Source organism: Mycobacterium hubeiense, assembly GCF_002838065.1.
Classification (GTDB): domain Bacteria; phylum Actinomycetota; class Actinomycetes; order Mycobacteriales; family Mycobacteriaceae; genus Mycobacterium; species Mycobacterium hubeiense.
In genome coordinates this window covers 54975-111292 of record NZ_PIZU01000012.1, presented here as the reverse complement: position 1 = coordinate 111292, position 56318 = coordinate 54975, and the positions used below count along the sequence as shown (strand labels likewise).

Below are 56318 nucleotides of genomic sequence, written 5' to 3'. Positions count from 1 at the left end.
CTCAACCCGTTCATCGACAGCACGGGGGCGTTCCAACCGAACAACGCCGGGGTATATCTGGACCGCAACCGCATTGACCCGGGACTTCTTCACAACGGCGACCCAGCCGTACACGTCTTCACCGATCGTGGTTGGCGATGGGGTGGCGCATGGAGGACTCCCATCGACTATCAGCACTTCGAGCGACCCTAACGCTGGCAGCGACCCATGGCCGCGGCGCGGTAATCGTTCTACGATTTCGGTGCGTAGATCGTAAGTGGCGCGGTGGTCTGGGCATCGTCGGACGGGTCACCATGACCTGTGAGGAGAAATTGAAATGCGTCATCCACTACCGATTACCGCCCAGCTAGTTGCAACGCTCGCCGCGGCAGGCGTCGCCGTGACCGCATGCGGCGGGGGCTCGACAATCTCGACCACATCGGCGCCCGCCGCCCCGACCGCTGGGGAGCAGCCGGCCACGACCGCGTCGGGCCCGCCGGTGCAGGTGCAAATGAACGAGTTCACAATCCAGCTGCCGCAGCAGAACTTCCGGCCGGGCACGTACACGTTCGTCGCGAGCAACGAGGGACAGGCGCCGCACGCGCTGGAGATCGAGGGCCCTGGGCTCGAACAAGCCACCGACACGTTGACTGCCGGACAGTCTGCGGATCTCACCGTCACCTTGCAGCCCGGCAGCTACAAGGTGTATTGCCCGGTAGGCAACCACGATGAGCAGGGCATGAATACCACGATCACCGTCTCTGGATAGGCTCTGCCGCGCGGGAGCGTGCAAACAGCCGTCATATGACCTCTGGCAAGCAGGCGCGGAAGTCTCTGGTGGATAGCATGTTTGGGTCGGAACACGATCCGACGGGGCTGTCACAGTGACGTATTGAGCTCGTGCTGAATGAAATTCGACGCCGCCGAGAAGTAAGTGCCAGTCCCCTATGAGGGGACCTGCTGGACCAGTTGCCCGGGCGCGGTGAATGCGGCGAGCAGTGTGGCGACGATGGCGCGGCCGGCGGCACGTTCATCCAATCGGCCGGCGGCGATTTCGTCTGCGGCGCCGTGCAGCACGTTGTGGAATGTCGCCACCAACCACGTAGTTGGCAGGTCGGTCCGGAACATGCCCTCGCGTCGGCCCCGTTTGATCAGCGCCTGCACCCGCTGATGCGGTATCTCGTGTTGTTCGCGGATCCGATCCGGCCCAATGGTGCGCTGCGCGGCCTGCAGGAGTGCGCGATGTCGATTCACGATCTGCCATGACGAGGCCACCAGCCGAGCAAGCGCCGCACGGGGGTCACCGGTGAGGTCGACGGTGTTGAGGGCTTCGTTTGCCTCGGCCAACGTTCGGGCGAACACTGCGTCGACGAGCTCAGCGCGGGTGGGGAAGTGGCCGTAAAGGGTGACTCGGCCGACTCCGGCGGTCCGGGCGATGTCGCCGACGCTCGCGTCGGGATCACGAGATAGACACGCCAGCGCGGCATCCAGGATCGCCTCAATGTTGCGACGTGCATCCGCGCGTTGCCGTCGTTGTTGTGTCTCGCCTGCCGCGGTCATTCACACATTATCTCGAACAAAGGTGTACGAGTACATTGGATGGGGTAACTCGTACGTAGATGTTCAAGTTCTGTGAAGTCTGCACGAGGAGAACGAGATGACCGAGACGCAAGCTCCCCCCGACACCCGTCGCTGGTGGGCACTGGCGCTATTGAGCGTCGCGCAATTCATGCTGATCCTCGACGTCACGGTGGTCACCATCGCGCTGCCGCACATCGGCCCGGACCTCGAGCTCAGTCGCGCCACCCTGACCTGGGTGATGTCGGCGTACACGCTGCTGTTCGGCGGCCTGATGCTGGTCGGCGGCCGGGCGGCCGACTTGTTCGGCGCCCGCAAAGTCGTGATCGCCGGTCTTGCCCTGTTCACCGTCGCCTCGCTGGTCGCCGGGCTGGCGGTCAATGGGGCCATGCTGGTCGGCGGTCGGGTCGAGCAGGGGATTGGTGCGGCGCTGTTGTCGCCGGCCGCGTTGTCGATCGTGTCCACGACATTCCAGGGAGATGAGCGCAATCGGGCGCTGGGGGTGTGGGCCTCGCTCGGTGGCGCCGGCTTCGCCGTTGGGGTGATCCTCGGCGGCGTCCTGACCGCGGGACCGGGCTGGCCGTGGGTGTTTTATATCAACCTGCCGGTCGGACTGGCGGTACTCGCGGCGCTTCCCGCCACCATCCCGGCACGGCGTGGAGATGGCGGCCGGCGGATCGACCTGGCCGGTGCCGCGATCGCCACCACCGCCACCGGCGCCGCCATCTACGGGCTCATTAACGCCGGCGATCATGGCTGGACTGCGCCCTGGACGCTGATTCCGATCGCGGCCGCCGCGGTGCTCTACCTGGCATTCGCCGCGATCGAGCGCGCTGCCGAGTCGCCGCTGGTCAACCTTGGCATCCTGACGCGCCGCGCCACGACGGCCGGAGCAGTCCTGATGCTTGTCGCTAGCGGCTTGCTGATCGCCGAGTTCTTCCTGGGCTCGTTCTATCTGCAACATCAGCGCGGATTCAGCGCACTGGCGACGGGTCTACTGTTCTTGCCCGCAGCGGTCGGCACCATCGTCGGCGCGACAACCGCCGGTCATGCGATCGCCCATCTGGGTGGGCGCACCATGGCCGGGGCCGGGCTCGCGCTGGCCGCCGCCGGCGCGGCTGTACCCGCGCTGTGGCTGGGCACCGTGAGCCTGGTCGCCGGGATCGGCGTCGCTGCCGCCGGGTTGGGCGCGACGTTCGTCGCCGCCACCACCACCGCGCTGGCCCGGGTTGAGCACCACGAGGCCGGGGTCACCTCCGGCATCGTCAACACCTTCCACGAGTTAGGCGCAGCCCTCGGCGTCGCCGCAATCTCCAGCATCGCCGCCGCCAGCCTGATCACCACCACCGCGATCGGCAACGGGTTTACCCGCGGCTTCGGCGTGGCGGCGATGGCCGCCTTGGTAGCCGCCCTGGTGGCGGTGCCCGTGGTGCCCGCCGGCAAGCCGCCCGCTGGCATGGCCGCGCACGCGCACTAGCCGAAACACCTTGTGAGGAGCCGGATATGACTGAACGTACGGCAATAGTTATCGGCGGTGGGATCGCAGGGCTCGCAACGGCCGCAGGCCTGTGCCGCACTGGCTGGCGGGTAACGCTATTCGAGCAGGCACCGGAGTTCACACCCGTCGGAGCCGGAATTGTCGTGGCGCCCAACGGTGTCCGCGCGTTGGAGTGGCTCTGCGTTGGTGATGCGCTGCGCGAGCGCAGCGTCGCCACAGGCGCCGCCGGCATCCGCACCGCCACCGGCCGCTGGCTGGTGCGCACCACAATCGACGAACTGGTGGCCCAGTACGGCGTTCCGGCCTATGTATTGCACCGCGCCGACCTACACCGCATCCTGCTCGACGCCGCCCAGGCGGCGGAAATGCGCACGGGTCAACGGATCACGACCGTTCGCGCCGGACTAAAGATCGCCGAGGCGGTCCACGAGGCCGGCGCCGAGCATGCCGACCTCGTAGTCGTGGCCGACGGCGTGCACAGCACCGCCCGGGCCGCGCTCTTCCCCGGCCATCCGGGCGCCGCATACGCCGGCTATCTCACTTGGCGCGGCGTAGTCCCGGCCGCGAAGGTGCCGCTGGATATCCCCGGCATGATCGTCAGCTGGGGACGGGGCCTGGGGTTCGGCATCGTCCCGCTGGCCGACGGGCGGGTGTACTGGTTCGCCAGCATCACCGGGCCTGAGGGCGCCCACCTTCACGAAGACCTGCGTGACGTCGCCGCACGGTTCGCCGACTGGCACCAGCCCATCCCGCAGTTGCTCGCCGCCACCGCACCCGAGGCGCTGCTGAGCCACGACATCTACCACCTGCCCACACCGCTGCCGAGCTACGTCGCCGGGCCTGTGGCGCTGCTCGGCGACGCGGCCCACGCCATGACCCCGGATCTCGGCCAAGGCGCATGCCAGGCGCTGGAGGACGCCGTCACGCTGGCCGCCCTCGCCGCGAACCGATCGGTCCCAGCCGCACTGGCGCAGTACGACCGCATCCGGCGGCCGCGCACCCAAGCCATGGTCCGCACCTCGGCGAGGGTGGGCCGGTTCACTGCAAGCTGGAACCCGCTGCTCGCGGTGCTGCGCAATGCCTTGTTCCGGCTGCTTCCCACCCGTGCCTACCTGCGGGCCAGTGCGGCCGCCTTTTCCTGGCGACCTCCTCCCAGCATCGATACGGAGACGACTCACAAGGTGGTTGGCGATGTTTGACTTTACCGAAGCAATCCTGATCGACGCACCACACGACGCGGTCTGGCAAGTGTTGCGCAACATTGACGGCTGGTGGCTGGCCTCGAATGCCGACCATGACAGCCTGGAGCATCTGGATACGCGCCCCGTCACGCAGGTCGGAGCGAGGATTCGGATTCGAGAAAAGATCGGCGGCATCCCGGGCGAGGCCGTCGGGTCCATTACGTCGGTCGAACCAGGTGCCGCCGTGACGTGGCAGGCGGAAGCGACGTATCGCTGGTTCGGAATTTCGCTCGGCGTCGACGAAGGCGTCACCTGGAGGGTGCAACCCAAGGGTGATGACAAGACGCTGCTCAGCGCACGGGTCTGGGCCAGTTCTCCGCGGGGTCCACTCGGGCGTCTGGCCGCGATCACGTTCGTGCATGTGCTGAATGGAGAAGCCAAGGACCGCGAGCACGCCCGCACCGAGTTGCGCTATCTCAAACGCATCATCGAGAACGCGGGACCAGCGCAGGGGTAAGCACACTGTGATGGTCGAGCCGTTTGCATCGTCTGAGTCCGCCGTTGGTGTGCAGCTGCGCATCAACGGCCGTTGTTATGACCTGGTTGTGGATCCGCGGACGAGCCTGCTGGACTGCCTGCGCGACCGGTTGGGGTTGACCGGCACGAAGAAGGGTTGCGACCAGGGAGCCTGTGGTGCGTGCACCGTGCTGGTCGACGGGGAGCGGATCAACTCCTGTCTCACGTTGGCGGTGCAATGCGATCACTGCGAAATCACCACGATCGAGGGGCTCACTACCGACGAGCTCGGCAACCGGCTGCAGGAGGCGTTCGTTGTCCACGACGGACTGCAGTGCGGCTACTGCACTCCGGGGCAAATCTGCTCGGCGACGGCCATGCTCGCCGAGTTCGATACCGGGGCGCCCAGCGCCGTGACGGCAGACCGCAACGACGGCCGTATGCGGCTGACGGATGCCGAGATCAAGGAGCGGATGGCCGGCAATCTGTGTCGCTGCGGCGCCTACAACGGCATCGTCGCCGCGATTCGCGACGTGGCCGGGGAGGCACGGCCATGAAGGAATTCCGCTACACCCGCGCCGCAACCGTGGACGAAGCCGTCACCGCCGCGACGACAACGCCGGAGCCATCGGTGCGATACCTGGCCGGCGGCACCAACCTCATCGACCTGATGCGCGAGGGTGTTGAGCAGCCGGACCGGGTGGTTGACATCAGCAGGTTGGCGCTCGCCGATATCGACGAGCTGCCCGATGGCGGCTTGCGCTTCGGCGCGGTGGCGCGAAACTCCCGCATTGCCCGCGACGAACGCGTACGGCGACGTTATCCGATGGTCGCGCAAGCCATTCTCAACGGCGCCTCGCCTCAGCTACGCAACAAGGCCACCGTCGGCGGAAATCTGTTGCAGCGGACGCGCTGCGGCTACTTCTACGACACCACCGCCGCCTGCAACAAGCGGATGCCCGGCGCCGGTTGTGATGCCCTGCACGGCTTCAACCGGATGCACGCCATCCTCGGCGCCAGCGACAGCTGCATCGCGGTGCACCCATCAGACCTGTGCGTCGCACTGGCTGCGCTCGATGCGGTGGTGCAACTGCGCGGAGCCGACGGTGTGCAGCGCGCGGTGCCGCTGACCGAATTTCACCGGCTGCCCGGCGAAACTCCGCATGTCGAGACCGTGCTGGCACCCGGTGAGCTGGTCACGGCTGTGGACCTGCCGCCCGCCCCACAGGGCAGGATGACGTACGTCAAGGTGCGCGACCGTGCGAGCTTTGCCTTCGCGCTGATCAGCGTCGCCGTAGTCCTGGATACCCAGGAAGGGCGGGTCCGGGCGGCGCGGATCGCATTGGGCGGTGTGGCCCACAAGCCGTGGCGAGCGTTTCAGGCCGAGGAAAACCTGATCGGTGCACCGGCCGAGGATCAAACGTTTCGTCACGCGGCCGGGGAAGCGCTGGCCTCGGCTCGGCCGTACCAGCACAACGCTTTCAAGCCCGAGTTGGCGCGCCGGCTGATCCACCGCACACTGGTCGAGCTGGCTTCCGGCGAGGAAGGGCAGAGTCGATGAGCCTTGCCTCCCAGGGATTTTCCGTCGCCAGCAAGATAGCGCAGCTGGTGGGCAGGCTGCTGCCGAACGGGGTTCGCGATCCGGTGGCCACCCAGCCCGGTGAGATCGGCCGCCCCGCCGACCGGCTCGACGGCCCCGACAAGGCGGCCGGAAGAGTCCGCTACACCGCCGAGCATGATCTTGCCGACCTCGCCCACGCCGTTGCGGTGGCCAGCACCATCGCGCGGGGCCGCGTCGCCGCGATCGACACCACCCGCGCCGCAACGGCTCCCGGCGTGGTGCTGGTGATGACCCACGAGAACGCACCGCCAATGAAACCCACGGCGGCGTATGCGACGCTGCGCGGACCATTGAGTGCCGCCGCAATGAGCCTGCCGATTCTGACCACCGACGAAATCTTCTGGAACGGACAACCCATCGCGGTCGTCGTCGCCGAATCCCGGGAGCAAGCGCAGTTCGCGGCCAGCCTGATCCACGTTGACTACGCGCCACAACGCGCCGCGCTCTCAATGACCGCCGAACCCGCCTTCACCCCCGCCCAGGCGCTGCTGGAGGAGGCGAAATCGCGGCGCGGCAACACCGAAACGGCATTGCGACACGCGGCCGCCACCGTCGAGGCGACGTACACAACCCCACTGGAGTACCACACCGCGATGGAACCGCACGCCACCGTAGCGAGCTGGAATGGCAACGCGCTGACGGTATTCGACACCTCGCAATACCCCTACGGCGTCAAAGAAATGCTCGCGAAAGTGTTCGGCATCCCCAAACACGACGTGCATGTCCTGGCGCCGTTCATCGGCGGCGGCTTCGGTTCCAAGACCACCGCCTGGCCGCACGTCGCCCTCACGGTTGCCGCCGCCAAGCTGGCGCGGCGCCCCGTCAAGCTCGTGCTCTCGCGCCGGGATACCTTCCTGATGACCGGGGGCCGCTCACCGACGCGCAACCGGATCGCGCTGGGTGCTGACCGTTGCGGTCGGCTGACCGCGCTGGAACATGGCGCGCTGTCGATGTGCACCCGCGACGAGTTCGCCGAGGCCGCGATCGTCGCCTCCCGACATCTGTACGCCTGCCCGAATATCCGTACGCATCAGCAGGTTTCGCGCCTGGACCGCATTCAGAACGCCTTCTTCCGCGCGCCGGGCGCGGCGCCGGGATCGTTCGCACTGGAGTCGGCGATGGACGAGCTCGCCTGGAAGCTGGGTATGGACCCACTTGAACTTCGGCGCCGCAACGAGCCGGACCGTGATCCGGCGACCGGCGCCCGATACACCAGTCGGTACTTGCGCGAGGCGTACGCGCTGGCCGCCGAGAAGTTCGGCTGGCCCGGGCGCATCGCGCCGCCACGAACCATGCGCCAGGGTCGATGGTTGATCGGTTATGGCATGGCCAGCGCGGTCAACCCGTACGCCATCCTTATCGCCGGTGTGCGGCTGCACCTTGCCGCCGATGGCGCCGTCACCATCCATAGCAGCACCAACGAGCTCGGGGCCGGGACCTCGACCGCACAAAGCCAGGCGGCCGCCCAGCGCCTCGGCCTACCGCTGGACAAGGTCCGCTTCGTCCACGGCGACTCCGACGTCGCGAAAACCCGCATCCCCGGCGCCTCTGCCGCAACCACGACGATCGGTTCCGCTGTCTGGAACGCATGTGACAATCTCGTGCGCGAGCTGGTGCGCGTGGTGGGTGGCACCGACTCGCCGCTGGCCGGATGCCGCCCCAGTGAGGTGCAGCCCCGCAACGAAGGGCTCTACCTCACCACCGCGCCCGAACTCGGTGAGACCTATCAGCAGATCCTTGCCCGTGCCGGTCTCGACTCGCTGGAGGTCACCGGCAAATCGGCGCTGCCGCTGCCGACCATCAAGCGCACCACAATCTCCTGGGGTGCGCATTGCTGCGAAGTCCGGGTCGACGAGGTCACCGACGAAACGCGGGTCGCCCGTTGGGTTTCGGCCTTCGACGGTGGTCGGATCATCAACCCGAAACAGGCCACCAGCCAGATGCGCGGCGGCATCATCATGGGCATCGGCATGGCGCTGACCGAACAGACACTGCTCGACGAACGCACCGGTCGTATCCCCAACGCCACCCTCGCCGAGTATCACGTCCCTACCCACGTCGATATCCCCACCATCGACGTGGACTTCGTTGACCGACCCGATCCCCACACCCCGCTCGGCGCCAAGGGTATCGGCGAGCTCGGCATCGTCGGGGTCGCCGCCGCGATCGCCAACGCGGTTTACCACGCCACCGGCCGACGCGTCCGCGACCTGCCGATCACACCCGACAAGCTCATATAACTAGAGCGGTTGCCGTCGCCGCCAGGGTGAATGCCACAACGCCAGAGTTGCCTTGGCAGATGCCCGCTGCTTTAGGGTCGTGCTCCCTGGCGGGGCGACTGGAAATCAGGTTATGTGCTGAAACTGCAAGTATCGTTCAGGATTCTCGCCGACCATATAACGGACGGCTTCCCATCCGGCTTGGCGCCGACGAGCACGCCCTCGCCCTGTATGTGTTGGCGGCCAACGCTTCCCCGGTTGTGCGGATGGAGTTCACAGACGAGGCCCGCATCGCGTGGTCGCGGACGAACGACGAGGAGCCGGAGCGGATCGATCGGTGATGTCGGGCTCGGCTGTCCGGTCGCGCGGTGAGGATGGGCTTGGCGGACAAGCCGGAACCGTATTTTCCCACGTGACGTGTTTATGACGGGACCCGTTGGGTAGGTGGCAAACCCGTTATCGATCTCCGGCGCCAACTGCGCGGCTTATCTCGTCGGCGAGGTCGGTGGGAATTGGCATGGGGGTGAATAGTCCGGCGGCGGCGCGGCCGGTGTTGCCTTCGGGGAATCGGCCGGTCAGTGAGCCGGGTGCGGCGACGATGATCCGCACGATTTGGCCGAGTGCTTCGCGACGGTCGTGTTGGGCGATCGCGAGGGTGAGCATCGCGATGTGGTTGCGGGTGTGCAGCAAGGGATAGGGCTGGGAAACGATGTGGGCGCGTTCGAGGTGCACCCATCGGACCTGGTCGTCGTCGGCGGTTCGGGCGGCCGCCATGTCGCGGTTGTAGAGTTCTCTGATCGCTGGCGTCGCGGTCGGCATGGGTGTCGTCCTCCTTCGTTGGGTGGTTGGGTGCGTGTGTTCCCTACCGTCGCAGTCCTTTTCGAGGTCGGCTCGGCGAGACTTACGTGTGGCCGTGACGCAGTGGGTGGGAACTGTGACGACGAGCCTGGCACCGTGTCGCGCTATCCGGTGAACAGGACGCCGATGGCGGCCGCGGCGATCGCGGTGCCGACTGCGACCGCGGTTGCCACCTGGTTGGCGGTGAGGATGCGTTCGCGCCGCAGCCACGCGAAGAAGAACACGGTCGCGGGCAGGGAGACGGTCGCCGCGGTGACCATGCCCGGTGAGTAGTCACCGAACCAGGCCGCAGCGCCTAGATGGAACACCGCGTTGACCGCGAACTGCCACTGGAATGCCACCACCATGATTACCCACCCCACCCGTGCATGTGGTCGCGCGGCCTGCCAGGAACACAACAGCACCACCAGGATCAGTGGAATATGAGTGACGGCGAACTTGTCCGTCGTCAGTGGGCTGAAGTGCTTAGACACCCATGCCGCGAATTGCGGTAACTCTTCCAGGGTGTGCAGCACGAACACCACGAACGGCACGAAGAGCAGCACAGACATTTTCATCGCCGCGAGCGGATCGGCGTGCTCACCGCTGGTCGCGACAGTTGAGTCAGACACCGACAGCCTCCTGATGATGCATACATGCGCATATAACAATACGTTGGCTTTGGTTCAGAAGTCACGCCGCCAGGCGTTGTTTCACCTCCGATAGTGCGGTTGGGGGTGTAGCCGGCCGAGGCCGGGTAGGAAGCGGCCGACGTGGGAGGCGTAGTCGGTGTAGGCGGCGCCATGCAGCCGGCGCAGATAGGGTTCCTCGACGAGCCGCGCTTGCACTTGGTTGCCGATGAGCATGACGAGGAAACCGGTAATGGCAACCAGGTTGGGCACCATCAGCGTCAGGCCGAGGAAGGCGATCCCCATGGCGGTGAGGACGGGGTTGCGCACGAACCGGAACGGGCCGTCGGTCACCAGGGTGGTCTTTTCGGTGGTGTCCACGCCGATGCGCCAGGACGCCCCCATGGCCAATTGGGACGCGAAGGTCGCGAGGATGCCAAGTCCGGCCAGGACCACGCCGAGTCCTCGAGTGACAGGGTGGTCGAGAAACCCGAGCGGCGCCAGACCGAGCAGGTCCGCCATGGGTGCTGCCACTGCGGTTGTCAGACCGCCGATGGCCGCGCCGTAGTGGCCCCAGAACTGCGGGGTGTTAGGTCGGGCGGAGAACTGCCGGATACCCGCGTCGCCGGTGCGGCGTCGCTGGATGACGATGCGTGTGCCGCCGGCCAGCAGCACGAGCGCGGCGAACAGGGTCAGGGCGGCGATGGCCATCACCGATCACCCCCGGCGGGGATGGGTTTGGCGGCGACGCCGAGCAGATAGTCCCCTTGGATTCGGGTCAGCGAGCCGAGCACCTCGAGGCCGTGCCGGACGAGTTCATCGAGGAATTGGTCGGCGGTGAACCGGTCGTCGGTGGGGTGATCGAACAGCCGCTGGTAGGTGGGGCGGGCCAGGGCGTGGGCGGTGACCTCTTCGAAGTAGAACCGCCCGCCCGGGGTGAGCACCCGGGCGACCTCGGCGATGGCGGCGCGCCAGTCCGGGATGTGGTGCACGATGCCGAAATCAAAGACCGCGCCGTAGCTTTCGTCGTCGGCGCCCAGCGCCGAGCGCAGGTCGGTGGCGCTGCCTTGGACCAGCCGAACCCGGTCGCCGTAGCGGGCCAGCCGTCGCCCGGCGCGGTGGATCATCGCCGGGTCCAGGTCCACGGCGTCCACGGTGGCGGCGCCGAACCGGTCCAGGATCAACTGTGAGCCGTAGCCGGATCCGCAGCCGATCTCCAGCGCCCGGGTGCCGGGAATCAAGCGCCCACCGAACCGCAGCAGTACCGGCACTTCGTAGAGGTGCTGCAGCCACCGCCGCGGCGGCGAGGTGACCATCGCGGTCTCAACACGGTTCATCAACACGAGCATTGGTCCTTCCTAATGGATGGGTGCAGTGTCGGAACAGGCGGTGGCGCTGGTGAATTGGTGCGGGTGGGCGGTGAAGCGCCGGACGCAGGTGGCCGAGCAGAACCGGTAGGTGATGCCACCATGGATGAGGGTGGTCGTGGTGGTCTCGTGGTCGAGCTGCATGCGGCAGACCGGGTCGACCTGACCGCAGGGGCACCCGATGCCGAGGTCGACGCTGAACACGGCCAGCGGTTCGGTGAGGTTGCGCAGGCTCACCGGGCCGAGAGCGGTGACCGAAAGCCCGGCGGCGCGGGCGATGTCGGCGACCGGCCCGGTGGCCAGGATTTGGGCTGGACCGGCCGCGGCGGCCAGGCGTGCGGCGATGTTAACGGTCGCGCCGTAGATGTCGCTGCCCAGCGCCACGATGGGGCCGTGGTGGATGCCGGCGCGCAGCACCGGGAAGCGCCCGGTGCGGCGGGTGGCGTCGGTGATGCGGCCGATCAAGCCCAGTGCGGTGTGCGGGGTGGGTGAGGTGACCAGTATGGCGTCGCCGATGGTCTTGATCAGCCGGTCATGCTGGCCGAGGGCGACCCGGGTCAGAGCGGCGAAGGCCTCGGCCAGTTCGGCGGCGTGGTGATCGCCGTGGGCTTCGGTCAACGCAGTGAAGCCGGACAGATCGACAAACGCCACCGCCGCACGGTCATTGGTGATCGTGTGGTCGTGGGCAGCCATCACGGGATGCCCGAATTGATCGGGAAAGTACGGTTTTAGTGAGTTTTGCCGATCAATCATGTTTATAAGCTATCATCGCTTTATGCCGATGAAAAGTCCCGAATCGACTACCCGCGCCGCCTCGTCGCGTGATGAGCTGGCCGGTGCGGTGGCGCTGTTTCACAGTCTGTCCGATCCGACCCGGCTTGCGATCGCCCGCCAGCTGGTCGAGGGTGAAGCCCGGGTGGTCGATCTGACCCGCGCCCTGGGGTTGCCGCAGTCCACGGTGTCTTCGCATCTGGCGTGTCTGCGCGACTGTGGCCTGATCACCGGACGACCCGAAGGCCGGCAAGTGTTCTATGCGCTGGCCGCACCGGAGCTGATGGACTTGTTCGCGGCGGCCGAGACTCTGCTGGCGGCCACCGGCAATGCGGTGGCGCTGTGCCCGAACTACGGCGTCGACGCGAAGGCCACCGAATGAGCACGCCATCGACCGCGCTGAGCCCAGAACAGACCGAGCGGCTGACCCGCCGCGGGCTGCGGCTGGCCCAATTCACGGTGGCCTACAACGTCATTGAGGGCATCGTCGCGGTCACCGCGGGGATCCTGGCCGGGCTGGTGTCGGTGATCGGGTTCGGGGTTGACTCGGCCATCGAATCCATCGCAGCCGTGCTGGTGGGGTTGCGGCTGTCGGCGCGGCTGCGCCACGGGGTGGCCGATGAACGCAAGGAGCGGCTCACCCTGCGCCTGGTCGCGGTGTCGTTTTTTGTGCTGGCCGCCTACGTCACCATCGAGGGCATTCGCAGCTTGGTCTCCGGTGAGGAGCCTGAGCGTTCCCCGGTGGCGATCGTGCTGTTGGTGCTCTCGTTAATCGTGATGCCGGTCCTGGCGGCGGCGAAGAAACGCGTCGGAATGGCTCTGCAGGACAATCTCATCCTCGCCGATGCCGTCGAAACGAAAATCTGTGTCCTGCTGAGTATCTCGACTCTAGTCGGGGTTGGCCTGTTCCAGCTCACCGGCGCGGGCTGGCTCGATCCCGTCGCCGGGTTTGTCATCGCGGCGTTCGCCATTCACGAAGGCCACGAAGCCTGGCACGGCGAACTCGTCGACGACGACTAACCGCCCGCGCGGCCGCCGGCCGCCGAGCAAATCCGTGCCTTCTTCTGACAGCTCTGACGAGCATGTTGGCTCGTCGCGTCGGTCACGCGATGGCCGTTGCCAGCCGGGTGAATCCGGGCTGCGGCCAGCGAAGCGGCGAGTGGTGTGTAGCGGCGCCGGGAGGCGGCCGCGCGCTGAATGGGCCAGATCGCTTTGAAGCGCGGGATTTACGTGGTTAGTGGGGTGCCTGCAGCCCGGTCAGGGTGACGTCGACGAGGCGGTGGACCGCGGCCTTGGAGGGCAAGGCGCTAGCGGCGGCAAGGGCGTGCAAACTGTAGGTGGCAAGTTCGTCGGGGGACGCGTCGCCGCGAAGATCGCCGGCTTGGACGGCGTCGGCGAGCAGGTCGCGGATCATGGTGTGCAGGCGCTGGTGTGCATGAACCTTCTCCTGTCCGCGGTGCAGGACGGCTGCGAGTTCGGTCCCGTGGTGCTCGTGGGATTCGTGGGCGATGAGTGCGTAGGCCCGCATCACCGCTTCGAGACGCTTGGTCGGCGTGCCGGCGTGGTCGCGGGCGTGGGCCAATAGTTCGAAGTGGGCGCTGATCTGACGCTCGTGCCAGGCGTGTAGGACGGCTTCCACATCCGGGAAGTACTTGTACAACGTGGCCCGGCCGATGCCGGCCTTCTCCGCGATCTGCGACATGGTCACCGACAACAGCCCATGCTCAGCGACGAGCTGCGCGGTGGCCTCGATCGCGGCTTCCTGCACGGCCCGCCGGTGCGTCTCAATCGTGTCCGTCCATATCTTCGGCACCAAGCCAGTGTAAACAGGCTGACGGGAGTGATACACTTCGTCACTAAAGCGACATAATGTATTGATCCGACCAACTTGGGGACTTGCCTCTCACAAGGCTCGCCGTGAACCAGGAAGGACATCTATGCCAGTCGCTGAAGCGCGCGTTTCGACCAGTCGGGCGAGCCGCTACGTGAAGCAACTGTGTCGACATGCCGACCAGATGCGCCGTATGCCTGGATCTTCACGTAATTCGGTGGTGGCGGGTGTCGTGAACGTGAAAGGTGCACTGCCTCAACGATGATCGACGTTGCGACGGTCAGATCTTCGTGACAAGGAGTGCACCTATCAGATGCAGGCTACTATGGATTGGTCGAAATCTGTTCGAGTCGAGGTCCGTGGCGACGACGTGGTCGGGCACGCGGGCAATGTGATCCCCCGGATGCTGGCCGACAACCTGGGCCTGACCAGCGGATTGTCGTCGGCGTTGTCGAGGCCGGAGGTGATCCACGACCGGGGCGCGGTGTTGCGGGACGTGGCGGTATCGATCGCCGGCGGCGCGCAGAACCTGGCCGGTACCGCGGTGCTGCGGGATCAGCAACGACTGTTCGGGCAGGTGGCGTCGGTGCCGACGATGTGGCGGTCGCTGAACGAGATCGACGATGCGGCGATCACGGGGATCGCGGTGGTGCGCAACAAAGCACGGGAACGAGTGTGGCAGCTGATCGAGGCTCGGCATGGCGCGATCCCGCCCTCGCGGACCTGTTATGGGGACCTGGGTGAAGTGGTCGTGATCCGCATTGACGCCTCGCTGGTTGAATCGCACAGCGACAAGCAGCACGCTGCGGGGAATTTCAAGGGTGGCTACGGGTTTCACCCGCTGTTGGCGTGGTGCGACAACACCGGCGAACTGCTGGCGATCATCCCGCGCAAAGGCAACGCCGGGTCGAACACCGCCACCGATCACATCGCGATCATCGACGCGGCGATCGCCGCGATCCCGGCCAGGTGGCGGCGCAACCTGTTGATCACCATCGACGGGGCGGGCTCCAGCCACGCCGTGGTCGAGCACCTGCGCAAACTGAACGCCCGCCCGGGCTGGTCGGTGGCCTACTCGGTCGGGTTCGACCTCGACGAGCGGGCCCGGGTCGCGATCGGGCAGATGCCCGCCGGCGGGTGGGAGGCCGCGCTGGACGCGGCCGGGCTGGCCCGCGACGATGCGCAGGTGGCCGAGCTGACCGGGCTGCTGCGCGAGGGCGCCGACGGTGACCGGCTCGACGGCTGGCCGGCCGACATGCGCATCCTGGTGCGGCGGGAGAAGATCGAGCACGGCACGCAATTGTCACTGTTCGAGCAGATCAACGGCCACCGCTACCAGCTCATCGCGACCGCCACCCGGGGCGGACAGCCCCAGCGGCTCGAGGCCCGCCACCGGGTGCACGCCCGGGTGGAGGGGTTCATCCGCTGCGGCAAGGACACCGGCCTGGCCCGCTGGCCCTCGCACTCGTTCGCGATCAACACCGCCTGGGTCACCGCGGTCGCCCTCGCCATCGACCTGCTGTGCTGGATGCGGCTGCTGCTACTGGACCGCCCGCTCGCCAAGGCCGAACCGGCAACCCTGCGCTACCGGCTGCTGCACGCCGCCGCCCGCCTGGTCAAACGATCCCGCTACCTGATCCTGCGGGTCCCCGAAACCTGGCCCTGGGCACAGGAATTCGCCGCCGCCGTCAACCGCGTCCGCGCCATCCCCTGACCCGCGGACCCCCGTGTCCGTTCGACCCCAAGAAAGGAGCAGCCACCCCCGGGACCGAGGAACCCGGCGTCACCGCACGACACGCGGCGCCGCCGCCTACGCAGAAGCCCGAAATCAAGATCAACTCATGATCTCAGCAGCCGTCACGGGAGAACTCGGGAGACCGTGAAATTTTGAGGTATGCGCCATCAGCGCTCGGACGACGCCGCGAGTCCCACGCGACCAGAGGTCAACCACGTCGACTACTCCGACGCGGCGGCGGCGGTGCAATTTACCGATGGCCGGCTGACCATGCACGCCACTGCGGACACTTTGATGCTGCGTGTTGAGGCCGCCGATGACGATGCCCTGCGACGGCTACAAGACGGCGTCGCCGCTCGACTGCAAACGATTGGCCGCCGCGACCAGTTGACAACAACATGGCACCGGTTGGAAACACCTGCCGTTGCACCCGGCGACATCGAACACGATGCGGGCCTGCCAGCCGAACCTGGCACTGGGAAGCGCCGGTGGCCCCGCCGGCTCACGGTGCTGGGCCTCATAGCCGTTGGCGCACTGATCGTCGCCGTCCACCTGGGGATCGGGGGAGCGGCAGTCGCCGCGTTGCCCTGGACAGGGTGGGTCGGCGGCAGTCTCCTGGTCATCATCCTGGCCAAGCTCGTCTTCATCGCCAGCCATTTCATGTTGGGACGCTTCGCCTTTCGACGCGGCAAAACCCTTCACGCCCGCTGGAAGGCGCGGCACGCGCCCGCCCATTCCCAACCCGGGCCAGCACCCGAAAGCGTGACGCCTGAGGAGGACCACGGATGACGATTCTCGACGTGCCCGGTGCGCATCTGTATTACGAGACGCACGGCCAGGGACCGTTGCTGATCATGGTGCCCGGGGCCAGCGGTGTGGCCGACAGCTTTCGCCCGGTGGCCACACATCTGGCAGCGCACTACACCGTGGTGCTCTACGACCGGCGCGGATTCTCGCGAAGCCAGCTCGACGGGCCGCAGGATTACACCCGCCGACTGGCCACCGACGCCGACGACGTGCGACGCCTGGTCGAACACCTCGGCACTGCGCCCGCCACCGTGTTCGGCGCCAGCTCCGGGGGAATCGTCGTCCTCGAGGTGATCACCCGCTACCCGGAAGTGGTGGACACCGTGGTGCCGTTCGAACCACCCGCGGTGCTGCAGCTGCCCGACGGGCAGAAATGGGTGGACTTCTTCCACGAGGTCTACGACCTTTACAAACAAGCCGGCATCGGGCCGGCTATGCAGAAGTTCCGCGCGCACGCCTTTCCCGACATCGACCGACAGGTCATGGCCCAAGCCCCTAAGAACGAGGCCAACGCCATCTACTGGTTTGAACATGAGCTCCGCCAATACCCGCCTGTGGAGCTCGACATCGAGGCCCTCACGACCCATGTCGACCGGATCCTGCTGGCCGTCGGCCGGGACGCACGTGGCTACCCCGCCCATGAAGTGAACGTGGTACTGGGGCGCAAGCTTGGCCGCGACATCGTCGAGCTACCCGGCGGCCATGTCGGTTGCATGGCCCATCCCGCCGAGTTCGCACAGGAGCTCGTGCAGGCTCTCGCCCAGATGAGGACCAACAGACACTAGCCGCCCGCCGCTGTTCGATGAGAAGGCTTGTACCGCAACGGAACTGAAAGGCGATTTAACCGTGACCGAATCCGTCCACTGCGGGCGAAAGATCCACATGACGGCACAGGCGTTGCGCGCCGTACGTGATACCGCACTTGAGAAACATGGAGTCGCGTTCGAACTGTGGGTCGTGATGGAAGCCGTCGCCGAAACGCCCGACGTCGACCGCGAGAAGCTGATCGGCCGGCTCGCTGAGATGGGCGTGCATGACCCGACCAGCGCCACCAACGCGATCAATTTGCTCCACGACCGGCGGCTGATCGCCGCGACCGATCAGGACACTATCGGGCTGACTCCCCAAGGCCAGGCCCTCTATGAAGACGTCATCGCCGCAAGAGGCGAGTTACGCAATCAGCTGTATGGCGGCATACCGAGCGTGGACATCGCAACCACCAACCGGGTGCTGGACACGATCAGGCAGCGGACCGCGGCCGTGCACCCGGCCTGGTGAGCACCTGAGGGTTCTGAGCATGGTTTGGCGTCACGGGTGGCCAGGCTCCTGTCGTATGCCGGTCCACGACGGCGCAAGACCGGCCTGCGGTGAGTATCTGCAGCGTGATCGCTGCGTGCTATGACACCCGATGTCAGCGATCAAAAACATCGCCGAGTTTGTTGTGGTACCGGAACGTGGCCGGATTGGTCCAGGACACCCTCGGCATGGACCCTTCAGATCCCGAAGGCCACTGCGCTCGAGACCGATTACGCGGTCATCACCTGACGCACGCACGGCAGCAACGGCACACCGTTGCGGAACTTGCCGCGCCGCAACGGTTCTCCTGCAAGGACGCCCCGTTCGCGCGCGGTGTCGGCGAGCACGTCGAACGGCGCGAACGGCAAGTCGTAGTCGTAGAACCGCCCGCCCGGATGCAGTACGCGCGCCAGCTCGGGAACCGCTGCGGCGGGATCGTCCCAGTGATGGCTGCTTAGCGAGGTCGTGACCACGTCGAACGAGCCGTCGGCGAACGGCAGGTCGACGACGTTTGCGACGCGAGCCGAGACTCGATCACCGAACTCGCGTGTGTTGCGTTGCGCGAGCGCGATCATGTCGTCCGACAGGTCGATGCCGGTGAGGCGAAGATCGGGTCGCCGCGTGGCCAGCTCCACCAGCAGCACACCGGGTCCGGTACCGACATCGAGGACGTCGGCGTTGCGCGGCAGAGCTCCGACGAGATCGTCCGCGATCCGACGGTACATGCGCCGTACGAATCGTCGCGCCACAACGTCGTAGATGCGGCTGGCGCGGCCGCTGAACAGAGCCGGGCAGTTGTGTGTGTGCCTATGGGTATGCATCACGCCTCCAAAAGTTGTGGGATACAACTATCGAGACCACGGTAGTGCCTATAGTTGTGTGACACAACTATCGTCGTAAGGAGAAGCCGTGGGTCGCCACGAGTCCGAGCAGCTGCACGCGCTGTTCATGGAACTCGTCCGGGTCGCTGGCCTGCTGTCGCCGGATCTGGAGTTTCCGGGCTTTCCGGTGTCGATGACGCAGGCCTTTGCGCTGCACGAGCTCGACCAGGGTGCGCCGCTGTCGCAGCGTGAGCTCGCCGACCGGCTCGTGCTCGAGAAGAGCACGGTCAGCCGCATGGTCGCCGACCTCGAGCAGAAAGGGTTGGTCGAGCGGGAACGGGACCCCGCCAACCGCCGGACCTACCGGCTGCGGCTCACTGATAAGGGGCATGACACGCACATCGAACTCGGCACCGGATACCAAGACCGCTTCGACAGGTGGACGGCGGCGCTGACTGAGGCCGAACGCGCCGCCCTTCTTGCCGGCCTGCCTGCGCTGATCCGAGTGGTTCGGCGCGTCTACGGTGCTTCCCGGTAGTCGATGCCGGGCATCTCCGCAGCGCAGCATGACATGATCCGACGGGCTCACCAACAAGGCGCCGCCGGCTGGGCGCATCGTGGGTTACATGTGCAGCACGAAACCGGCCTCACCGCAACGTCCTACACATGACGCTGACAGTCGGACCAGCCCGAACAACCTGATCGGCCCGCTTCGTTGCAGATAAGCGTCTCAAACATGCTGGAACACAAGATCTTTGGTGATCAGCGCACGATGCCGGTAACAGTGCATGTTCGGTCTCTGGGCTAAGCCTGTTTCTTGGCGGACTCGGCAGCTGGCTAGCAGCGGGGTTTCACTCCGCTCGACGGTGCAGCAACCGCAGTGCCGCTCAAGTGAGCGGTAATCTGACGGATAGGACTCCAAGCGTCGAGCGGGCCGATTTTGGCTTCGGGTAGTACGCCGAGCTGTCGCGGCCCAAGGGGGTGTCCGGTCGATGGACATGGCGAGACGTGAAGCCCGCCGGCGGCACGTGATCGCCGTGGTGGTCGGTGCGCTGATGATCGCCGGGTGCACCGGCGCCGAGGACACCTCGCCACCTGTATCCCCGCCGCCGACTGCTGCGACGCCGGTGGCCAGTCCGCCGGCGCAGCCCTCCCCACCCGACGCCGCGTACCGGGCCTTCGTCGCGCTCGAGAGCGCCGACGAGGTCGCCGTCGTAATTGGGCCGCCGTGGCGGATCGCAACCCGGCTCCCGGTGCCGGTCGGGCCACACAACATCGCCGCGAGCGCCGATGGGCGCTACGTGGCGGTTACCAGCCCGGCCGCGGACGTGGTGACGATCGTCAGTGCCGCCGATGCCCGCATCGTGTCCCAGCCGCGGGTCGATGGTTTCCCGCACGACGTGGCCTTCACCCCGGACGGCACTCTACTGTGGGTCGCCGCCGAAGGCGGCGAGAACCTGGTCGCACTGTCGGTGCCCGACGGCGGGCAAGCGCGGGTCGTCCCGCTGAATGCCGCACCGCACGACCTTGCCATCTCACCGGACGGTCAGGAACTATGGGCGACCCTCGACGGGTCCTCCGCGGTTGAGGTTCGCTCGCCGCTGGACGCGACCTCCCTGGCACGTCCAGAGATTGGCGGCGCCCCGCACGATATCGCGTTCACCCCCGACGGCGGGGAAGTGTGGTTCAGCAATTGGTCGTCCCCGCAGCTGACCGTGGCGTCGGCATCTTCGCGGCGGGTGGTGGCGACGCTGGACGCCGGCACGGAGCCACACCATTTCACGTTTTCCGCCGGGCAGGTGATCGCCTCGGACAACGGCGGCGATGCGGTGGTGCGGATCGATTCCGCTGCCCGACGGATCCTGGCGCGGGTACCGACGGGGCCCGCACCACATCACGTCGCGGTTGCCGGCGACATCGTGCTGGTCGCGGTTAACGGCACGGGCGAGTTGACAGCCATCGACCCGTCCGGGGCGGCTGTGCCGCTCGCCGTGGGGGCCGGTCCGCATGACGTGGTCGTAGTTCGTGGGTGAACACGCTCTCCTAGCCCGGAAGGCGGTTGACAACCGCGCGGCCGCGGGCACATCGTTGAGGTAGGTATACCCCTAGGCGGTATGCGCAAAGAGTGGGAAGCGGTAGCCCGCTGACTGCCCTGGCTCCGACCACAGGTGGGAGGACCAGATGGCTACGGCCAGCATTGCGTGGAAGAACTTGGTGCGCGAGCGGACTCGCCTGGCCATTTCGGTCGGCGGGGTCGCATTCGCCGTCGTGCTGATCCTGCTGATTCGGGGGCTGTACGTCGGATTCACCACGCAAGCAACCGCCTACGTGCGCAGCGTCAACGCCGACATATGGGTTGCCAACGCAGGAACTCCGGGAGACTTCTTCCATTCGGTGTCGCTGCAGCGGCCCGATGTCGGCACACAGCTGGCCACCATCCCCGGAGTTGCACGGGTGACACCCTTTGTCGGACGGCCGGTCGTGTTCTCCCACGACGGCCGCGACGTAGATCTCTATCTGGTCGGCGTCGACTCGGCCAATCCGATCGCCGCACCAAATACGGATCGCAGTGGCCAATCTCCGCGTGCCGGCGAAATCATCGTTGACCGGGTTTTCGCCCGCAACAACAACATCGAGCCCGGTGACGTGTTGCGAATTCAAGGCGTCGATCTGCGGGTCAGCGACGTGGCCAGCGGCGGAAATGCCATCGTTTCGCAGTTCGCCTGGGCCAACTTGCGCGACGTGGACCGAATTCTCGGCCAGGGCGGTTTGATCAACTACTTCCTCATCAACACTGGACCGGGTGCGGAACCCGCGGCCGTGACGCAGTCGATTCAAACCGCCGTTCCCGCCACCAAATCCATGACGAAGGCGCACTTCGCTGAACTCAACACGCAGGACATTGCGGAAGGCGTCTTGCCCATTATTTGGGTGCTTGTGCTGATCGGGTTTGTCATCGGCACACTCGTGATCGGCCTGACCATCTACACCGCGACGCTGGAAAAGCGGCGTGAGTACGGCGTCCTGAAGGCCATCGGCTTCTCTAATCGCGCCCTGTACGGGATTGTATGGCGACAATCGCTGGCCTCAGCGGTACTGGGTCTCGCTGTGGGAATCGCATTGACGCTCGGGCTGGGCGTGTTACTGGAGCAGCTGCTGCCCGCATTCGTCACCAGCTTTTCAGCACGCGACATCGGCCTGGTTGGGATCGCCGCGCTCGCAATGGCTGTCGTGTCATCGTTCGTGCCGATCCGTCCCGTCGCCCGCCTCGATCCCGCCCAGGTCTTCCGGGTCTGAAGGGAGCACACCATGGGCATTGCGCTTCGGCTGGAGCAGCTATCGAAGACGTTCGGCGAGCGCGACGCGGCGGTGCACGCCGTCGACGCGGTTTCGCTGACCGTCGACGAAGCCGAAGTTGTGCTCATTCAGGGGCCGTCCGGCGCCGGAAAGACGACCCTGCTCGCCATGGCGGGTGGGCTGATGCGCCCTTCTGCGGGGAGGGTGTACCTCGGTGATACCGAGCTGACCGCGCTGACCGAACGGGAACTGCCCGCCGTGCGACTGCGCAAGATTGGCTTCATATTTCAGTCCGCCAACCTGCTCGCCAACCTCACCGCGGCCGAGAACATCCAGATCGTGATGGAAGCCGCCGGACTACGTCGGCGAGACGCCAAGAAACGTGCCGATGATCTACTCGACCGGTTACGGCTCAAACACCGCTCTGACAGGCTGCCCGATAAACTCTCCGGCGGCGAACGTCAACGCGTGGCCATCGCTCGCGCCTTGGCTAACGACGCTGCGTTGCTACTGGCCGACGAGCCGACTGCCAATTTGGACTCGCGTGCGGGCTATCAGCTGATGCACACGCTGGAAAACCTTGCGAAGGAACACGGTAAGACCGTCGTCGCCGTCACCCATGATCACCGCATCGAAGATGTCGCGGACCGCGTTGTGTGGCTCGAGGACGGTCATCTGTCGGATCGACGCCCAGAGCTGAACGAGACCGCGACGGATCCTGTGTGCGGAATGACGATCGATCCGAGCCGTGCCGCGGGTAGCCGTCAGAGAGGCGGACACACGCTGTTCTTCTGCTCAGATATTTGTCTGGACCGCTTCGATTCCCGGCCGGATGCTTTCGCGCCCTAAGCCCTAAGGACCAATTGCTGTTGCGACCGCACTGGCCCCGCGCATCATATAGTGCGGAGTCTCGTCAACCTGACACCTGTTCGAGGAACTTCGATGCTGTTCTCCTGCACGATTATCGGGTCGCCGACGTTGACCGTGTTGAAATACCACTCGGCGTCCTCGGTGCTCAGTCCCACACAGCCGTGGCTGACATTCTCATACCCGAGTGAATTGATAGCCCACGGCGCTGAATGCACGAAAAGTCCACGGGCAGTGAAACGAACGGCGTATTCCACGTCTAGCAGGTAACCGTCTGGAGCGTCGATCGGGATGCCGACGCTGCTTGAGTCCATGACTATGTCACGTTCCTTGGCCAAAACGGTGTAGGTGCCGACGGGAGTCGGATACTCCGGTCTACCCATCGAAGCGGGGAACACCCCCGGCTCTCCCCAGTGAGGTCGGTGGTGCGGCGCCGGCAGTGCAGACGGCGGTCCTGCGTCGAGGCCGTCGATGCTCACTGTGAACGTTTTGTCCGAGATGCTGGCAACACCAATGACGGCAGCGCCCGTTGCGAAGTTCGTTGACAGGCCGCCCACTGAAAGCGTCACCGGGCTGTGCCCCGGCCAGAATCGGTCCGGAACCCATTGCACGACATCGTTTCCGAGCCATTCGAACTTGCCCGTCATCGCGGGCGCCGATTTGATGTCAAGGGCGCGCTCGGCCGCGCGCCTGTCAGAGACGGGTGCGCTGAAGGCCACCACTACGGGGTGCGCCACCCCCACGACCGCGTCTCGGGCGGGTAGCACCGAAGCAATGGCAGGCTCATACGACTGGTTTGCCGCGGCGGGCATATCCGAGTGGTTCCTCACTGCCATGCTGGCGCCGGCCGTCGGCCCTGCAGCCGCGGCCGCATAGATCCCGATCGCTGCAACAACACACAGAGCAACTCCACGCATGGCGCCCGATTCCTTCGAAATTACAACAGTGTCAATTAGATCGTAGGGGTGCCCTGCCAATTCGATGTGCAGGTGCGCCTTGGCAATTCGGTCAAGGTTGCGTCACGCTTTGGCCACAGCGACCAATCCGGCAACGTGGTTGCCCGCCGGAATGAGTGGATAAGTCGACCGAAGGCCTTGACCCTGAGGCGGATCCGGCATGCGGGGATGCCGTTGCATCCCAAACCCTACTGCGATCTAGCTGGGCGCGGCACCTAGTGCGCGTTGCAGGTCGGGCTTCATCTGCTGCAGCTGCGCACCCCAGTACTCCCAGCTATGGGTGCCGTAGGGCGGGAAGTTGAACATTGCGTTGTTGCCGCCTGCGGCGACGTAGGTATCCCGGAAGGTGAGATTCGTCCGGATCACCAGACCTTCGAGAAACTCCGCCGGAAGGTTCGCGCCCCCGAGTTCATTGGGCCGGCCGCTACCGGAGTACACCCACAGGCGCGTGTTGTTTTGTACAAGCCTGGGGATTTGAACCATCGGGTCGTTGCGTTGCCAGGCTGGGTCGCTGGACGGACCCCACATCGCCTCGGATTTGAAGCCGCCGGAGTCGTTCATCGCCATGCTGATCAACATCGGCCAGGAACCCTCGGAGGGGTTGAGGAACGCCGACAACGAGCCGGCATAGATGTACTGGTCTGGGTAGTAGGCTGCGAGGATCATGGCGGAATTGCCCGACATCGACAGCCCGACTGCGGCGTTGCCGGTGGGGGAGATGTTCTTGTTGGCGGCCAGCCATTGGGGTAACTCGCTTGTCAGGAAGGTCTCCCACTTGTACGTCCACACTCCACCGTTGCCGACGGCGGGCTGATACCAGTCGGTGTAGAAGCTGGACATGCCGCCCACCGGCAGGACGAGCGACAGGCCGGACTCGTAGAACCACTCGAATGCCGCAGTGTTGATATCCCAGCCGTTGAAGTCGTCCTGGGCACGCAGCCCGTCGAGCAGGTAGACCGCTTGCGGCCCACCGGGTTGGAACTGCACCTTGATGCCTGGCAATGCCAGGACGATGTCTCGGCCCATCGACGGCGACGGCACCATCAGGTATTCGACGGGCAGCCCCGGCCGGGAGAACGCCTCAGCGGCCGGGAGAATCGGGTTCGCAACCGACGTAGCGGCAAGGCCTGCGGCGAGCACCGCGGTGCACGCCAGCCGGCGCAGGGCATCGGTCCGGTCTGGGTGTTCTTCTGCGCAACTGAACCCACGTGCAGCGCAGCCAAGCCAGTCAGGCGATGAGCGCCGCGCGGCACAGCTTTGACTATCCCGGATAGTACTGAAGAATACAGTAGGTGCTGGCGGATCGGGTTGTTCCGTGCGAACACCGTTGTCTTGAGATGAGGGCGGCGTTCGGCTGCGTCCACTCCGGTCCACCGCAACGTGCGTCTCGGCGTGGCGTGCGGCGGATGTGAGAGTGTCGATGTGGCACGACTCGGCCCGCGGTGTGAGCCCGCCGCCTACCGCATACCGGCCCCATCTCGGGCCGGGGGAGGCTCGGCAATGACCGAGCCACAAGGCCGTCATCGCCGCAGTGCCGGGCCTCGGCATGCGCGTGCCGGACCAGCAGCCGACGCCGACAAGCCGGCCGGTGATGGTGTGCAGGCGCCGCGGGACCGCATCGGCCGCTCCATCGATGATGATTGGAGCCGCCAGTCGACGGAGCCGCTCCCGATCATCGTTGCGACCAGGACATCACGACGACATCGCCGAACTCGCACGTTGCCACCTGGCAGACGGAGGCACAGGACGGTTGGTGTCGTCGCGGCGATGCTCGCCCTGGTGACCGTGGCCGGCGTGTATCTCGGATCTCGCCTCTGGCACGAGGTGCTGGCCGCGGCCGATGACTTCGTGGCGACGGAAGGGCACGACATCATCGTTGAGGTGCACGAGGGTGACTCGACGGTGGCGATCGCTGAAACGCTGGCTGACCGGGAAGTCGTCGTCACTGCGGGGGCGTTTGTGGAGGCGGCGGGTGAGAACCAGGCGATTTCTGCGATCCAGCCGGGCTTCTACCGGTTGCACACCTTTATCTCGGCGAGCGAGGCGGTCGAGCGGCTCGCTGACCCGCGCAATCGCACGGGACGCGTCGTCATCCCGGAGGGACGGCAGCTCGACGACGTTCAAGACGTCAAGACCGGCGCCGTGACGGAGGGCATCCTGACGCTGGTCTCGCGGGCGACATGCGTGGTGCTCGATGGCGACGAGCGTTGCGTTGACGGTGCGGCGTTGCGGCAGGCGGCGGCGAGCGTTGACCTCGCCACGCTGAAGGTGCCTGATTGGGCCGTGGCGTCGGCGGAGGCATTGCGCGGCGATCATCGTCGGATCGAGGGACTGATCGCCGCCGGCGCCTGGAATGTTGATCCGATCGCTGCGCCGGCAGACATTGTGGCGTCGCTGATCACAGCCAGCGTCAACCGTTACACCGCCGCCGGTCTCGGGAGTACTGCGGCTGGCGCGGAGCTGGCGACTTACCAGGTGTTGATCGTGGCGTCGCTGGTGCAACGCGAAGCCGCTGCCGCCGATTTCGCCAAGGTGGCACGGGTCATCATCAACCGGCTGACGGCGGGCCAGAATCTGGAATTGGATTCCACCGTCAACTACGTCTTGCAGCAGCAGGAAGTCGCGACCACCGACGCCGACCGTGCCGAGAGCACACCGTGGAACACCTACGCCGCGCCGGGATTGCCCGCCACGCCGATCTGTTCACCGTCGGCCGAAGCGATTGCGGCCGCTGCGCGTCCCGCCGAAGGGGACTGGATGTATTTCGTCACCGTGGACCGCCAGGGCACGACGGTCTTCACCAGTGACTATCAGCAGCATCTTGTCAACGTTGAACTGGCCCGGGCCAACGGCGTTCTGGACAGCGCACGATAGGCCAGATGGCGAAGCCGTCGATGGGTGGCCATTGCACCGCGGTTCGCCGTTGCGCCGCCGTGTAAGTCGCCTCAGATCTGCCAGTCTTGTGCGCCGTCGTTCTGGTTGTAGGGGCCGCCACTGGTGTTCTTGATGACGACGGGGTCACCGCTGCCGAAGTTGTCGAAGAACCACTGCGCGTTGGCGGGGCTGAGATTGATGCAGCCATGGCTGACATTCTCCTCGCCCTGCGAGCCCACCGACCATGGCGCGCTGTGCACGAAGATGCCGCTGTTGTCGATGCGGACGGCGTCTTGGACCTTGAGCTTGTAGCCCTCGGGTGAGTCGACCGGCACACCGTATGTCGAGGAGTCCATCACCATGTCGGCGAACTTCTCCAGGACGTAATAGGTTCCGTTCTTGGTTTCGTAGCCCTTCTTGCCCAACGACACCGGGAACGTCTTCTCCAGCTTGCCGTTGCGGTGGACTTGCATCTGGTGTGTCTTGTCGTCGATGGTGGCCACCAGCGACTCGCCAGTGCGGAAGCTCGACTTGGTGCCGCTCGCGTCGATATTCACCGTCGTGTTGGCTGGCCAGAAATCGATTGGCCGCCAACGCACTTGGGTGTCACTCATCCAGTAGAACTTGCCGGGCACCGGCGGCTTCGACGAAATGTGGATGGCTTGTTCGGCCATCGGCCGGTCGGCGATCGGGCGCGCGAAGTTGATGATGATCGGCTTGGCCACACCGACCATCGATCCGTTGACCGGATTGAACGTCGGCGGCGCGAACACCGGTTGACCGACGTATGGCGTCGGATTCTGTCCTGCCGGCGTGCCCTCCGGGATCGGTTGGGATGTGGCTGCCAGTGGGTCGGCCGGTTGCGGCAGAAACGGGTTCGGCGGCGCTGGCGGCGCGAGCGGATCTGCAGGCGGGGGCGGCGGGAATACGAACGGATTAGCCGGAGGCGGGGCAGCGAGCGGATCGACCGGCGGCGCCGGCGCCGCAGCCGGATCGATGGGGGCCGGAGGCGGTGGTGGCACACCGGGCTGTGCCAGCGCAGATGGGCTGCCCATGGCCAGGGCCGGGGCCAGGCCGACCATGACGATCGCTGCGGCGAGCCTGTATCTGGTGTGGTTGCGCATTGTCACCTCCGGTCATACACGAACGTTGTCGAGTGTCGTACGGTGCGCAGGCTGCGATGCCTCGCCGGCCAGTCTACTGTGTACGTACGCGGCCAGTAGATCAGATGGCAACGCCTAGTCAGGGCAGACCGCGGCGGGTCCGGTGTTGTGCGAACACAGCAATAGAGTTCGATGAACAGTCATGCTCTGGTAGATGGTGGCGGGCACGGTCGGTGGCGGCTTGTCTAACCGCGTTCAGTGGTGACGAAGCGGTCGGGGTGATCGATGAATGCTTGCCTGCAGGTCTCGCTACAGAAGCTGAATTCCTTGCCGTTCCAGGTTGTTTGGGCTGCCACGTCGGTGGGATGCAGGAGCATGCCGCACACGGGGTCGGTTGTGCGGCTCGAGCGACTGCGGATGCGTTGCCGGACTTCGACAAGACACATCGGGTCGGGAATTCCTTTGAGGCGTCGCGGGGGCAGGGCAGTGAAGTCGGCGTCAGGATGATGTCCGGCCGCGTCGCGGAGGTCTGCGGTGATCAGGAACTGGCCCGCGGCGCCGGCCGACGCTACCCGTGCGGCGAGATTGACTGTGCCGCCGACATAGTCGCCTTCACGGTACAGGACGGTGCCGCTATGCGCGCCGATGTGCAGCGCCGGGAACTGCGGCTCGGCGTCGACGAAGCGATCCATCGCTAGGCCAAAGGCGATGGCGTCGGCGGGTTGGGCGAACAGCAGCATGAACTCATCACCGATCTGCTTGAGGATCCTTCCTCGGTGTCGTGCGGCGCTGCTGCGTACAGTGACACCGAACCTGCGCAAGACGTCAGCCGCTGCGTCATCGCCCATGGTCGCGGTCAGTGGGGTAAAGCTGGCCAGATCGACGAAGAGTACGGTGGCCTGTTCCTCGCCGGGTGTCGTCGACGGCGGTGTGGTCGGCTCGGCGAGATGGCGAAGTAGGTCTTCGCGATTGGCGCGCTGATAGGCCCGCCGGTGGAAATACACAAGGGTCGGTTCGACGAGGTCGAGAAGCGGTTTGCCGACTGCCTCACTGGCCGCCAGCAGTTCCGGGCCCGTGAGTCCTTGGGCGCGGAAGCGTTCATGGACGTAGTTGTGGAAGGTGCGCACGATGGCGTCGGCCAGGCGGTCGGTGGCATCGGCGAAGACATGGACTATTTGCATCAGGGCATCGCGGGGCATCCCCAGTGCCAGCGCTTTGGCAGCTACTTGCAGGGTGGCGACGTCGGATTCCGTTCCGGTGCCGAGGTCATCCCAGTCCATAAGCCTGGCTAGGTCGGTGATGGTGGCGTCGTCGAGACCCAGGTCGTGAGCGACGTCGACGAGGCTTACCGTCGCATCGGCGACGGGGACGAGCTCGTCGAAAATACTGAGCAGATCGCCTTGGCGGGCGATCGCTGCAGCCAGGTAGTCGTCGGTTATGCCCCTGCTCTGCGCGAACTGGATCAGCCGCAGGCGGTGCAAAGAGTCGGGTTCAAAGTCTCCGTCGGGTTGCCGGTGCAGCAAGCCGACATCGGCATACCTGTGCAGTCGTGCCTCGGTTTCATCGGCTGCAGCTGCCAGCTTGTCCGCATTCCACGGCCCGGATACTGCAGGCGTGGTGCGGCTGCTCACGCCCGGCTCGTCGTGCTCATGGTGCGTCGAAGGCATGGAGGTTCTCGAAGGTGGTTCCATTGTCGGTCGAGCGCTGGATTCCCGTTTCGGTCGCTACGAACACCACCCCACCACCTCGGGCAAGAACCGCCTGTGGGCGCTCGCCCAGGGCCCGTCCTGCTTGCCACGTAGCCCCGGAATCCTCGCTGGCATACACCGTTCCGATGGGATCAACCCCGATCAACGGGCCATCGTCGGGCCAACTGAGCAAAACCAGCTGGGGTTGCGCGGCGACTGGCGTGAACGTCTTGGCTTGGTCGAGGCTGCGCATCAGACCGTCGGCGGTCGTCGCCAGAATGTCGTTCGCGTTCTGTGGCGATACGGCGATGTCGACGGCGCTGATCGCGGCGCGTCGATCCCAGGTGCGTTTGTCCGGGCTCACCATCACGGTCTGGCTGCCGCTGTCAAGGCCGTAGACGAGGCCGTGCCGGTAGTCGAGGGAATGAAAATCGACCTCGCCGCTCAGCGACACCGAGGTCCACGATTGTCCGCCGTCGGTGGTCTCGATCAGTCCCAGCGCCGGTGGGGCATCGCGGTCGTCGGCGCCGGGATGGCCGCTGCCGAGAAAGTGATTGGGTCCAGCAACGGTGAAGCCCATGAAATCCTGCACGACGCCGCCGACGAGTTCGGGATCGCGCTCGCTGGCTAGCCGGTACACGCCGTAATGGGTGCCGGCGTACAGCGCGTCGTCGGCGGGATTGATGCCTAGGCCGTGGATGTGCGCCAGACCCCTGGAGTCGCCTTGGCTCGACCTGGTCTCGGTGTTTGAGCATGCGCCGGCCACCAACACCGTAATGCCCAGCAGCGCAATCAGTGTTGAGCGCATGCTTACTCCGTTCTAGCTCACAAAGCGCCGCTACGAACCCGGATCGTAGTGGTGCCCGCGGCTATGAATCCTGTGCTCAGCCGGCGGTGTCACAGGTTTGCGTTGCCTGCGCGCCACTGCTCCCATGGGATGTTCCAGTCCCCGAGACCGTCGGTACCCGACAGCGTCGGTCCCACGGTGTTGACCACCTCGACAAGGTCGCCGCGTTTGGTGTTGTCGTAGAACCAAATCGCATTCGCCGGGCTCACGTTGAGGCACCCGTGGCTCACGTTGGCGCGGCCCTGGCTGCCCACCGACCACGGCGCGGAATGCACATAGATGCCGCTGTAGGACATCTGTGTGGCCCAATCCACTTCGAGGCGGTACCCCTCGGGTGAGTTGACGGGCACACCATAGGTCGAGGAGTCCATGATCAGGTGCGAATACCGATCGCCGATGATGTAGGTGCCGCTGTCGGTGGGGGTGCTGTCCTTGCCCATGGAAAGCGGCATGGTTCTGACCACTTCGCCGTTGCGCCGCACGGTGAGCGTCTTGGTGTTGTCGTCAGCCGTGGCGATGACCTCGTCGCCGATACTGAACCGGGTGGTGATGTCCTCCTGGCCGAAAAGGCCATCACCGAGGTCGATGCCGTAGGTGTTGACTGCCACCTCGACCGTGGTGCCGGGTTTCCAGTATTTGGCTGGGCGCCAACGCACTTCGCGGTTGTTGAGCCAATAGAACGCGCCCTCTACGGGCGGGTTGGTGGTCACCTTGATGGCCTTTTGCGCCGCCAACCGGTCGGGGATGTCTTCGTCGAAGCGGATCGCCACGGGCTGGCCGATACCCACCACTTCACCGTCGTTGGGCAGGACGTAGGGCATGGTCAGGTTTTCCGGCGATGCTGTCTGGAATGTCATGCTGTTGCGGGCGATTCCGCCCAGTCCACGCGCCTCGGCGTTGAGCGTGTATTCCTTGTTGTAGCCGAGCGGCTCGGTCGTCGCCCAAGTCAGTCCGTCGGGGCTGAGCTGTCCGTCGACCGGATTGCCCGCTTCGTTGACCATGGTGACCGCGCCCAAGACGCCGTCACCGGCGGTCACCGTGACCGGGGCATCCACCGGTACGCCGACGGCTCCATCGGTCACCGACGACTGCAGCCTGGGCACCAACAGGTCGCTATACGGATCGCCTTTCTCGGCGATCACCTGAGGTGCTGGCGCAGCGGGCTTGTTGGTGCAGCCGGTGAGCACCAATGCCACCGCCGATAGCGCCACCAGGGCGATCAACCAGAACCGCGACCCACGCCGACCGGTCACCGAACCGATCCGCCGCATCGCTCTTCCCCTCTCTGCCTTGGCTGGCTTTCAACACGCAGGCACGAGCAGCCTTCGCCCCACGCCGTTCGTGCCGCCACGGCGATGGTCGACCTCCAGAGTTGCTGGCTCGTGTATGGCTGCACTAGTCCTTCGTTAAAGATTCGGTAAAGCATTCCCCGATCCTCTGCCACCAAACTCCGAGCCGGTCCCCGCCATCTACTATTTCCGTACGTACATACTAGCGGGCCTGCGGTACAAATATTCAGTTGACACTGCCCGCTCAATGGTCCAGCGCTGCGCTGCATGGAGGTCCCGCCTGCCACTTGTTGGTCAAACGGGTGCGGGCCGCCAAGGCGGCTATGTGTGGGGTTGTATCAGGAATTGCCGACTTGTCAGCCGCAATGGAGCCGCTACTACTATGTGCCATAGTATGCACGCCAGGCCGTAGTCCTGGGAGATCTACGTTGTGGCCCCAGGCTTCTGGGCCGCCATACCATTGAGGACTGCGGGATTGCGGATGTCGATCGGACGGGCCCCGGCGGTGTGGGTGGCGCTGCTTACCGCGGTGGCGTCGATTGTCGGCGCGTGCACCACGGTGGTGCCTGGCGCACCGGTCAGTGCCCTCGACGGGCCGCTTATGGTCGTGGACCCCACACTGCTCGACGCCGGCCCTTACCCGACCACTCCGCGGGCAGCGTTGGGAACCGCTGGCACGCATGTACGCGGGGTACTGGTGGAGGCTCAGCGGATGGCCAACTTTGTCGTCGGTCCGTGGGAAGTCGATACCGCCCTTAAGGTGCAAGACTCGTTCGGTGCGCGCGTGCTGACCGACGCCGACGCGCTGACGACACTAGGGCCGCCTGAACTGGCGGCTGTGCTAGGTCGACACAACTTCATCAACGGATTCGCCTCCGCGCGCCAGGCTGAAGGTGGGAAGAGCCTGCTGAACGCTGTACTGCGATTTGGCGACCCGCGGTCGGCGGCCGCGGCGGTCTCCGACCTCCGGACAACGAAATTGACCGAACCGAGCAACTGGGCGTCGCCGCAACAAGTCTCGATTCCCGGACACCCCGATGCGCTGGCGATCAGCTATACCGTCACGGACCCCGAGCAGGGACGCCAGTGGATCGCTATGCGCTCCTTTGTTTTCCACGGCCCGTATGTACTTGCCCAGGTTGCCATATCGGTCGGCGGCCCCGCGCCGGCGGCACAGCTTGTGGCAAACACCATCAACCGCCAACGCGTCATCATCGACCAGTTCCCGGCGACCGATCCAGCAGATTTCGCCGAAATCGCCCTCGATCCCACCGGCTTATTGGCGCGTACGCTGCTGCTGCCGCCGGAGCAGGCCACGCCGGTTCAGAATGCGCGATTCGGCAAACGCGGGGCGTTGCATTTCCAAAATGACCCGATCTGGTCATCTGCCTTGTTCGACCAGACGGTCATGGATTTGACGGCTAGGGCCAAGACGAACGTCTACCGCCTGTCAGACGGCTACGCCGCGCTGGTCATGGTCGACGAGTTCGCCGCTGATATCCAAGCTTTCGCTGGGAAGCTCGTCGATCGCGTGGAATTCATGCCCGCCAGCCAATGCATGCAAGTCACAGAGGGCTTCTACTGCGTCGCACCGGTAGATCGATATGTCATCGAGGCACAATCACCGTCACTTGAGGATGCGCATCAGCAAGTCGCCGCTCAGTACACGCTGCTGATCGGGCACTGACTTGGTGGCCCATGTAGCGCCATGCCGAGCCTAAGCCTCACCGTCCGATACACAAGCTTGCCAACAGGCGCAGAACCGTCGCGACGCTGATGCTGGGCCCAGTACTGGGATTCTCAGTACTAGCGATTCACGTATCGACCTCAACACCGGGTTTGGTGGCCATTTGCCCTGATCAAAGGCATTTTCCTGGGCTAGCTACGAAGGTTGCAATTGTGTGACTAGAGTTATTAATGGTGCCGAAGTGAGGTATGTTGTGTTGTGGGAAAACACATCTGGCTCTTGTTTGAAAGCGTCGCGGATCTTTCCCAGCGCCGGATTTCGCAGTTAAGGAGTCTCCCGATGGGAAGTGCCGTCCTCGTCGCTGCCGCAATGCTTCGAGGTCGCTTCGAAACACTGGGTGCCGCAAGGACGTTGAGTGCGGCGGTAAGCCGCGATGCGCCGGGCGCCCGTAGGCCGCAGGCCGGCAACATGTTCCATCGTTCCGCGCTCAGCGCACGATTGCGCCATGCCGTGACCGGGGATGCGAGCTTCGGCCGCCGGAATGGGGCTGTGCTCGGCAGCGGTCGCCATGCGCCTTGTGACTGGAAAGGGTGAAAGTCCATGCGTCATAGGCATCTGCGCTTCACCCGGGCGATGTGGATAGCCTGCTGCGCGCTGTTAGTTCTGATCACCCTCGCCACGCCCGCGTCAGCGGAGCCGGGGGACGAGCAGTGGGATCCGACGCTGCCGAAGGTCGTCAGTTCCGGTGCGCCGGGTGATCCGGTCGCGATCGCCAACGCTTCGCTCGAGGTCAGTCGGCTCGCCACGCAGACGACGATGGAGTTGGGCCGAAAGTTCCTCAGCAGCCTGGGGATCGGCGGCGAAACCGCCGTGCCGCCCAGCGCGGTTCCCGGGCGCCTCACGGGAGTCAGGGGTAGCCAGGCGATCGAATATGTGATCCGGCGCGGGGCCTCCCAGATCGGTGTTCCCTATTCGTGGGGCGGTGGCAAGCCGAACGGACCGTCGTTGGGCGTGGACTCCGGCGCGAACACCGTGGGCTATGACTGCTCGGGATTCACCCAGTTCGCATTCGCCGGCGTCGGGGTGCTGATTCCCAAGTTCTCCGGTGACCAGTACAACGCCGGCCGCAAGATTGCACCCTCGCAAGCCAAGCGTGGAGACCTGATCTTCTACGGGCCGGGCGGCACACAGCATGTGGGCATCTACCTCGGCAACGGTCAAGTACTGGAGTCGGCCAGCAGCTACGGCCAGGTTGGCGTTCATCCACTGCGCACCGCCGGCATGTCGCCGTACCTGGTGCGCATCATCGAGTCCTGAGCGCCCAGTCGGCGAGGCGAGCCATCGCTGGTGCGGCATGCGGACCCGACGCGTATGCGCGCAACGGGCCATTGGGTCGCCACGGCCAGCAACCGTTGGGACGGCACACACTTCACCACGAGGGTGAGGTCACCACCACGGCCCGCGAATGGCTGTCGCGGGCCGCTCTGCGCTAGGGGATGGGACCGCAACCGTTGCGCCTGTTGCCGCTCCGCATGGACAACGCCGTGTCCGTTTCGTAACCTATTCGAGACCTACGTACTTTCACCGGACTTCGGCCATCGCAGTTAAGGATCGTCCGTTTTGAAACTCGACCGTAAAGCGCGCAGGGGTTCTTCGTTTGGGCGATGGCTTGGTGGGGCGCTTGCGGCTGCGGCGGTGTTGGGCTCGATGGTGGCCGGCACGGTGAGCGCCGATCCGGCCACCGACGCGCTGGCCAGGCTTAACGAGTTGTCCCGCAAGGCCGAACAGACCACCGAGGCCATACACTCGGCACAGATGGACTTGGACGCCAAACTTGCCGCGCAAAAAGACGCCGAGGACCGCAAGGCCGCCGACGAGGCGGCACTGGAAGCAGCCAAGGCGGAACTGATCAAGTATCAGAGCGCCGTCGACAAGGTCGCGGCGGCGATGTACATGGGCGGCCGCCCGGACGGGGTATCGGCGGTGTTGTCCGCCGATTCTCCGCAACAGCTGATCGATCAGCTTTCGGTCGAGCGGGCGATGGCCACCGAGATGACCGACCAGATGCGGGCCTTCCAGAAAGCCAACGAGCGGGCCGTGATGGCGGCCCAGGCGTCAACCGCATCGGCTGACGCTGCGCGTTCGGCTGCGGAGCAGGCGGCGGCGGTGCGCGCCGAGCTGCAGTCCAAGCAAAGTGAGCTGCAGCGCCAGATCACCGCGGTGAAGGCACAGTACGAGGCACTAACGCCCGATCAGCGCACCGCGCTGGCCGATCCAGGCCCACCACCCCCACCACTGCCGGCGGCACCTGCCCCGGCGGACCCGGCGATTATCGCCATGCCCGGCCAGCCGCCGGGCGACGTTGCGGCACCGCCGGCGGTGCCGGGCGGCGAGGGAGCGGCTGTGGTGCAGGCGGCGTTGTCACGCGTGGGCTCCCCGTATTCGTGGGGTGCGACCGGACCGAATGCCTTCGACTGCTCGGGGCTGATCAAGTGGGCCTTCCTGCAGAACGGCAAGTCGCTGCCGCGTTCGAGCCAGGCCTTGGCCCAAGGAGGTCAACCGGTCGCAGTTTCGGACCTGCAACCCGGTGACATCGTGACGTTCTACTCCGATGTCTCTCATGCCGGCATCTATATCGGTGACGGGATGATGGTGCACGCCTCGACGTACGGCACACCGGTGAAGGTGGCGCCCATCTCGAACGCTCCGATCCACAACGCCCGCCGTTACTAAGCGTCAGGTCAGCCGCCAAAGAACTCCGCGGTTCGCTGTGTCCACGTCTTGACGTCTGCGACCGAACGGGCAACGTACAAGGTGGAATGCGGCATGAGCACATGCAGGCGCGCCGCGGTCGACACCGGATGCAGGGGATCGGTGTCCCACGCCAAAATCAGCGTGCGATGGTGCAGCGCGGCCAATGCCTCGGGGTCGGGCAGCTCCGAGAGACCCACACCCCGCAGGACCGAAGCGAGCAGTTCGTCGGGGACATCAGGGCTGAACTTCGCCTGCGGATAGTCGGCGAAAATGGGCAACGGTGCAGCCTGCGCCCATTCTTTGCGCCACGCCGCCGGGCCGATCTCGTCAATGCGGCGCGCGGTATCGGCATACCACTGCCGCGCCGGGTGAGTGCCGGTCTCCCAGGAAACCGGCGGAATCAGCAATGCCAGCCGGCCGAACCGCTCTGGTGCGGCCAAGGCCGCATACAGCACGGCCGCCGCACCCAGCGATGAGCCCGCGAAGTCAATCGGCTCATCGATCGCCGCAGCCTCGAGTACGCCCAGCAGATCGGTCGCGGCGCGCTCGAAGCGGTAATCCTCGACAACCGCCCGCCCGGTGGAGTGGCCATGCCCGCGCTGGTCGTAGGTGAGCAGCATGCGACCGGCAGCAACGGCATCGATGTCGAACACCTCCAGGCCCCGCACGCCCGCCCTGCTGAGCAACACCCCATGGGCATAACCAACGGGCCGTCCCCGGCCGGTGAGCTCGTAGGCGATCGTCGACCCGTCAGGGGTGGTGTACAAACGGTCGCTAGACATCAATTTCCTGTGCCTGCTGCGCTGCCTGCCATACCCCTACAGGTATAGGACGGGCGCCGGACGGACTCGCTGCGTCATGTGACATCAAACTCGACTGGCAGCAACCGCGCATGTAAGGCCCAGGCTCCTTGATCCTCGGGTTTTCACACTCGTCAAGAGCTTTTCTGCGCCAGACTGAGGGATGCGTGTGCCGTCGATGCACTCCACACTTTCCCGAGTCGCGTCCGTGGCGAGGGGACGTCCATATCGTCGAGGATGGCATTTGGCGCCGGGCGGACCGGGTGATGGACCCGTGCAGGGTCGGATTCCACAGTCGTCATCGGCCGGTCCGTACGAAGATGGCCCTCAGCATCTGCCGCCGATGCTCGGGGGGCCGAAACTCTTTCAGACCCTGGCCTTTTCGATGCGCCAGGGCGATATGATGTTCGCGGCTCGACGCGACCACGGCGATGTCTTCGGGTTCAAAAGCCTCGTGGACGACCAGCCGATCGTGGTCACATGCCACCCTCACCATGTCAAGTCGTTGTTCACCGCGGATCCGGCGATAGCACCGTCCACCGCGGGCGATTCGCCGTTGCGGCCCATCGTCGGCGACAGCTCGGTGCTGACCGCAGTCGGCGAACGGCACCGTCGTCAGCGCAAGCTGCTGATGCCGTCGTTTCACGGTGCAGCCATCGAGCGATACCGCGGGCAGATCGCCGCGGTCAGCGACCGTGCGATCTCGGCGTGGACGGCCGGCTCGACGTTCCGGATGGCGTCCGCCGCCCAGTGGATCACCCTCGACGTCATCATGTCGGGCATTTTTGGCATCGCAGTGCCGCCCGAGCCGGGGACTCCGGAGGAGCGGCTGCGCAGTGTTGTGCGTTGGCTCCTGCGAGGATCGTCGAGCCGGTTGGCCAAACCAGCCGAATTGCTGAACATCGGACGTGACGAACCCGTGGGCCCCCAGCGCATCGCACTGGAGCGACTCGACCGCGCGGTATACCCGCTGATCCAGGACCGCCGCCGCGACACCGGCAGAGGGAACCGAAACGACGTGCTTTCGCTGCTGCTTGACGCGCAGACCGACGACGGCGAAACCCTGACTGACCTTGAGTTGCGAAACGAGCTGCTCACCCTCGTGTTGGCCGGACACGAGACTACGGCGAACTCGATCGCTTGGGCGTGCGAGCGACTGCTTCGGACGCCCGCGGTATACGACCGGCTTCGAGCGTCGGTCCGTGCCGGCGAGGACGACTATCTCGAGGCGACAATCCACGAGGCGATGCGAGCAAGGCCGGTGGTTCCGATGACCGGACGTCAGGTGCAGGTGCCATGGCAGCTGGGTGACTACGTGGCTCCCGCGGGTACTCGCGTTCGGGTGAGCATCCTGCTGGTCCACCATCGTGAGGATCTCTACCCCGACCCTTTCGCGTTCCGGCCGGAGCGTTTCCTCGGGGTGAAGCCGAGTGCGCATACGTGGCTTCCGTTCGGGGGTGGCATCCGGCGGTGCCTCGGTGCCGCACTGGCGATGGAGGAGATGCGCATCGTGCTCCGAGATATCGTGCGCCGTACCGATCTGCGCGCCCCAGACGTCGCTCCGGAACGGCCGTTGCACCGCAACGTCACAATGATCCCGGCCCGCGGTGGCAGGGTGACGGTCGAGGCCACACACCCCTGAACCCGTGCCAGACGCAAAGGTACCGATGGCATTAGGGTGCCATGATCGACGCACCAGGGGGCAACTATCCCGGGATTGAACCTGACAAATCCTCACGTGGATAGCGATTCCGCGACCTGCCAGTCATCAGGCGTGCAGCGCGATTGAGCAGCTACCAAAGTGCTTGGTCGGTTTCGCGGCGCCCCCGGCAGTCTTTACCGATTCTTCATCGAATGTCGAGCCGACCCTTAGGTCTGGGCTCCACGCTGGTAGCCGATGAGTGCACAGCCGATAGCTGGGTATGCCAGCCATGCGCGCACCCGCCTGGCGCATCATCCACCAGGGACACAGCATCACCACCGATGACAACGGAAGGAATTCGTGTGCACACAAAACGGTTCGTCACCCTCGCCGCGGCCGCGGCGGCGGTCGCGGTGGCGTTGAGCGCCTGCAGCAACGACAACCCGCAAGCCGAGCATGACATGGGATCAATGACCACGTCGGCCGCGGCGACGCCATCACCCTCGACGCCGGCCGGCGGCGGCACCCAGGCCCAGGCCCACAACGACGCGGACATCAGCTTCGCTCAGGGAATGATCCCGCACCATCAGCAGGCGATCGAAATGACCGACATGCTGCTGGCCAAGCAGGACATCGACCCGCGCGTGGTGTCGTTGGCCAACCAGATCAAGGCGGACCAGGGACCAGAAATCCAGCAACTCCAGGCCTGGCTGGCCGAATGGGGCGTGGCCACGACGTCGCCCGGCAGCGGCATGCCCGGCATGCCCGGACATGACATGGGAGACATGAGCGGCGGCGGAGGCATGATGTCTGAGCAAGACATGGCCGCCCTGCGCGACGCCCAGGGTGTCGAGGCCAGCCGGCTGTTCCTGACGCAGATGATCGAGCACCACCAAGGCGCGATCGAGATGTCGCAGACCGAGGTGGATAGCGGCCAGTTCGCGCCCGCAATCGAGCTCGCACGTAAGATCAGCGCCTCGCAGCAGCAAGAAATCGACGCGATGCAGCAGCTTCTTGGCTCACTGTAGGGCCGAGCCCGTCAACCTCAGACGGCGAACTTTCCTCCGTGTCCCCGTGCCGGTGTTGTCCCTCCGGCACGGGGACCGCTCTTTGGTGAGACCCAGGGTGTTGCCGCCCGGCGCCTCTGGCGGCACCGCATTTGGGTAAACGGGCCGGCGGGAACCCGCATCCTCAAAAGGCAATACCCTACCTGGGTAGGGATCAGGCAATCCGAGGGAGTTGATATGCGGGTCATCGCCATTGAAGAGCACTACGCCCATCCCGGTCTGCAGCCGGCCGAAGCGCTGGCCAACTTGGGCAAGCATCCTCAACTGGCCCGAATCCAGGACAAGCTGGAAGACCTTGGCGCCGGCCGCCTCGCCGACATGGACGCCGCGGGCATCGCCATGCAGGTGTTGTCCCACACGGTGCCCGGCGCCGAAGCGCTGCCGGCAGCTCAAGCCGTGGATGTGGTTCGTCAAACCAACGACGATCTGGCCGAAGTCATTGCGGCACATCCGGATCGGTTCGCCGGATTCGCCGCGCTGCCGATGCGCGATCCGCAGGCTGCGACGGCCGAACTGCAGCGAGCGGTGGGAACTCTCGGTTTTTGCGGCGCCATGATCAACGGTCTTATCGAGGGCCGGTTCCTCGATCACCCGGACTTCACGCCGCTGCTGTCCACGGCAGCCGATTTGGGCGTGCCGTTGTATCTGCATCCGTCGTTTCCGCCACCGCAGGTGGCGCAGATCTACTTCGGCGGACTGCCGCCGGTGCTGGCCGATCTGCTGGCCACCGCCGGCTGGGGCTGGCACGCCGAGACCGCACTACATGTCCTGCGGTTGATCAGCACGGGGGTGTTCGATCGTATCCCGGAGTTGCGGGTCATCGTGGGGCATATGGGGGAGATGATTCCGTTCGCCCTGGACCGCATCGACACTGTGCTGAGCCCAATGACCGAGCTGCGCCAACCGGTCGCGCAGTACTTCCAAACCAACGTCTGGTTCACCACCAGTGGCTACACCACGTTCCCGCCGCTGCAATGCGCGTTGTCAACAGTCGGCATCGACCGCCTGATCTTCTCGGTCGACTATCCCTACACCGACAACGCCTCAGCACGGGCGCTGCTGGACACGGCGCCGATCAGTCCGGTCGACCGCGAGAAGCTTGCGCACGGCAACGTGGAGGCGCTGCTGCGGGTGTGAGAACCCCATCCGCCGAACAAATTTTGGATGCGTGAAGTTTCAGAGTGCCCGCTCAACCGTGCCGGCATGCGCTGAGGCCACGTTGCGTCGCAGCGGCAGCGCGATGGTGAACGTTGTCCCGGTCCCCGCACCCTGGCTGCTGGCGCTGATATGGCCGCCGTGTGCCTCAACGAGCGCCTTGGCGATGGCCAGGCCGAGCCCTGAGCCACCGTGGTCGCGGGTGCGGGCCGCATCGGCGCGGTACAGCCGTTCGAACACATGCGGTAAATGCTCGGGAGCGATGCCCTCGCCGGTGTCGGTGATGCGCATCAGGAGTCGGGTGCCATCGGTGTCGGCGTGCACGTCGACCCGCCCGTGCGGCGGTGTGTGCCGTAGCGCGTTGTCGAGGAGGTTCGCCAGTACTTGGGTCAGTCGCTGCTCATCGCCCCACAGCGGCGGCAGCTCAGTGGTGGGCAGATGCGTCGACAACGACACGGCCTTGGCGCGGTAGCGCCCGCTCATCGCGGCCGCCGTCTTGGCGATCAGCTCGGCGACGTCGATGTCGGCGAACTGCAGCGAAGTCGCGCTTTCCTCAGCCTGCGCGAGGGTGGCGACGTCCTCGGCGAAACGCACCAAGCGCTGAGTCTGGTCGCGCAGCATCGCGGTGGTGTCGGGAGTCAACGACCGCACACCGTCCTCGATGGCCTCGGTGTAGGCCTGCAAAACCGATACAGGAGTGCGTATTTCGTGGGCAAGATCGGCGAACAGCTGCCGCCGGCTGGTGTCGACGGCCTGCAGCTGGGCTGCCATTTGGTTGAAAGCTTGCGCCAGCGAGTCGAAGTCCTCACCGAGGTGCGGCGGTGATACCCGGATCCCATAGCGGCCCTCGGCGACCGCGGTGGCCGCCGACGCCACTTCAGTGATGGAGCGCTGCAATCTGCGGCTGACGTACCAGCTGACCGCGAACGCGACCAACGCCGAGACGGCAACCGCGCCGCCGACCGATAGCGCGGTGGCGTACTGATAGGCCTCGTCGGCGTGGAACTCTTCGGCGGAACCGGCAGCCACGCCGGCTTGGTGTAGGTGTTCACGAAACAGCGGGGGCCCCACGATTGCGGCAACCACCCAGGTGGTGATGGCGCCGGCCAGCAACACCATGGTTTGAGCGATCAGCAGCCGCATACCGATGCCGGGCCGCCGACGCATCGGCGTGGCCATCACTGCCCGCTTCCCATACGGTATCCGACACCGCGAACGGTGATGACGTAGCGCGGTGCAGCCGGGTCGTCGCCCAGTTTGCGTCGCACATGGCCGATATGGACATCAACGAGGTGTTCGTTACCGACCCAGGGTCCCTCGCGCACGGTCTCAAGCAGCTGGCGGCGGCTCATTACCACGCCCGGGCGCGCCGACAAGGCGGCGAGTATGTCAAATTCAGTGCGGGTCAACAGGATCGGTTCACCATCCAGAGACACTTCCCGCGCCGCCACGTCGATACGCAACGGCCCAAACGACAGCGGGGCCGGTACGTCGCCGCCGCGGTCGGTTTCGCGCTCGGGGGTGGCGCGCGGGCGCCGAAGCATCGCGCGGATACGTGCCACCAGTTCGCGTGGGCTGAAAGGTTTGGCGACGTAATCGTCGGCGCCGACAGTAAGTCCCACGATGGTGTCCATTTCGGTGTCGCGGGCAGTGAGCATGACCACGTAGGCGTCGGAGAAGGTGCGCAGCTGGCGGCACACTTCTAACCCGTCCATGCCGGGCAGCCCGAGGTCGAGGATCACCACGTCGGGGTCGAAGTCGCGGGCCACGGCCACAGCATCGGGACCGTTGTCGACGATGCGGGTGGTGAAGTGCTCGCGATTCAGGTAGCTGGCCACCACCTCAGCCAGCGCGGCCTCGTCATCGACCACGAGCGCCCGGTAGCCTCGCCCATCCTCACCCGAGGGCACTGATGTGTTGCTCATGGAGTTCATGGTGCCGGGTCACCGCTGCGCGGTGACGCCCCGCGGCATTCTTCAACGAACCTTCACACGACCCTTATCGTTTCGGCGGCTTGCGGCTCGCATGGTGGTCAGCGAAGGAGGCCGCTATGAGTATGGGATGGGCGCCCGCGGCGTTCGACGCCGCCGGGGACTGGCAGCTCTGGCTGGCGCTGACCGGTGTACTGGTCTTGTGTTGGGGGCTCGTCGTTGTCGCCACGGCGACGTTGTTCGGCGCAGCGGGCGGTCGCCAAAGTCGCAGTCTGCGCGGCGACAAACCCGGACAAGATGAGTCGCGACAGGGGCGTGCGGGTCATGGCTGAAGTGCGCGGGCAGTGGAGTCGGCGAGGCTTTCTTGCCGCAACGGTGGCGGCCGGGGCGACTCTGGCCGCGTGCTCGCGCGGCAGCAGCGTCGTCGTGCCCAATAACGCGGTTGCCGGCGCGGAGGCACGCCGCCCGCACAGCGGGCGTACCGTGTCGGCCACGCTCACCGCGGATCGCACGGGTGTAGATCTCGGCGGCACGGTGGCGCAGACGGTCTCGTATAACGGCGCCGTCCCGGGGCCGCTGGTGCGGGCATCGGTGGGCGACGAACTGGCCGTCACGCTGCGCAACCGGCTCGGCCGCACCACGTCGGTGCACTGGCACGGCATCGCGCTGCGCAACGACATGGACGGCGCGTCGCCGGCCACACCGGACATTGCCGCCGGCCGTGATTTCACCTACCGGTTCTCCGTTCCATATCCAGGCACCTACTGGGCTCATCCGCACACTGGACTGGACGCCGACAGGGGCTTGTACTTCCCCGTCATCGTCGACGACCCCAACGACCTGGGCAGCTATGACGCCGAGTGGGTGGTCATGCTCGACGACTGGACCGACGGCGTCGGATCGAGCCCGGCCCAGATCTATGACGGGCTTCGCAATTCAATGGGCGGACACGACATGCCCGGGATGGGCGACATGCCCGGCATGTCCGGAACGGGAACCGTTCCGGGGGTCGGGGGAGCGGGCAGCAGCACACTGCTCGGTGGCGACGCCGGAGATGTCAGTTACCCCTACTATCTGATCAACGGGCGTATTCCGCAGGCCGCCAGCAGTTTTCGTGTCAAGTCTGGTCAGCGTGTGCGGATCCGGCTGATCAACGCCGGCTCGGACACTGCCTTTCGGGTCGCGTTGGCCGGGCACAAATTGACGGTGACCCACACCGACGGCTTTCCGGTCGTGCCCACCGACGTTGACGCGGTGCTGATCGGGATGGGGGAACGCTACGACGTGGTGGTCACCGCCGGTGACGGCGTCTTCCCGCTCGTTGCGGCCGCGGAAGGAAAGAACGCGTCGGCACGGGCATTGTTGGTCAGCGGGGCGGGTTCGCCACCGCCCGCCGACTATGCGCCTGCCGAGCTGCAGGGTCGTGTCGGCACCATTGACATGTTCGGCGCTGCCCCGGGTGCGGCGTTGCCGGCTGCGCGCGCCGACGTGGAGCTGCCCGCCGATCTAGGCGGGTCGATGATGCCCTACGACTGGACGATCAACGGTCTGCGGTTCACCAACACCCGGCCATTGGAAGTTCGTGAGGGGCAACGCGTCACGCTGTCGTTCAACAACACCTCGATGATGTGGCATCCCATGCATCTGCACGGCCACACCTTCGAGGTGCTCACCACCAACGGGCGCCCCGGCGCACGCAAGGACACCGTGATCGTGCTGCCCATGCAGCAGCTGCGCGTGTCGTTCGTCGCCGACAACCCCGGCGAATGGATGCTGCACTGCCACAACACCTATCACCAGGAAGCCGGGATGATGACCAGCCTCAACTACATCGGCTGACCGCCCCTCGGTACCAGCCTGGTGGCGGCACCTCACAGCCACGCGTGGCGGCGAAGGGGGTAAGACGGCCTGGCCACCTGAGGTGTCAGTATTCGATGAGCCGGGTGACGTAGGGCATCATGCCGCTGGTACGTACCGGCGAGATCTTAACGACCGACCCGGTGTAGGGCGCTTCGATCATCTGCCCGTTGCCGAGATACATCGCCTCATGCTGGCTTGCGTTGGGCCCGTAGAAGATCAGATCGCCGCGTTGCATTTGTGAGGAGGGGATCTTGCGTCCGGAGTTGTACTGCGTCCCGGAGTAGTGCTCCAGTTTGATGCCCACTCCGGCGAACGCGTAGAGGATCAGCCCGGAGCAGTCGAACCCGACGGTGTTGGCGCCCTGGTCGATACCGCGGGAGGGACCGTTGGCGTTGCCGCCGCCCCAGGAATAGGGCACACCCAGCTGCGACATGGCACGGCGGATCACGTATTCGACTGCCTGGCGGCCATATACCCGCGGGATGCGCCCGTTGGTGAATCCGGGGTCGGCGGGTGCGGAGGCTTGCGGCAGGATCCCGAGCTGGGTCAGGAACTTTCGGCCCATGTCGGCGGTCACCTGTGCCGAGGTCGCCGAGATCTGCAGCACCGCATTGACGATGGCGATGGGATCGCCGGCGACGTTGGCGCTGGGCACCATCGGCAAGGTGGTGTCCCACTGACCGGTGTCGGCGGGCGCCGGTGCCCCGGCCGGACCTTGCCGGTCCCAACGATCCGGAGCCGCAGACGCGGCGCCCGCGGCGCTCGCCGGCGCCTGGGTCGACGATGAGGGTGCCGGCCGGGCGGCCTCGAGACGGGCCCGCGCGGCGTCACGATCGGCGACGAGCCGATCGACTTCGGCCTGCTGGACACCGAATTGGCGTTGCGCCTCGGTCAGCGCTGCCACCGCCGCCTGCTGACTTCGCTCGGCATCGGCGGCTGCCTGGTCGGCGCGCTGCGCGGCGGCGCGCGCTGCAGACGTTCGATTCGCCTGCTCGGTGCGGGCGCGTTGCAGATCGGTCAGCACGTTGCGCTGGCTGAGCGCCAGGGTCTGATCGGCGCTGGCGGTGGCGATGATGTCCTCCGGGCTGGCCGCCGAAAGCAGCGCTTGCGGTGGGCCATTGACGTAGGTGGCGGCGGCGAAGTCATCAAAGCGCCTTTGCGCGGCGCCGATCGCCGCGTTCGCATCGGCCAGCCCTTGCTCGCTGGCCAGCACGTCGCGGCGCGCGGTATCGGCAGCATCCCGGGCGTTGGCCACCTCCACGAGGGCTTTGTTGACACCTTCCTGCTGCCCCTGAATCTGCGCGCCGATGTCGGCCAGGCGCTGATTGGCCTGCGCGAGGTCGGCGACCAGGGCGGAGATCGCCGAACCCGAATGGTCGGTGCCGTTGTGGGAGGCCTGCGCGGTGCCGCCACCATAGGCCAGCAGGGCAACACCGATCGTCACGGCGGTGAGGCGGCTGACCCAGTGGCGTAGGGGCCTCATCACATGATCTCCCTTAGCGGGGGGCGCTGGCGTATCCTCCGTCGGCCGGTCGTCCGTCAGAGCTCCCCTGGCACAGCTACGGCTCCAGCCAGTAAGCAGTTGTCCAGTACGTACACGCAACGTACATCACTACTGTCTCACTGGAAACACGCGTCACAGTCTCATTGTCATAACGGTCTGGGCCAGGCACGTACACGATCCGTTGAGTCACCGCGTCGAACGGTTACCTAGTGCAGCTGCTGGGCTTCGGCGGCGCGGGCCTGCTCGACGTAACTACTACGTAGGATAGTAGTCAGGGGTGGCCGGATGTCTCGGCCATTGACGCATGCCTAATCGGACACAGGGAGGATGACCTTGATCGTCGATCATCGGCTCAAAGTCTTTGTGCTTGCCGCCGTCTTACTGATCACTGCGATGCTGGGAGGCGTGGTGAGCGTAAACGTGGGGCATTGCGGGGCTGACTGCGCACCGGCCACCCACATCGGTGCGCAAGCTGGCGACATGGCCGTATCGCACGATCGCCCGCAGCGTTAAATACTATGAAGATTAGTACTAAGCTGAGGAACGTTGTGGGACTGGGCGTGCGGGATGGTGGTCAGAGGATGGCGCGTCGTGTGGTGTGGCTGCAGCTGGCCGTCGCAGTGTTGGCGGCCGCAGTTGTCGCCGTGGCGGTGGGCGTTCCCAGCGCCGTGCTGGCCAACCCCTTTTTCGTGCGCATGACGCCGGTGCCGTGGTGGAGCTACGCCGTGTGGGCGCTGACTGCATTGCTCAGTGGTGTGCTGGTGGCAACCTATGTCCATGGCCGCGCGGCTGTATCCGCGGCGCCGGGGCGTGCCGGGATACTGGCCAACGTCGGCTCGGTGCTGGCGGTGGGCTGCCCGGTGTGTAACAAGCTGGTGGTGGCCGCCGTCGGCGTCAGTGGCGCAATGACGGTCTGGGCGCCGATTCAGCCCGTGATCGCGGCGGCGTCGTTGGCAGTGCTGGGGTGGGCGTTGTGGCGGCGGCTAACGGCCTTGCGTTCCTGCCCAGTGGGCGGCGAGGGAGCGCCGTCGCATCCGGTGACCGCAGTCGGTCCAGCGCCCGAGCGCGACAGCTAGCGGTGCGGGGTCGAGCGTTGGCTGGGTTGGTCGCCGTCGCGGCGGCCACCGTCGCTGGTGTGCTTATCAGCCACGATCCGGTGTCCGCGCCGGCGAAGCAGCGACTGGCAGAGGACAACCTGGAGGCGCGCGGAGACCCCGCCGCCACCGAAGCCGGCGCCGCGCCGTGCCCGGCGCCAGCGCCCGGCGGCTCGCCGGTGCCGACACTGTCCGGGGTGATGGCCCGGTGCCTGGGGTCCTCACCGGCGGTGGATGTGGGTGCAGCCGTAGCCGGCGCGCCGACACTACTCAATCTGTGGGCGTCATGGTGTGCGCCGTGTCGCGAGGAGATGCCGGTGCTCGACGCCTACACCGACACCCCAGGCGCGGTGCGGGTCATCGGAGTCAATGTGCGCGACCGTTCGTCCTCGGCTGCAGCCCTGGTCCGCGAGCTGAATATCGGCTATCCGTCGTTCACCGACGCCGATTCGGTCGCGGGCGCGTTGCGGGCACCGCAACTGCTGCCGCTGAGTTACCTTGTCGATACCGACGGTTCCGTGCGCCGCCTGCCGATGCAGGTGCTTCGCGATGTCGACGAGGTCACCGAAATCGTCGCCGCCGCGCTTGGGGAAAGGCAGAGACCATGACAGCCCGCAAGACGACCAGCCGGGCATCGCGGCGCACGGCAGCGCGCCAGGCTCGGCCGTTGCCCGGGCTGGGCGAGTTGGAGGCGGCGATCATGGACGTGGTCTGGCGCACCGACGACGCGGTGCGGGTCCGTGACGTCCTCGACGAACTCGAACCCGTCCGCAAGCCCGCTTATACAACGGTGATGACCGTGATGGACAATCTCTACCGCAAGGGATGGTTGAGCCGTGAGCTCGATGGGCGCGCCTACAGCTATCAGGCCACCCGCGACCGCATTCAGGCAGCCACCGACGCGCTGCGTGAACTACTCGCTGACAGCGGCGATCCCGCCGCGGCGCTGCTGCACTTCGCGCGCAGCGCCACCACCGCCGAGTCGCGGGCCTTGACCCGCGGGCTCAAAGAACGGGGCCGACGACGGTGACCGCGGTGATGTGGTGGACCGTCGGCGGCCTCGCCGTCGGTGTCCTCACACCACCGATATTGCGGGCCTTGACCCGCCGCGGCACCGACGCCGCGGTGCTCTTGGTTCTGTGGGGTGTGCTCGTGTGCGTCACGCTCGCCGCGGTCGCGCTGCCAGGGCTGGCCGAACTGTTGCACCGGTGCTGGCTGGCGCTGCACGCGGGTCCGCCCGGAGGAGTGGATACCGTCGCGGGAATCCTCAGTGCTGCCGCGCTGGGCGTCGCCGCCATTCGCGGAGGTTGGCAGCTGAGCCGCATCGGCCGGCATCGACGTCGCTTGCACGACAAGCACATTGAGCTGGGTTGGTTGCTGACCGGGTACAGCCCGCACGCCGGTGCGGTGCTGTGGCTGCCAGCTACCGAGCCGCTGGCCTACAGCCTGGCTGGCACCCCGCCGCTGGTGGTGATGAGCACCGGACTGCGGCAGTGCCTCGACACCGCAGCCGTGCGCGCTGTGGAAGCCCATGAGCGCGCCCACGTGCGCCGACGCCATCATCTGCTGATCGCCGTCGCCCAGGCCGCCGCCGCGGGATTGGGATGGCTGCCGCTGATGCGTCACTCACCCTCATTGGTTCGCACACTGGTCGAACTGGACGCCGACGCGCACGCCGCCCGCTCCCACGGCCCCAGGGGCCTGCACCGGGCGCTGCAGACCCTGCAGAGCGCTCCCGCACCGGCGCCCGCACTGGGCATCGCCAGCGAGTGCATCCAATTGCGACTGGCCCGGCTCGACGGGCGCCGCGCATCTGCGGGGCGCATCGGCGGCTCCAACGCCGCCTGGGGGGCAGCGCTCGTGCTGGGCATGACCATGCTCCTCACCTTCGCCGCCCTGACCGGGCTAGCGTCCTGCACCGCCGGCTGACGACACCGGACGTGACATTCCAACCGTGCAGCGATAACCCAGCACTTTTGCCGGCAGGAAACCAGTACTAGCGTAGTTAGTATGTTGTGCGGCCGACGCTGCGGCCGCCGCGCTGTGGCCCTAGCCGTTGTGTCGGCGGCGATCCTCAGCGGCTGTGCCAACCCAATTCTGGACACCCTGCCGGACCGCAATGCCGCGGCACCACCTGCGCTGACTGCTAACAAAGTCATTTCATTATCCGTTGTGCGCCAAGAATTCCCGATGATGACACGGTTGGCGAGCGAAGGAGTCGATCCCAGGGCACCGGGAACGCCACGAGCAACGCGCCGATCACAGTTCAGCGACCCAATCGCGATGCGCCGGCTCACCGTGGCGGTTGCCGAATACCCAACCGAGCAGGGCGCCTTCACCGCCTTCACTGACCTCGTGGACGACCTTCGATACGCCCCCGGCTCCATAGGGCTGGGGCGACCCGATGTCGGTCAATATGCGCTGGCTACCCTCACGAGACGGTCTGGCGGCCCGATCGGCGTGACCATCGCTGCCCGTGACGGGCCGCTCATCATTCAGGTGAGCTCGACGGGCCTCAAGTACAGCCGTGAGCACCTCGAGCGGCTCATCAGGCTAGCCGAGCGCCAGCTTTCCATTGCGGTGACCGCAGGTGGCCCGCCCGAATGATTCTGCAACGGACAACTGCAAACGCCGCTGGCTTCACACGCCGAAGTGCAACCCGCAGAGCGCCTCCCCGGCCCACGCGGCGCTCAGTACTACGCGGCATAGTAGATAATCCGCCTGTGAGATAGGAGCGCCATGGCGCGACGCCAGACATATCATGCTCGGGTCCGACGGCTGAATCGAAACTCGCGCCGTTGGGCGCGTTTCAGACGCGCGGTGGGCTCGGTGCTCGTTGTGGTGGGCTCGGCAATGGCCGTTGCCCATCTGATTGCTCACCTGGCGAGCATGCGGGTCGTGGGGGCACTGGATCAGCTGATCGGCTTTCCGATGGCCGCCCTCCTGGTCCTTGTGGGCCTGCTATTGATAGGCCTGCAATCGGTGCCGCCCAGATCAAGTCGCTTCCCGGCAGACTTGTGATGTGATCAGCTTCGTGAACGCGCATCACGGCGTCCACGAGCTAGGCAATCCGCGAAAGCGGCGCAATGGCGTTGTCCGACAACGGTTGAGGCAGTGCCGTCACGGCTGACAGGCGCAGGGCTGCTATCACGCCCGATACCAAGGAGCCTAGTACGCGGTTTGACCTGACGGCCAGAACATTTGCGGCGACCGCGCTGCGGTATGACCAAGTTATCTATCGCCGGTGTAACACGAGCGCGCCGACCACCGGAATACGTAGTGGATACGTAACATGGTGCTAGTTGCGCACCGCGGTGAAGGGAGGGCTCGTGCACGGCACGCTTCGCGGGCTATTGATAGTGACCGTCACGGCCGCCGCGGTGGCGGTGGCGCCACCGCCGGCGAGGTCGGGGGCAGCCGCGTCATCGGGCATTGACGGCCAGGTCGCGATGGTGCGTCCAGGCCCTGGCCAGGTCGTAGGAGTTGGTCATCCGGTGCAGGTCGGCTTCAGCGGGCCCGTCAACGACCGCGCGGCAGCCGAGCGCAGCATCACCGTCGGCGCGCCGCGGCCGGTGGACGGTCAATTCACTTGGCTGACCGATCGTCTCGTGGAGTGGAATCCGGACGGGTTCTGGCCGGCGCATTCGACGGTCACGTTGCGCGTCGGCGGCATGAAAACCGAATTCACCACCGGGGCGGCGGTGGTGGGCGTGGCCGACGTCTCGGCGCACACGTTCACAGTGAGTATCGACGACCAAGTGGTACGTGAGATGCCTGCGTCGCTGGGTAAGCCGGGTTTCGATACCCCGGTCGGGACCTTCAAAGTGCTGGAGAAGCAACGCAGCGTGGTCTTCGATTCGCGCACGATCGGAATTCCACTCGACGACCCCGAGGGCTACCTGATCGACGGAGAGTACGCCGTGCGGGTGACGTGGGGTGGCGTTTACGTACATTCGGCGCCGTGGTCGGTCGGGTCGCAGGGCTCGGCCAACGTCAGCCACGGCTGCATCAATCTGAGTCCCGAGAACGCCGAATGGTATTTCAACACTGTCAAGGTCGGCGACCCAGTGATCGTGCAGAGCTAGCCACGCTCGCACGACGAAATCCGCGGATCGTCCAAACCGTCACCCGGTGACCAAACGCGCGTTCCACGGGCAGTCCCGCCGACGATTTTCCGCGTCACACCACGGGGAAACGTGCGGCGCGAGGTAGGCTCGGCAACGAGATTGCTGGAGGCGAAACGGTGCGTGTACGAGGATTCGGCGAGCTGGAAGCCGTGGTGATGGATCGCGTGTGGAATCACGATCCCGAGATGGTAACGGTGCGCGACATTTTCGAAGAGCTCTCGGCCGAGCGTCGTATTGCCTACACCACCGTGATGTCGACCATGGATAACCTGCACAACAAAGGGTGGCTCGAGCGGGAACGCGATGGCCGGGCCTACCGATATTGGGCCACGCTGACCCGCGAGGAACACACCGCCCGGCTGATGCGTGACGCGCTCGACGGGGGAGGCCGCTCAGAACTGGTGCTCAGCTACTTTATCGAGCAGATCGGACCCAAGGAATCCGAGCGACTCAGGGAAGCGATGCGGCGGCTGGCGAGGCGGTCGAGCAGGGCCAAGAAGCGGTGAACGTCGCCGCGTGCCTGCTGCTCTACAGCGTCGCGGTGATCGTGTTCGGCCCACCGGTGTTGGGCTTTCTCACCCGTGCCGGGCATGCTCCCAGATCTGGAGTGGCCGCCTGGTTGATCGCGATCGGCAGCGTCCTGCTCACCTGGCTGACCGTTGTTGTGCTCGTGATCGTCGACGTGGTTGCGCACTGGCACGACGGTGACTCATTCGTCGTGTCCTGCGTCCGGTTGCTGTGTGATCTGGCTGCGGGTAAGGCGGGTAGCGCACCCCAGGTGATGCTGCTGGCTTCGGGGGTTGCCGTGGTGGGCGTCGTCGCCGTCATCGGCGTCCGGCTCGTGCGCATCGTTGGGCGGCTGCGTGCGCACGCTTACGGGCATGCAGAAGCTGTTCGACTGGTGGGCCGCCCCACGGGCGAACGCGACGTGTATGTTATCGACGCCGCCGAGCGCACCGCGTATTGCGTGGCAGGAAAGCCACCTGCGATCGTGGTGACAACCGCAGCAGTAGCGGCTCTCGATAAGCGCGAGCTCGCAGCGGTGCTCGCACATGAACGCGCCCATCTTGACGGGCACCACCCCAGAATCGTCACGGCGTTGCGTGGCTTGGCGCTGGTCTTTCCCCGCCTTGCGCTGATGACGCGCGGTGCCGCCGAGGTATCACGGTTGTTGGAAATGTGTGCCGACGATGCTGCCGCGCGTCGGCATGGCAAGCGTGCACTGCTCACCGGGTTGATGGCTCTGGCCGCAGGCGCGCCGGCTGCCGCGCTGGGCGCCGCCGATGTCGCGGTACTGAATCGCGCTGAGCGCCTGGCCCTTCCGCCAGCGAATCATGTCCGTGTACGTGCGCAGGCCGCTCTTACCAGCGCGACAGCGATGATGGCCATCGCGCCGCTGGGCACACTCGTGCTCGGCGTATCTGGGGTCTTTATGTGCGGCGTCTAGCTGGTTGTTAGCGCTCCGTGGAAAGACATGCGTCGTTTCTTGGGCGCGGGTGGTCCCGAGCCCGGGGGATGGCACCGTTTTCCGGCGAGGTTCTGCCCCCGCATCCAGCGCAGCCCCAGAACCCTCTTTACGATGTGGGGGAGGCGCCGAGCACCCGCTGGATGTCGGGCTTCATCTGCTGGAGCTGTGCGCCCCAGTAGTTCCACTGGTGGGTGCCGTTCTGCGGGAAGTTGAACACGCCGTTCTTCCCGCCCGCGGCGATGTAGGTCTCCTGGAACGTCTTGTTCGTCCGGAGTGTGAAGCCCTCGAGGAACTTCGCGTTGAACAGGTTGCCCGAGCTCATGCCGGCGTCCAGTTCGGACGGCTTGCCGTCACCGGCGTAGATCCAGATGCGGGTGCCGTTGGCGACCAGCTGGGCCATGTTGACCATCGGGTCGTTGCGCTTCCACGCCGGGTCACTCGATTCGCCCCACATGTCCTTGGACTTGTAGCCGCCGGCGTCACCCATCGACAGGCCCACCAGCATCGGCCACCAGCCCTCGGACAGGTTCAGGAAGCCCGAAAGCGATGCGGCGTACTGGAACTGTTGCGGGTGGTAGATCGCCATCACCAATGCGGCCGAACCGGCCATCGACAGGCCCACCGCGGCATTCCGAGTGGGATCGACGCCCTTGTTGGCGGCGAGGTAGTTGGGCAGCTCACTGGAGATGAACGTCTCCCACTTGTAGGTGGAGCAGCCGGCCTTGCCGCAAGCTGGTGAGTACCAGTCGCTGTAGAAGCTGGACTGGCCGCCGACCGGCATGACCACCGACAGGCCCGAGTCGAGGTACCACTCGAAGGCGGCGGTGTTGATGTCCCAGCCGTTGAAGTCTTCCTGTGCACGAAGACCGTCAAGCAGATAGACGCCCGGCGCGTTGGGACCGCCACTTTGGAACTGAACCTTGATGTCGCGTCCCATCCCCGCTGACGGAACCATCAGGTACTCGACCGGCAGTCCCGGACGAGAAAACGCCCGCGCGGTTGCAGTGCCAAGGACGCTCATCGTGGTCAGCAGCACAACTGCCACTGATGCCACCACCAACGCGCGACGCGATACAGCCAGACTCAACGCTTCCACGATGTCCTCTTCCCTTTTCGCATGCACCGCGCTCCGCGATTTCTACTATGGTGCATAGTACTAAACTGGTCCGGATCGAGGGCGCGCGGGCACCGATGACGCGGCGGCTAGCCCTGCGGGGTGGGTTGAGCTGCGACGACAACTCGACCTAAAGCGCGCTCGGGCAAGGAGTTTCGTCGCATCGGTTGTCACCGGCCGGTGAGTTTGGTTAGGTCACCTGATCCAGATAGCGATTTGGTCACGGCGCGGAGGTCGTCGGATTGGCTGAGCAGCGTTGGCCCGCGCCGCCGCGCCACATGGCCGACTGTGACGCTGAGATCACCGAGATCATTCCGTTCAACGAGTTCGGCACTCTCGCCGAGCTCGTGTTTCGGGAGCACTGCGCGTTCGACAAAGATTTCCAGGTGATCCACGCCCGCGAGCTGGGCGACGATTGCGAAGGGGACGCTGATCAGGCACCGCTGCGGCTGCTCGGCCCCGCCCCGCAGCGCCCCGCCGGAGTGCGCCACCGACCGCCGCCGCCTGCGGGGCACCCCGGCGGTCCGATCCGACCACCGCGGCGAGGGCGCGACCGCAACGCTGTCGCAGGCGCTGAACGCAGCCGCGTTCTGATCGCAGCGATGGCCCTCGGCGCGGTGGGCGCGGCCGCGCAATCCGTGCGGGGCGCTGCAGAAATGGATTCCGGGCCGGCGGTAATGACGGCCGAAGCAACTTCTCTAGACACCGCTACGGGTGCCAGCAGCGGCGGGATGCAGGTGATCGCGGCGGCTCCGTTGGTCAATCCAGTAGTGGTGGCCGAGGAATTCGCCCGGGGTGTGGCTTTCGCCCAGCAGCGCGCCGAACGGGAGGCACGGCTGCAGCGCCGTTGTTCGTCGTGCCGACCCGGGGCATGCTGACATCCGGTTTCGGCTACCGCTGGGGGACGCTGCACAGCGGGATCGACATCGCCAACGCCATCGGCACACCGGTCTACGCCGTCGCCGACGGCGTGGTCATCGCCGCCGGACCTGTGTCGGGCTTCGGCATCTGGGTCAAGCTGCGCCACGCCGATGGGACGGTCACTTTGTACGCTCACCTCAACAGCACCACCGTCAACGTGGGTGAGCGCGTGATGGCCGGCGATCAGGTCGCCACGATGGGAAGCACAGGAAACTCCACCGGACCCCACCTGCACCTGGAAGTGCACGCCAACGGCACCGACCGTGTCGATCCCGCCCCGTGGTTGGCCGCGCGGGGCCTCACCCTTGGAGATCTCGTCGGTTAGGCGCTGCTCCTCGGGCCGCGGCCAGCGCGATCGGCCACTGTCGAAGCCGTTGGCTACCCATCCTCTCGGGCAACAATCGATAACGCGACGGACGTTACTTGAGCGAATCGTTGACGGCCACGCACCTATCCGCACCGAGGTACTAAGACGAGTAGTACTATGATGCTTCGTACGCGGTGGGAAGGCCGGTGACTTGTCATGAGCCCCAAGCGGCGTCTGCCGCGCAGCCGGAAACCGTCGATCTACACGCCGGAATACCGGCGTGAACGGTTGCGCCGGCTGCTGGGCTGGCTGCTCGTCGGGGTCGGCTCGGTGATGGCGCTCGTGCACGTCTACACGCACCTTGCACGGTTGCGCATCGTGGGCTATCAGGATCTGCTGCTGGGCTATCCCATGGCGGGGGTGCTGGTGCTCGCTGGCTTCATGCTTGTCGGGTGGGCGGCCAAGCCCAGCCGTTGACGCGGCGCGCCGGACCGGCAATGTCACCGGCGGGGCCTGGGGGAGTGAGGATCCGGCCGATCAGCGTCACGGTTAGGGTAGCGGCGGCGATCGCGATGAGCGCCCACTGCAGCTGCGCAGCCCACCGCGTCGCCGCAGTGACGTCGGCCTGTAACGGGATTCGATAGACCAGGTGGGCAGGCTCGAAAAAGTCGGTGTCGGCCACCACCTTGCCCTGCGGGGTAATCACCGCGCTGATACCGGTCGTGCCCGCCACGACGACGCTGCGACCATGCTCGATGGCCCGGATCTTGGCGAATGCCAACTGCTGGCGGCTCATCTGCTCGTTGAACGTCGCGTTGTTGCTCGGAACCGCCAGCATCTGCGCGCCGTTGAGCACGGCCTCGCGCGCGGCCCGATCGAAGATGACCTCCCAGCAGGTGGTGACACCGACCGGCACACCGTCCGCCTGCACGACGCCGCTGCCGGTACCTGCCGTGAAGTATCCGGCCCGCTCGGCGTAATCGGAAAGGTGGCGAAAGAAGCCACGCCAGGGCAGGTATTCACCGAACGGCTGAACGATCTTCTTGTCATGGCGTTGTCCCGGCCCGCTGACCGGATCCCACGCGATCACCGAGTTGGAACTGACCGGCGTCGATGGACTCCACTCTGGCCGAGCCAGGACGGCGCCAACCAGAATGGGCGCGCCAACCGCCCTGGCGGCCCGCGTGATCTGCCGCCCCGCATCCTCGTTGAGCAGCGGATCGATGTCCGAGGAATTCTCCGGCCAGATCACGAATTGCGGTTGGGCGGCGCGTCCGGAG

General features: G+C 65.8%; 57 protein-coding genes and 1 pseudogene (2 of these 58 cut by a window edge). 38 read left to right on the top strand and 20 right to left on the bottom strand.

From position 1 onward, the window contains the following. Positions 1–192 carry the end of a M15 family metallopeptidase gene (locus CWS39_RS11985; protein ID WP_102143129.1) on the top strand. Its footprint begins 549 nt before the window's first position, so 192 of the gene's 741 nt are visible here — the last part of the coding sequence; its start codon lies beyond the left edge, outside the window; its stop codon occupies positions 190–192. Between the two features lie 298 nt (positions 193–490). Next, positions 491–748: a plastocyanin/azurin family copper-binding protein gene (locus tag CWS39_RS29170; protein ID WP_199178082.1), complete on the top strand. Its 258-nt coding sequence runs from the start codon at positions 491–493 to the stop codon at positions 746–748. 176 nt (positions 749–924) lie between these two features. Here CWS39_RS29170 and CWS39_RS11975 read toward each other — a convergent pair whose 3' ends face one another. Next, complete coding sequence (locus CWS39_RS11975) at positions 925–1539, bottom strand: TetR/AcrR family transcriptional regulator (RefSeq protein WP_102143127.1); 615 nt, start codon at positions 1537–1539, stop codon at positions 925–927. Between the two features lie 97 nt (positions 1540–1636). Here CWS39_RS11975 and CWS39_RS11970 point away from each other — a divergent pair, with 97 nt between their 5' ends. Genes CWS39_RS11970 through CWS39_RS11945 form a run of 6 tightly spaced genes read left to right on the top strand, consistent with a single transcriptional unit; the run spans position 1637 to position 8613 of the window. After that, a complete protein-coding gene (locus CWS39_RS11970; protein WP_102143126.1) occupies positions 1637–3034 on the top strand; it encodes an MFS transporter in 1398 nt (465 codons plus the stop codon). Positions 3035–3060: 26 nt separating this feature from the next. After that, complete coding sequence (locus CWS39_RS11965; RefSeq protein WP_102143125.1) at positions 3061–4254, top strand: FAD-dependent oxidoreductase; 1194 nt, start codon at positions 3061–3063, stop codon at positions 4252–4254. Beyond that, positions 4241–4753: an SRPBCC family protein gene (locus CWS39_RS11960; protein ID WP_142386837.1), complete on the top strand. Its 513-nt coding sequence runs from the start codon at positions 4241–4243 to the stop codon at positions 4751–4753. Before CWS39_RS11965 ends, CWS39_RS11960 begins: the two co-directional genes overlap by 14 nt. A 10-nt stretch (positions 4754–4763) precedes the next feature. Next, positions 4764–5309 (top strand): (2Fe-2S)-binding protein, encoded by a 546-nt coding sequence (locus CWS39_RS11955; protein WP_199178081.1) that lies wholly within the window; start codon positions 4764–4766, stop codon positions 5307–5309. Continuing rightward, complete coding sequence (locus CWS39_RS11950; RefSeq protein ID WP_102143122.1) at positions 5306–6313, top strand: FAD binding domain-containing protein; 1008 nt, start codon at positions 5306–5308, stop codon at positions 6311–6313. Before CWS39_RS11955 ends, CWS39_RS11950 begins: the two co-directional genes overlap by 4 nt. Next, the gene (locus CWS39_RS11945) at positions 6310–8613 is read left to right on the top strand and encodes a xanthine dehydrogenase family protein molybdopterin-binding subunit (protein ID WP_102143121.1); all 2304 of its coding nucleotides are present in this window, start codon (positions 6310–6312) and stop codon (positions 8611–8613) included. The genes CWS39_RS11950 and CWS39_RS11945 overlap by 4 nt, the downstream gene beginning before the upstream one ends. Before the next feature lie 435 nt (positions 8614–9048). On the opposite strand, the gene CWS39_RS11940 is transcribed toward CWS39_RS11945, so the two are convergent. The 5 genes from CWS39_RS11940 to CWS39_RS11920 form a co-directional block, all read right to left on the bottom strand. Beyond that, positions 9049–9411 (bottom strand): DUF3703 domain-containing protein, encoded by a 363-nt coding sequence (locus CWS39_RS11940; RefSeq protein WP_102143120.1) that lies wholly within the window; start codon positions 9409–9411, stop codon positions 9049–9051. Between the two features lie 143 nt (positions 9412–9554). Next, a complete protein-coding gene (locus tag CWS39_RS11935; protein WP_102143119.1) occupies positions 9555–10061 on the bottom strand; it encodes an HXXEE domain-containing protein in 507 nt (168 codons plus the stop codon). 81 nt (positions 10062–10142) lie between these two features. Next, positions 10143–10769, bottom strand: coding sequence for a methyltransferase family protein (locus CWS39_RS11930; RefSeq protein ID WP_102143118.1), 627 nt, complete (start codon positions 10767–10769; stop codon positions 10143–10145). Further along, positions 10769–11395, bottom strand: coding sequence for a class I SAM-dependent methyltransferase (locus tag CWS39_RS11925; protein ID WP_102143155.1), 627 nt, complete (start codon positions 11393–11395; stop codon positions 10769–10771). Before CWS39_RS11925 ends, CWS39_RS11930 begins: the two co-directional genes overlap by 1 nt. Positions 11396–11416: 21 nt before the next feature. Next, positions 11417–12178 carry an adenylate/guanylate cyclase domain-containing protein gene (locus tag CWS39_RS11920; protein WP_102143117.1) on the bottom strand — a complete coding sequence of 254 codons (762 nt, stop codon included), beginning with the start codon at positions 12176–12178 and terminating at the stop codon, positions 11417–11419. Between the two features lie 22 nt (positions 12179–12200). Between CWS39_RS11920 and CWS39_RS11915 the strand changes: the two genes are divergently transcribed. Further along, positions 12201–12578 carry an ArsR/SmtB family transcription factor gene (locus CWS39_RS11915; protein WP_102143116.1) on the top strand — a complete coding sequence of 126 codons (378 nt, stop codon included), beginning with the start codon at positions 12201–12203 and terminating at the stop codon, positions 12576–12578. Beyond that, positions 12575–13216 carry a cation diffusion facilitator family transporter gene (locus CWS39_RS11910; RefSeq protein WP_102143115.1) on the top strand — a complete coding sequence of 214 codons (642 nt, stop codon included), beginning with the start codon at positions 12575–12577 and terminating at the stop codon, positions 13214–13216. Before CWS39_RS11915 ends, CWS39_RS11910 begins: the two co-directional genes overlap by 4 nt. Positions 13217–13430: 214 nt before the next feature. Here CWS39_RS11910 and CWS39_RS11905 read toward each other — a convergent pair whose 3' ends face one another. Further along, entirely contained in the window at positions 13431–14009 is a 579-nt protein-coding gene (locus tag CWS39_RS11905) for a TetR/AcrR family transcriptional regulator (RefSeq protein WP_102143154.1), read from the bottom strand. Between the two features lie 343 nt (positions 14010–14352). Here CWS39_RS11905 and CWS39_RS11900 point away from each other — a divergent pair, with 343 nt between their 5' ends. From CWS39_RS11900 to CWS39_RS11885, 4 genes are all read left to right on the top strand, one after another. After that, positions 14353–15741, top strand: coding sequence for an IS1380 family transposase (locus tag CWS39_RS11900; RefSeq protein ID WP_199178080.1), 1389 nt, complete (start codon positions 14353–14355; stop codon positions 15739–15741). A 180-nt stretch (positions 15742–15921) separates the two neighbouring features. Next, complete coding sequence (locus CWS39_RS11895) at positions 15922–16551, top strand: DUF2218 domain-containing protein (protein WP_102143114.1); 630 nt, start codon at positions 15922–15924, stop codon at positions 16549–16551. Beyond that, positions 16548–17354, top strand: coding sequence for an alpha/beta fold hydrolase (locus CWS39_RS11890; protein WP_102143113.1), 807 nt, complete (start codon positions 16548–16550; stop codon positions 17352–17354). Before CWS39_RS11895 ends, CWS39_RS11890 begins: the two co-directional genes overlap by 4 nt. A 97-nt stretch (positions 17355–17451) precedes the next feature. Beyond that, positions 17452–17847: a MarR family winged helix-turn-helix transcriptional regulator gene (locus CWS39_RS11885; protein WP_142386836.1), complete on the top strand. Its 396-nt coding sequence runs from the start codon at positions 17452–17454 to the stop codon at positions 17845–17847. Positions 17848–18095: 248 nt separating this feature from the next. On the opposite strand, the gene CWS39_RS11880 is transcribed toward CWS39_RS11885, so the two are convergent. After that, positions 18096–18686, bottom strand: a complete 591-nt coding sequence (locus CWS39_RS11880) for a class I SAM-dependent methyltransferase (RefSeq protein ID WP_102143111.1) — start codon at positions 18684–18686, stop codon at positions 18096–18098. A gap of 88 nt (positions 18687–18774) precedes the next feature. Between CWS39_RS11880 and CWS39_RS11875 the strand changes: the two genes are divergently transcribed. The 4 genes from CWS39_RS11875 to CWS39_RS11860 all read left to right on the top strand — a co-directional run bounded on the left by CWS39_RS11875 (position 18775) and on the right by CWS39_RS11860 (position 22832). Continuing rightward, positions 18775–19224 (top strand): MarR family winged helix-turn-helix transcriptional regulator, encoded by a 450-nt coding sequence (locus tag CWS39_RS11875; protein ID WP_102143110.1) that lies wholly within the window; start codon positions 18775–18777, stop codon positions 19222–19224. A 454-nt stretch (positions 19225–19678) separates the two neighbouring features. Further along, entirely contained in the window at positions 19679–20719 is a 1041-nt protein-coding gene (locus CWS39_RS11870) for a YncE family protein (protein ID WP_233213466.1), read from the top strand. A gap of 148 nt (positions 20720–20867) precedes the next feature. Next, positions 20868–21983 (top strand): ABC transporter permease, encoded by a 1116-nt coding sequence (locus CWS39_RS11865; RefSeq protein ID WP_102143108.1) that lies wholly within the window; start codon positions 20868–20870, stop codon positions 21981–21983. Between the two features lie 12 nt (positions 21984–21995). Further along, positions 21996–22832, top strand: coding sequence for an ATP-binding cassette domain-containing protein (locus CWS39_RS11860; RefSeq protein ID WP_102143107.1), 837 nt, complete (start codon positions 21996–21998; stop codon positions 22830–22832). Positions 22833–22876: 44 nt separating this feature from the next. Here the strand turns inward: CWS39_RS11860 and CWS39_RS11855 are convergent, their stop codons facing one another. Both CWS39_RS11855 and CWS39_RS29165 read right to left on the bottom strand, forming a co-directional pair. After that, positions 22877–23767, bottom strand: coding sequence for a L,D-transpeptidase (locus tag CWS39_RS11855; protein WP_102143106.1), 891 nt, complete (start codon positions 23765–23767; stop codon positions 22877–22879). Between the two features lie 237 nt (positions 23768–24004). After that, positions 24005–24946 (bottom strand): esterase family protein, encoded by a 942-nt coding sequence (locus CWS39_RS29165; protein WP_233213465.1) that lies wholly within the window; start codon positions 24944–24946, stop codon positions 24005–24007. A 489-nt stretch (positions 24947–25435) separates the two neighbouring features. Here CWS39_RS29165 and CWS39_RS11845 point away from each other — a divergent pair, with 489 nt between their 5' ends. Continuing rightward, a complete protein-coding gene (locus CWS39_RS11845) occupies positions 25436–26680 on the top strand; it encodes an endolytic transglycosylase MltG (RefSeq protein ID WP_431306121.1) in 1245 nt (414 codons plus the stop codon). 71 nt (positions 26681–26751) lie between these two features. Here the strand turns inward: CWS39_RS11845 and CWS39_RS11840 are convergent, their stop codons facing one another. The 4 genes from CWS39_RS11840 to CWS39_RS11825 form a co-directional block, all read right to left on the bottom strand. Continuing rightward, positions 26752–27804: a L,D-transpeptidase gene (locus CWS39_RS11840; RefSeq protein ID WP_102143105.1), complete on the bottom strand. Its 1053-nt coding sequence runs from the start codon at positions 27802–27804 to the stop codon at positions 26752–26754. A 224-nt stretch (positions 27805–28028) separates the two neighbouring features. Further along, positions 28029–29414 (bottom strand): YHS domain-containing protein, encoded by a 1386-nt coding sequence (locus CWS39_RS11835; protein WP_233213464.1) that lies wholly within the window; start codon positions 29412–29414, stop codon positions 28029–28031. A 16-nt stretch (positions 29415–29430) separates the two neighbouring features. Next, complete coding sequence (locus CWS39_RS11830; RefSeq protein WP_102143103.1) at positions 29431–30279, bottom strand: F510_1955 family glycosylhydrolase; 849 nt, start codon at positions 30277–30279, stop codon at positions 29431–29433. 89 nt (positions 30280–30368) lie between these two features. Continuing rightward, entirely contained in the window at positions 30369–31589 is a 1221-nt protein-coding gene (locus CWS39_RS11825) for a L,D-transpeptidase (RefSeq protein WP_102143102.1), read from the bottom strand. Positions 31590–32088: 499 nt separating this feature from the next. On the opposite strand from CWS39_RS11825, the gene CWS39_RS11820 reads away from it, so the two are divergent. The 3 genes from CWS39_RS11820 to ripC all read left to right on the top strand — a co-directional run bounded on the left by CWS39_RS11820 (position 32089) and on the right by ripC (position 36027). Continuing rightward, positions 32089–33294: a DUF7373 family lipoprotein gene (locus CWS39_RS11820; protein ID WP_102143101.1), complete on the top strand. Its 1206-nt coding sequence runs from the start codon at positions 32089–32091 to the stop codon at positions 33292–33294. Between the two features lie 600 nt (positions 33295–33894). After that, positions 33895–34611 (top strand): NlpC/P60 family peptidoglycan endopeptidase RipB, encoded by a 717-nt coding sequence (ripB, locus tag CWS39_RS11815; RefSeq protein WP_102143100.1) that lies wholly within the window; start codon positions 33895–33897, stop codon positions 34609–34611. Between the two features lie 303 nt (positions 34612–34914). Next, entirely contained in the window at positions 34915–36027 is a 1113-nt protein-coding gene (ripC, locus tag CWS39_RS11810) for a peptidoglycan hydrolase RipC (RefSeq protein WP_233213463.1), read from the top strand. Positions 36028–36035: 8 nt separating this feature from the next. Here ripC and CWS39_RS11805 read toward each other — a convergent pair whose 3' ends face one another. Further along, on the bottom strand, positions 36036–36830 hold the full coding sequence (locus CWS39_RS11805) for an alpha/beta fold hydrolase (protein ID WP_102143099.1): 795 nt from the start codon (positions 36828–36830) through the stop codon (positions 36036–36038). A gap of 403 nt (positions 36831–37233) precedes the next feature. On the opposite strand from CWS39_RS11805, the gene CWS39_RS11800 reads away from it, so the two are divergent. From CWS39_RS11800 to CWS39_RS11790, 3 genes are all read left to right on the top strand, one after another. Then, positions 37234–38490 carry a cytochrome P450 gene (locus CWS39_RS11800; protein WP_199178077.1) on the top strand — a complete coding sequence of 419 codons (1257 nt, stop codon included), beginning with the start codon at positions 37234–37236 and terminating at the stop codon, positions 38488–38490. A 362-nt stretch (positions 38491–38852) separates the two neighbouring features. Next, the gene (locus tag CWS39_RS11795) at positions 38853–39518 is read left to right on the top strand and encodes a DUF305 domain-containing protein (RefSeq protein WP_102143098.1); all 666 of its coding nucleotides are present in this window, start codon (positions 38853–38855) and stop codon (positions 39516–39518) included. Between the two features lie 216 nt (positions 39519–39734). Further along, entirely contained in the window at positions 39735–40694 is a 960-nt protein-coding gene (locus CWS39_RS11790; RefSeq protein ID WP_102143097.1) for an amidohydrolase family protein, read from the top strand. A gap of 39 nt (positions 40695–40733) precedes the next feature. Here CWS39_RS11790 and CWS39_RS11785 read toward each other — a convergent pair whose 3' ends face one another. Both CWS39_RS11785 and CWS39_RS11780 read right to left on the bottom strand, forming a co-directional pair. Beyond that, complete coding sequence (locus tag CWS39_RS11785) at positions 40734–41891, bottom strand: sensor histidine kinase (protein ID WP_102143149.1); 1158 nt, start codon at positions 41889–41891, stop codon at positions 40734–40736. Continuing rightward, on the bottom strand, positions 41891–42646 hold the full coding sequence (locus CWS39_RS11780; protein ID WP_102143096.1) for a response regulator transcription factor: 756 nt from the start codon (positions 42644–42646) through the stop codon (positions 41891–41893). The genes CWS39_RS11785 and CWS39_RS11780 overlap by 1 nt, the downstream gene beginning before the upstream one ends. A 116-nt stretch (positions 42647–42762) precedes the next feature. On the opposite strand from CWS39_RS11780, the gene CWS39_RS11775 reads away from it, so the two are divergent. Together CWS39_RS11775 and CWS39_RS11770 are read left to right on the top strand one after the other, a co-directional pair. Beyond that, entirely contained in the window at positions 42763–42975 is a 213-nt protein-coding gene (locus tag CWS39_RS11775) for a hypothetical protein (RefSeq protein WP_102143095.1), read from the top strand. Beyond that, positions 42968–44482 (top strand): multicopper oxidase family protein, encoded by a 1515-nt coding sequence (locus CWS39_RS11770; RefSeq protein ID WP_102143148.1) that lies wholly within the window; start codon positions 42968–42970, stop codon positions 44480–44482. The genes CWS39_RS11775 and CWS39_RS11770 overlap by 8 nt, the downstream gene beginning before the upstream one ends. An 85-nt stretch (positions 44483–44567) precedes the next feature. Here the strand turns inward: CWS39_RS11770 and ripA are convergent, their stop codons facing one another. Further along, on the bottom strand, positions 44568–45986 hold the full coding sequence (ripA, locus tag CWS39_RS11765; RefSeq protein WP_102143094.1) for an NlpC/P60 family peptidoglycan endopeptidase RipA: 1419 nt from the start codon (positions 45984–45986) through the stop codon (positions 44568–44570). Between the two features lie 348 nt (positions 45987–46334). Between ripA and CWS39_RS11760 the strand changes: the two genes are divergently transcribed. From CWS39_RS11760 to CWS39_RS11715, 9 genes are all read left to right on the top strand, one after another. Then, the gene (locus tag CWS39_RS11760) at positions 46335–46520 is read left to right on the top strand and encodes a hypothetical protein (RefSeq protein WP_102143093.1); all 186 of its coding nucleotides are present in this window, start codon (positions 46335–46337) and stop codon (positions 46518–46520) included. A 68-nt stretch (positions 46521–46588) separates the two neighbouring features. Continuing rightward, positions 46589–47083 carry a hypothetical protein gene (locus CWS39_RS11755; protein ID WP_102143092.1) on the top strand — a complete coding sequence of 165 codons (495 nt, stop codon included), beginning with the start codon at positions 46589–46591 and terminating at the stop codon, positions 47081–47083. A 2-nt stretch (positions 47084–47085) separates the two neighbouring features. Beyond that, positions 47086–47709 carry a TlpA family protein disulfide reductase gene (locus CWS39_RS11750; RefSeq protein ID WP_102143091.1) on the top strand — a complete coding sequence of 208 codons (624 nt, stop codon included), beginning with the start codon at positions 47086–47088 and terminating at the stop codon, positions 47707–47709. Then, entirely contained in the window at positions 47706–48131 is a 426-nt protein-coding gene (locus tag CWS39_RS11745) for a BlaI/MecI/CopY family transcriptional regulator (RefSeq protein ID WP_102143090.1), read from the top strand. The genes CWS39_RS11750 and CWS39_RS11745 overlap by 4 nt, the downstream gene beginning before the upstream one ends. An 8-nt stretch (positions 48132–48139) precedes the next feature. Next, positions 48140–49030, top strand: coding sequence for a M56 family metallopeptidase (locus tag CWS39_RS11740; RefSeq protein ID WP_102143147.1), 891 nt, complete (start codon positions 48140–48142; stop codon positions 49028–49030). A 129-nt stretch (positions 49031–49159) separates the two neighbouring features. After that, positions 49160–49708: a hypothetical protein gene (locus tag CWS39_RS29160; protein ID WP_199178085.1), complete on the top strand. Its 549-nt coding sequence runs from the start codon at positions 49160–49162 to the stop codon at positions 49706–49708. A 695-nt stretch (positions 49709–50403) separates the two neighbouring features. Next, on the top strand, positions 50404–51186 hold the full coding sequence (locus tag CWS39_RS11725; protein WP_102143088.1) for a L,D-transpeptidase: 783 nt from the start codon (positions 50404–50406) through the stop codon (positions 51184–51186). A 158-nt stretch (positions 51187–51344) separates the two neighbouring features. Next, positions 51345–51734, top strand: coding sequence for a BlaI/MecI/CopY family transcriptional regulator (locus tag CWS39_RS11720; RefSeq protein WP_102143087.1), 390 nt, complete (start codon positions 51345–51347; stop codon positions 51732–51734). Then, positions 51731–52675 (top strand): M56 family metallopeptidase, encoded by a 945-nt coding sequence (locus CWS39_RS11715; protein ID WP_102143086.1) that lies wholly within the window; start codon positions 51731–51733, stop codon positions 52673–52675. Before CWS39_RS11720 ends, CWS39_RS11715 begins: the two co-directional genes overlap by 4 nt. A gap of 127 nt (positions 52676–52802) precedes the next feature. On the opposite strand, the gene CWS39_RS11710 is transcribed toward CWS39_RS11715, so the two are convergent. After that, positions 52803–53792 carry an esterase family protein gene (locus tag CWS39_RS11710; RefSeq protein WP_102143146.1) on the bottom strand — a complete coding sequence of 330 codons (990 nt, stop codon included), beginning with the start codon at positions 53790–53792 and terminating at the stop codon, positions 52803–52805. Between the two features lie 296 nt (positions 53793–54088). Between CWS39_RS11710 and CWS39_RS11705 the strand changes: the two are divergent. Further along, positions 54089–55056 (top strand): annotated as a pseudogene (locus tag CWS39_RS11705) (M23 family metallopeptidase). 198 nt (positions 55057–55254) lie between these two features. Further along, the gene (locus CWS39_RS11700) at positions 55255–55515 is read left to right on the top strand and encodes a hypothetical protein (RefSeq protein ID WP_102143085.1); all 261 of its coding nucleotides are present in this window, start codon (positions 55255–55257) and stop codon (positions 55513–55515) included. Here the strand turns inward: CWS39_RS11700 and lnt are convergent. Beyond that, positions 55478–56318 carry the 3' portion of an apolipoprotein N-acyltransferase gene (gene lnt, locus CWS39_RS11695; protein WP_102143084.1) on the bottom strand. Its footprint extends 800 nt past the window's final position, so 841 of the gene's 1641 nt are visible here — the last part of the coding sequence; the start codon falls outside the window, past its right edge — the gene reads right to left on this strand; it ends in the stop codon at positions 55478–55480. The two genes, CWS39_RS11700 and lnt, sit on opposite strands and share 38 nt — an antisense overlap.

Excerpts from the sequence above, each read along its gene's own strand:
- CWS39_RS29170 (WP_199178082.1), top strand. The coding sequence starts at position 491 with ATGAACGAGTTCACAATCCAGCTGCCGCAGCAGAACTTCCGGCCGGGC.
- CWS39_RS11975 (WP_102143127.1), bottom strand. The coding sequence starts at position 1,539 with ATGACCGCGGCAGGCGAGACACAACAACGACGGCAACGCGCGGATGCA.
- CWS39_RS11970 (WP_102143126.1), top strand. The coding sequence starts at position 1,637 with ATGACCGAGACGCAAGCTCCCCCCGACACCCGTCGCTGGTGGGCACTG.
- CWS39_RS11965 (WP_102143125.1), top strand. The coding sequence starts at position 3,061 with ATGACTGAACGTACGGCAATAGTTATCGGCGGTGGGATCGCAGGGCTC.
- CWS39_RS11955 (WP_199178081.1), top strand. The coding sequence starts at position 4,764 with ATGGTCGAGCCGTTTGCATCGTCTGAGTCCGCCGTTGGTGTGCAGCTG.
- CWS39_RS11950 (WP_102143122.1), top strand. The coding sequence starts at position 5,306 with ATGAAGGAATTCCGCTACACCCGCGCCGCAACCGTGGACGAAGCCGTC.
- CWS39_RS11945 (WP_102143121.1), top strand. The coding sequence starts at position 6,310 with ATGAGCCTTGCCTCCCAGGGATTTTCCGTCGCCAGCAAGATAGCGCAG.
- CWS39_RS11940 (WP_102143120.1), bottom strand. The coding sequence starts at position 9,411 with ATGCCGACCGCGACGCCAGCGATCAGAGAACTCTACAACCGCGACATG.
- CWS39_RS11930 (WP_102143118.1), bottom strand. The coding sequence starts at position 10,769 with ATGGCCATCGCCGCCCTGACCCTGTTCGCCGCGCTCGTGCTGCTGGCC.
- CWS39_RS11925 (WP_102143155.1), bottom strand. The coding sequence starts at position 11,395 with ATGAACCGTGTTGAGACCGCGATGGTCACCTCGCCGCCGCGGCGGTGG.
- CWS39_RS11920 (WP_102143117.1), bottom strand. The coding sequence starts at position 12,178 with ATGATTGATCGGCAAAACTCACTAAAACCGTACTTTCCCGATCAATTC.
- CWS39_RS11915 (WP_102143116.1), top strand. The coding sequence starts at position 12,201 with ATGCCGATGAAAAGTCCCGAATCGACTACCCGCGCCGCCTCGTCGCGT.
- CWS39_RS11910 (WP_102143115.1), top strand. The coding sequence starts at position 12,575 with ATGAGCACGCCATCGACCGCGCTGAGCCCAGAACAGACCGAGCGGCTG.
- CWS39_RS11900 (WP_199178080.1), top strand. The coding sequence starts at position 14,353 with ATGGATTGGTCGAAATCTGTTCGAGTCGAGGTCCGTGGCGACGACGTG.
- CWS39_RS11895 (WP_102143114.1), top strand. The coding sequence starts at position 15,922 with ATGCGCCATCAGCGCTCGGACGACGCCGCGAGTCCCACGCGACCAGAG.
- CWS39_RS11890 (WP_102143113.1), top strand. The coding sequence starts at position 16,548 with ATGACGATTCTCGACGTGCCCGGTGCGCATCTGTATTACGAGACGCAC.
- CWS39_RS11885 (WP_142386836.1), top strand. The coding sequence starts at position 17,452 with ATGACGGCACAGGCGTTGCGCGCCGTACGTGATACCGCACTTGAGAAA.
- CWS39_RS11880 (WP_102143111.1), bottom strand. The coding sequence starts at position 18,686 with ATGCATACCCATAGGCACACACACAACTGCCCGGCTCTGTTCAGCGGC.
- CWS39_RS11870 (WP_233213466.1), top strand. The coding sequence starts at position 19,679 with ATGGACATGGCGAGACGTGAAGCCCGCCGGCGGCACGTGATCGCCGTG.
- CWS39_RS11865 (WP_102143108.1), top strand. The coding sequence starts at position 20,868 with ATGGCTACGGCCAGCATTGCGTGGAAGAACTTGGTGCGCGAGCGGACT.
- CWS39_RS11860 (WP_102143107.1), top strand. The coding sequence starts at position 21,996 with ATGGGCATTGCGCTTCGGCTGGAGCAGCTATCGAAGACGTTCGGCGAG.
- CWS39_RS11855 (WP_102143106.1), bottom strand. The coding sequence starts at position 23,767 with ATGCGTGGAGTTGCTCTGTGTGTTGTTGCAGCGATCGGGATCTATGCG.
- CWS39_RS11840 (WP_102143105.1), bottom strand. The coding sequence starts at position 27,804 with ATGCGCAACCACACCAGATACAGGCTCGCCGCAGCGATCGTCATGGTC.
- CWS39_RS11830 (WP_102143103.1), bottom strand. The coding sequence starts at position 30,279 with ATGCGCTCAACACTGATTGCGCTGCTGGGCATTACGGTGTTGGTGGCC.
- CWS39_RS11825 (WP_102143102.1), bottom strand. The coding sequence starts at position 31,589 with ATGCGGCGGATCGGTTCGGTGACCGGTCGGCGTGGGTCGCGGTTCTGG.
- CWS39_RS11820 (WP_102143101.1), top strand. The coding sequence starts at position 32,089 with ATGTCGATCGGACGGGCCCCGGCGGTGTGGGTGGCGCTGCTTACCGCG.
- ripB (WP_102143100.1), top strand. The coding sequence starts at position 33,895 with ATGCGTCATAGGCATCTGCGCTTCACCCGGGCGATGTGGATAGCCTGC.
- CWS39_RS11805 (WP_102143099.1), bottom strand. The coding sequence starts at position 36,830 with ATGTCTAGCGACCGTTTGTACACCACCCCTGACGGGTCGACGATCGCC.
- CWS39_RS11800 (WP_199178077.1), top strand. The coding sequence starts at position 37,234 with ATGCGCCAGGGCGATATGATGTTCGCGGCTCGACGCGACCACGGCGAT.
- CWS39_RS11790 (WP_102143097.1), top strand. The coding sequence starts at position 39,735 with ATGCGGGTCATCGCCATTGAAGAGCACTACGCCCATCCCGGTCTGCAG.
- CWS39_RS11785 (WP_102143149.1), bottom strand. The coding sequence starts at position 41,891 with ATGGCCACGCCGATGCGTCGGCGGCCCGGCATCGGTATGCGGCTGCTG.
- CWS39_RS11780 (WP_102143096.1), bottom strand. The coding sequence starts at position 42,646 with ATGAACTCCATGAGCAACACATCAGTGCCCTCGGGTGAGGATGGGCGA.
- CWS39_RS11775 (WP_102143095.1), top strand. The coding sequence starts at position 42,763 with ATGAGTATGGGATGGGCGCCCGCGGCGTTCGACGCCGCCGGGGACTGG.
- CWS39_RS11770 (WP_102143148.1), top strand. The coding sequence starts at position 42,968 with ATGGCTGAAGTGCGCGGGCAGTGGAGTCGGCGAGGCTTTCTTGCCGCA.
- ripA (WP_102143094.1), bottom strand. The coding sequence starts at position 45,986 with ATGAGGCCCCTACGCCACTGGGTCAGCCGCCTCACCGCCGTGACGATC.
- CWS39_RS11760 (WP_102143093.1), top strand. The coding sequence starts at position 46,335 with ATGACCTTGATCGTCGATCATCGGCTCAAAGTCTTTGTGCTTGCCGCC.
- CWS39_RS11755 (WP_102143092.1), top strand. The coding sequence starts at position 46,589 with ATGGCGCGTCGTGTGGTGTGGCTGCAGCTGGCCGTCGCAGTGTTGGCG.
- CWS39_RS11745 (WP_102143090.1), top strand. The coding sequence starts at position 47,706 with ATGACAGCCCGCAAGACGACCAGCCGGGCATCGCGGCGCACGGCAGCG.
- CWS39_RS11740 (WP_102143147.1), top strand. The coding sequence starts at position 48,140 with ATGTGGTGGACCGTCGGCGGCCTCGCCGTCGGTGTCCTCACACCACCG.
- CWS39_RS11700 (WP_102143085.1), top strand. The coding sequence starts at position 55,255 with ATGAGCCCCAAGCGGCGTCTGCCGCGCAGCCGGAAACCGTCGATCTAC.